Annotated in this window: 49 protein-coding genes, 8 tRNA genes and 1 other annotated feature (1 of these 58 running past the window's edge); of the genes, 13 read left to right on the top strand and 44 right to left on the bottom strand. The window is 35.3% G+C overall.

Going from position 1 to position 57,671, the window contains the following annotated elements; translation table 11 throughout:
- From DWZ63_RS09690 to DWZ63_RS15710, 14 genes are all read right to left on the bottom strand, one after another.
- Positions 1-27: the 5' end (the start) of a cation transporter gene (locus tag DWZ63_RS09690; protein WP_243020567.1), read on the bottom strand. 888 nt of this gene lie to the left of the window's left edge; only the first 27 of its 915 coding nucleotides appear in the window; it begins with the start codon at positions 25-27; its stop codon lies beyond the left edge, outside the window.
- Positions 28-158: 131 nt separating this feature from the next.
- Positions 159-1,049 (bottom strand): YitT family protein, encoded by an 891-nt coding sequence (locus tag DWZ63_RS09685; RefSeq protein WP_243020565.1) that lies wholly within the window; start codon positions 1,047-1,049, stop codon positions 159-161.
- Between the two features lie 258 nt (positions 1,050-1,307).
- A tRNA-Lys gene (locus DWZ63_RS09680) sits at positions 1,308-1,380 on the bottom strand.
- A gap of 875 nt (positions 1,381-2,255) precedes the next feature.
- Positions 2,256-3,209, bottom strand: coding sequence for an Abi family protein (locus DWZ63_RS09670; protein WP_055946343.1), 954 nt, complete (start codon positions 3,207-3,209; stop codon positions 2,256-2,258).
- A gap of 187 nt (positions 3,210-3,396) precedes the next feature.
- Positions 3,397-4,164 carry a hypothetical protein gene (locus DWZ63_RS09665; RefSeq protein WP_055946340.1) on the bottom strand — a complete coding sequence of 256 codons (768 nt, stop codon included), beginning with the start codon at positions 4,162-4,164 and terminating at the stop codon, positions 3,397-3,399.
- A gap of 140 nt (positions 4,165-4,304) precedes the next feature.
- Positions 4,305-4,508 (bottom strand): hypothetical protein, encoded by a 204-nt coding sequence (locus DWZ63_RS09660; RefSeq protein WP_055946337.1) that lies wholly within the window; start codon positions 4,506-4,508, stop codon positions 4,305-4,307.
- Positions 4,509-4,861: 353 nt separating this feature from the next.
- Positions 4,862-5,827, bottom strand: coding sequence for a leucine-rich repeat protein (locus tag DWZ63_RS09650; RefSeq protein WP_279217373.1), 966 nt, complete (start codon positions 5,825-5,827; stop codon positions 4,862-4,864).
- 9 nt (positions 5,828-5,836) lie between these two features.
- On the bottom strand, positions 5,837-6,280 hold the full coding sequence (locus DWZ63_RS09645; RefSeq protein WP_118499716.1) for a hypothetical protein: 444 nt from the start codon (positions 6,278-6,280) through the stop codon (positions 5,837-5,839).
- A gap of 219 nt (positions 6,281-6,499) precedes the next feature.
- Complete coding sequence (locus tag DWZ63_RS09640) at positions 6,500-7,264, bottom strand: DUF2705 family protein (protein ID WP_055946328.1); 765 nt, start codon at positions 7,262-7,264, stop codon at positions 6,500-6,502.
- Positions 7,265-7,311: 47 nt separating this feature from the next.
- Entirely contained in the window at positions 7,312-7,986 is a 675-nt protein-coding gene (locus DWZ63_RS09635) for a hypothetical protein (protein WP_055946325.1), read from the bottom strand.
- The gene (locus DWZ63_RS09630; RefSeq protein WP_055946323.1) at positions 7,976-8,641 is read right to left on the bottom strand and encodes an ABC transporter ATP-binding protein; all 666 of its coding nucleotides are present in this window, start codon (positions 8,639-8,641) and stop codon (positions 7,976-7,978) included. Before DWZ63_RS09630 ends, DWZ63_RS09635 begins: the two co-directional genes overlap by 11 nt.
- Before the next feature lie 24 nt (positions 8,642-8,665).
- The gene (locus DWZ63_RS09625; RefSeq protein WP_147353217.1) at positions 8,666-9,427 is read right to left on the bottom strand and encodes a hypothetical protein; all 762 of its coding nucleotides are present in this window, start codon (positions 9,425-9,427) and stop codon (positions 8,666-8,668) included.
- Between the two features lie 199 nt (positions 9,428-9,626).
- Positions 9,627-10,058 carry a hypothetical protein gene (locus DWZ63_RS09620; RefSeq protein WP_055946318.1) on the bottom strand — a complete coding sequence of 144 codons (432 nt, stop codon included), beginning with the start codon at positions 10,056-10,058 and terminating at the stop codon, positions 9,627-9,629.
- Positions 10,059-10,261: 203 nt separating this feature from the next.
- Positions 10,262-10,423 carry a hypothetical protein gene (locus DWZ63_RS15710; protein WP_156335837.1) on the bottom strand — a complete coding sequence of 54 codons (162 nt, stop codon included), beginning with the start codon at positions 10,421-10,423 and terminating at the stop codon, positions 10,262-10,264.
- 441 nt (positions 10,424-10,864) lie between these two features.
- On the opposite strand from DWZ63_RS15710, the gene DWZ63_RS09615 reads away from it, so the two are divergent.
- From DWZ63_RS09615 to DWZ63_RS09590, 6 genes are all read left to right on the top strand, one after another.
- Positions 10,865-11,437, top strand: a complete 573-nt coding sequence (locus DWZ63_RS09615) for an accessory gene regulator B family protein (RefSeq protein ID WP_182431484.1) — start codon at positions 10,865-10,867, stop codon at positions 11,435-11,437.
- Positions 11,438-11,465: 28 nt separating this feature from the next.
- Positions 11,466-12,209, top strand: coding sequence for a LytTR family DNA-binding domain-containing protein (locus DWZ63_RS09610; protein ID WP_055946312.1), 744 nt, complete (start codon positions 11,466-11,468; stop codon positions 12,207-12,209).
- Between the two features lie 5 nt (positions 12,210-12,214).
- Positions 12,215-13,537 (top strand): ATP-binding protein, encoded by a 1,323-nt coding sequence (locus DWZ63_RS09605; protein WP_118499714.1) that lies wholly within the window; start codon positions 12,215-12,217, stop codon positions 13,535-13,537.
- A gap of 139 nt (positions 13,538-13,676) precedes the next feature.
- The gene (gene vanR / locus DWZ63_RS09600) at positions 13,677-14,387 is read left to right on the top strand and encodes a VanR-ABDEGLN family response regulator transcription factor (protein ID WP_055946307.1); all 711 of its coding nucleotides are present in this window, start codon (positions 13,677-13,679) and stop codon (positions 14,385-14,387) included.
- Between the two features lie 49 nt (positions 14,388-14,436).
- The gene (vanS, locus tag DWZ63_RS09595) at positions 14,437-15,516 is read left to right on the top strand and encodes a vancomycin resistance histidine kinase VanS (RefSeq protein ID WP_118499713.1); all 1,080 of its coding nucleotides are present in this window, start codon (positions 14,437-14,439) and stop codon (positions 15,514-15,516) included.
- Positions 15,517-15,669: 153 nt separating this feature from the next.
- Complete coding sequence (locus tag DWZ63_RS09590; protein ID WP_055946301.1) at positions 15,670-16,350, top strand: C39 family peptidase; 681 nt, start codon at positions 15,670-15,672, stop codon at positions 16,348-16,350.
- A 21-nt stretch (positions 16,351-16,371) separates the two neighbouring features.
- On the opposite strand, the gene DWZ63_RS09585 is transcribed toward DWZ63_RS09590, so the two are convergent.
- From DWZ63_RS09585 to DWZ63_RS09565, 5 genes are all read right to left on the bottom strand, one after another.
- The gene (locus DWZ63_RS09585) at positions 16,372-17,133 is read right to left on the bottom strand and encodes an SDR family NAD(P)-dependent oxidoreductase (RefSeq protein WP_118499712.1); all 762 of its coding nucleotides are present in this window, start codon (positions 17,131-17,133) and stop codon (positions 16,372-16,374) included.
- Positions 17,134-17,379: 246 nt separating this feature from the next.
- Positions 17,380-18,303: a hypothetical protein gene (locus tag DWZ63_RS09580; protein ID WP_118499711.1), complete on the bottom strand. Its 924-nt coding sequence runs from the start codon at positions 18,301-18,303 to the stop codon at positions 17,380-17,382.
- A gap of 46 nt (positions 18,304-18,349) precedes the next feature.
- Positions 18,350-19,315: a hypothetical protein gene (locus DWZ63_RS09575; RefSeq protein ID WP_118499710.1), complete on the bottom strand. Its 966-nt coding sequence runs from the start codon at positions 19,313-19,315 to the stop codon at positions 18,350-18,352.
- A 205-nt stretch (positions 19,316-19,520) separates the two neighbouring features.
- Positions 19,521-20,903, bottom strand: a complete 1,383-nt coding sequence (locus tag DWZ63_RS09570; protein WP_118499709.1) for a HAMP domain-containing sensor histidine kinase — start codon at positions 20,901-20,903, stop codon at positions 19,521-19,523.
- Between the two features lie 15 nt (positions 20,904-20,918).
- The gene (locus tag DWZ63_RS09565; protein ID WP_118499708.1) at positions 20,919-21,569 is read right to left on the bottom strand and encodes a response regulator transcription factor; all 651 of its coding nucleotides are present in this window, start codon (positions 21,567-21,569) and stop codon (positions 20,919-20,921) included.
- A gap of 611 nt (positions 21,570-22,180) precedes the next feature.
- Between DWZ63_RS09565 and DWZ63_RS09560 the strand changes: the two genes are divergently transcribed.
- Positions 22,181-23,026, top strand: coding sequence for a Cof-type HAD-IIB family hydrolase (locus DWZ63_RS09560; protein ID WP_118499706.1), 846 nt, complete (start codon positions 22,181-22,183; stop codon positions 23,024-23,026).
- A gap of 167 nt (positions 23,027-23,193) precedes the next feature.
- Here DWZ63_RS09560 and rplL read toward each other — a convergent pair whose 3' ends face one another.
- From rplL to DWZ63_RS09545, 3 genes are all read right to left on the bottom strand, one after another.
- The gene (rplL, locus tag DWZ63_RS09555; RefSeq protein WP_022014116.1) at positions 23,194-23,559 is read right to left on the bottom strand and encodes a 50S ribosomal protein L7/L12; all 366 of its coding nucleotides are present in this window, start codon (positions 23,557-23,559) and stop codon (positions 23,194-23,196) included.
- A 143-nt stretch (positions 23,560-23,702) separates the two neighbouring features.
- Positions 23,703-24,203, bottom strand: a complete 501-nt coding sequence (gene rplJ, locus DWZ63_RS09550; protein ID WP_022014117.1) for a 50S ribosomal protein L10 — start codon at positions 24,201-24,203, stop codon at positions 23,703-23,705.
- Positions 24,204-24,307: 104 nt separating this feature from the next.
- Positions 24,308-24,450 (bottom strand) — a sequence feature (ribosomal protein L10 leader region).
- Positions 24,451-24,713: 263 nt separating this feature from the next.
- Positions 24,714-25,982, bottom strand: a complete 1,269-nt coding sequence (locus tag DWZ63_RS09545; protein ID WP_055946282.1) for a chloride channel protein — start codon at positions 25,980-25,982, stop codon at positions 24,714-24,716.
- Between the two features lie 621 nt (positions 25,983-26,603).
- Between DWZ63_RS09545 and DWZ63_RS09540 the strand changes: the two genes are divergently transcribed.
- Entirely contained in the window at positions 26,604-27,149 is a 546-nt protein-coding gene (locus DWZ63_RS09540) for an NADH peroxidase (RefSeq protein WP_022014119.1), read from the top strand.
- 157 nt (positions 27,150-27,306) lie between these two features.
- On the opposite strand, the gene DWZ63_RS09535 is transcribed toward DWZ63_RS09540, so the two are convergent.
- Positions 27,307-28,368 carry an HD domain-containing phosphohydrolase gene (locus DWZ63_RS09535; protein WP_118499705.1) on the bottom strand — a complete coding sequence of 354 codons (1,062 nt, stop codon included), beginning with the start codon at positions 28,366-28,368 and terminating at the stop codon, positions 27,307-27,309.
- A gap of 193 nt (positions 28,369-28,561) precedes the next feature.
- On the opposite strand from DWZ63_RS09535, the gene DWZ63_RS09530 reads away from it, so the two are divergent.
- Positions 28,562-28,957 carry a transcriptional repressor gene (locus tag DWZ63_RS09530; RefSeq protein WP_055946277.1) on the top strand — a complete coding sequence of 132 codons (396 nt, stop codon included), beginning with the start codon at positions 28,562-28,564 and terminating at the stop codon, positions 28,955-28,957.
- On the opposite strand, the gene DWZ63_RS09525 is transcribed toward DWZ63_RS09530, so the two are convergent.
- Both DWZ63_RS09525 and DWZ63_RS09520 read right to left on the bottom strand, forming a co-directional pair.
- Positions 28,954-30,492 carry a hybrid sensor histidine kinase/response regulator gene (locus DWZ63_RS09525; protein ID WP_118499703.1) on the bottom strand — a complete coding sequence of 513 codons (1,539 nt, stop codon included), beginning with the start codon at positions 30,490-30,492 and terminating at the stop codon, positions 28,954-28,956. The genes DWZ63_RS09530 and DWZ63_RS09525 overlap by 4 nt on opposite strands.
- A gap of 16 nt (positions 30,493-30,508) precedes the next feature.
- Positions 30,509-30,955, bottom strand: a complete 447-nt coding sequence (locus DWZ63_RS09520; RefSeq protein ID WP_022014123.1) for an Lrp/AsnC family transcriptional regulator — start codon at positions 30,953-30,955, stop codon at positions 30,509-30,511.
- 728 nt (positions 30,956-31,683) lie between these two features.
- Between DWZ63_RS09520 and DWZ63_RS09515 the strand changes: the two genes are divergently transcribed.
- Positions 31,684-33,645: an NAD(+) synthase gene (locus DWZ63_RS09515; protein WP_118499701.1), complete on the top strand. Its 1,962-nt coding sequence runs from the start codon at positions 31,684-31,686 to the stop codon at positions 33,643-33,645.
- A 105-nt stretch (positions 33,646-33,750) separates the two neighbouring features.
- Here DWZ63_RS09515 and DWZ63_RS09510 read toward each other — a convergent pair whose 3' ends face one another.
- The 9 genes from DWZ63_RS09510 to DWZ63_RS15705 all read right to left on the bottom strand — a co-directional run bounded on the left by DWZ63_RS09510 (position 33,751) and on the right by DWZ63_RS15705 (position 49,129).
- Positions 33,751-34,107: a hypothetical protein gene (locus tag DWZ63_RS09510; protein ID WP_055946268.1), complete on the bottom strand. Its 357-nt coding sequence runs from the start codon at positions 34,105-34,107 to the stop codon at positions 33,751-33,753.
- A 140-nt stretch (positions 34,108-34,247) separates the two neighbouring features.
- A complete protein-coding gene (gene addA / locus DWZ63_RS09505) occupies positions 34,248-38,105 on the bottom strand; it encodes a helicase-exonuclease AddAB subunit AddA (protein ID WP_182431483.1) in 3,858 nt (1,285 codons plus the stop codon).
- Between the two features lies 1 nt (position 38,106).
- Positions 38,107-41,550, bottom strand: a complete 3,444-nt coding sequence (locus DWZ63_RS09500) for a PD-(D/E)XK nuclease family protein (protein WP_118499697.1) — start codon at positions 41,548-41,550, stop codon at positions 38,107-38,109.
- Between the two features lie 398 nt (positions 41,551-41,948).
- Complete coding sequence (locus tag DWZ63_RS09495; protein WP_055946259.1) at positions 41,949-42,416, bottom strand: hypothetical protein; 468 nt, start codon at positions 42,414-42,416, stop codon at positions 41,949-41,951.
- 66 nt (positions 42,417-42,482) lie between these two features.
- Complete coding sequence (locus DWZ63_RS09490; protein ID WP_055946256.1) at positions 42,483-45,083, bottom strand: bacterial Ig-like domain-containing protein; 2,601 nt, start codon at positions 45,081-45,083, stop codon at positions 42,483-42,485.
- A gap of 244 nt (positions 45,084-45,327) precedes the next feature.
- Positions 45,328-46,599, bottom strand: a complete 1,272-nt coding sequence (locus DWZ63_RS09485; RefSeq protein ID WP_118499695.1) for a GHKL domain-containing protein — start codon at positions 46,597-46,599, stop codon at positions 45,328-45,330.
- Entirely contained in the window at positions 46,596-47,342 is a 747-nt protein-coding gene (locus DWZ63_RS09480; protein WP_118499693.1) for a LytTR family DNA-binding domain-containing protein, read from the bottom strand. Before DWZ63_RS09480 ends, DWZ63_RS09485 begins: the two co-directional genes overlap by 4 nt.
- Positions 47,343-47,652: 310 nt before the next feature.
- Positions 47,653-48,648: a hypothetical protein gene (locus DWZ63_RS09475; protein ID WP_118499691.1), complete on the bottom strand. Its 996-nt coding sequence runs from the start codon at positions 48,646-48,648 to the stop codon at positions 47,653-47,655.
- 316 nt (positions 48,649-48,964) lie between these two features.
- A complete protein-coding gene (locus tag DWZ63_RS15705) occupies positions 48,965-49,129 on the bottom strand; it encodes a hypothetical protein (RefSeq protein WP_022014132.1) in 165 nt (54 codons plus the stop codon).
- Positions 49,130-49,420: 291 nt separating this feature from the next.
- Here DWZ63_RS15705 and DWZ63_RS09470 point away from each other — a divergent pair, with 291 nt between their 5' ends.
- The 3 genes from DWZ63_RS09470 to DWZ63_RS09460 are packed head-to-tail and all read left to right on the top strand — an operon-like array spanning position 49,421 to position 52,164.
- Positions 49,421-50,008, top strand: coding sequence for an accessory gene regulator B family protein (locus DWZ63_RS09470; protein WP_118499689.1), 588 nt, complete (start codon positions 49,421-49,423; stop codon positions 50,006-50,008).
- 21 nt (positions 50,009-50,029) lie between these two features.
- Positions 50,030-50,773 carry a LytTR family DNA-binding domain-containing protein gene (locus DWZ63_RS09465; protein WP_118499687.1) on the top strand — a complete coding sequence of 248 codons (744 nt, stop codon included), beginning with the start codon at positions 50,030-50,032 and terminating at the stop codon, positions 50,771-50,773.
- A gap of 41 nt (positions 50,774-50,814) precedes the next feature.
- Positions 50,815-52,164, top strand: coding sequence for a GHKL domain-containing protein (locus tag DWZ63_RS09460; protein WP_118499685.1), 1,350 nt, complete (start codon positions 50,815-50,817; stop codon positions 52,162-52,164).
- Positions 52,165-52,350: 186 nt separating this feature from the next.
- Here the strand turns inward: DWZ63_RS09460 and DWZ63_RS09455 are convergent, their stop codons facing one another.
- The 10 genes from DWZ63_RS09455 to DWZ63_RS09410 form a co-directional block, all read right to left on the bottom strand.
- Positions 52,351-53,298, bottom strand: a complete 948-nt coding sequence (locus DWZ63_RS09455; RefSeq protein ID WP_118499683.1) for an ROK family glucokinase — start codon at positions 53,296-53,298, stop codon at positions 52,351-52,353.
- 368 nt (positions 53,299-53,666) lie between these two features.
- Positions 53,667-55,106, bottom strand: coding sequence for a hypothetical protein (locus DWZ63_RS09450; RefSeq protein WP_118499681.1), 1,440 nt, complete (start codon positions 55,104-55,106; stop codon positions 53,667-53,669).
- Positions 55,107-55,587: 481 nt separating this feature from the next.
- Positions 55,588-56,514 carry a DUF6512 family protein gene (locus DWZ63_RS09445; RefSeq protein WP_118499679.1) on the bottom strand — a complete coding sequence of 309 codons (927 nt, stop codon included), beginning with the start codon at positions 56,512-56,514 and terminating at the stop codon, positions 55,588-55,590.
- Between the two features lie 370 nt (positions 56,515-56,884).
- Positions 56,885-56,957, bottom strand: a tRNA-Lys gene (locus DWZ63_RS09440).
- Between the two features lie 27 nt (positions 56,958-56,984).
- Positions 56,985-57,057 (bottom strand) — tRNA-Phe (locus DWZ63_RS09435).
- Between the two features lie 23 nt (positions 57,058-57,080).
- Positions 57,081-57,154, bottom strand: a tRNA-Met gene (locus tag DWZ63_RS09430).
- A 47-nt stretch (positions 57,155-57,201) separates the two neighbouring features.
- Positions 57,202-57,283: transfer RNA gene (locus DWZ63_RS09425), tRNA-Tyr, on the bottom strand.
- Positions 57,284-57,310: 27 nt separating this feature from the next.
- Positions 57,311-57,383: transfer RNA gene (locus DWZ63_RS09420), tRNA-Thr, on the bottom strand.
- Between the two features lie 10 nt (positions 57,384-57,393).
- A tRNA-Val gene (locus DWZ63_RS09415) sits at positions 57,394-57,466 on the bottom strand.
- An 8-nt stretch (positions 57,467-57,474) separates the two neighbouring features.
- Positions 57,475-57,548 (bottom strand) — tRNA-Asp (locus DWZ63_RS09410).
- Positions 57,549-57,671 lie beyond the last annotated feature (123 nt).

Below are 57,671 nucleotides of genomic sequence, written 5' to 3'. Positions count from 1 at the left end.
GTTTTGATTTTTTTCATTTTCTCCCACACCAAAACCTCCCTCATTCCCGATTTTTTCATTTTATAAGCTGCTTCGCACCCCGACTGCCGCCTGTAACTTTGTTTTTCTTCTTCCATGTACTTTTTGCCTGTATCTTTCCGTTTTTTTCACATTCAATATCAAAGATGTTTTTCAAACCGTCCCATGATGTTAAGACCATCCTTCTCAACAACAAAAGCGTGCTCATCAATCTGCTTTAACTCTCTCCTAAGCTGTGCACACTCATATTTAGACAAAATAACAATCGTCATATAAGTCTTTTCCTCAGTATAACCGCCCTTTGCCTCCCACCATGTAGCATCACGCTTAAACTGCTTCACTATATAATCCATTATCTGAACAGGTTCTTTCTTGGTAAAGATAATAACCTCAGCATTTATATTCTGCGTGTGAGTGCGGTCTGTCACGAGCATACTTACTGCCGAATAGATTATACAATAAATTGCCGTCTGAACGCCAAACAAAACAGCACAAATTCCATACACGACGGCATTTAACATAAGTGAAATCCTGCCGACCGAAAATCCCTTAAACTTCTTTGTAAAGAACATTCCTACAATATCCATTCCACCGCTTGAACCACCTGACCTCAAAGCAATACCTATACCTGCACCACCAAATATACCACCTATGATACTCGCTGAAAGTGCATCCGCAACAATAGGCTTAGCTGGTATCGGCACAACACTCAGAAACAAAGTCTGACTAACCACACACACAAGAGTTTTCACAAAAAAATTCTTACTTATTGAAAAATATGCCAAAATAAAAAGCGGCACATTGAGAATCATATTGATAATACCTGCAATATCCGTACTTCCCGAAAAAAGATGCAGATACCTGACAAGAAATGTTCTGATTATCTGACTGACACCAAGCACTCCACCATTATACAGGTCAGCGGGCACAATAAAGAAATTTATGCCCATAGAAAAAATCAGCATCCCCACGACCGCCGTAATATTTCTTTTCCAAAATTCCATCTGTTTATGAGTTATAATAATTCCCATAGCAATCCTCATCTCCGTACAATTATTTGTACACATCAGATATGCTTCAAGTGTGCATCAAATGTATGCATACACAAATCTGATGTGCAATTTTTTACTGTCCTAATTTTATTATCGGCATTTTTTCATCTCTTAATTCCATAAAATAGAGCAAAACCAGCGTTTTGCTCCTAGTGCCTCACTACTTTACGAACATTTTCCTATACAATAAAAAAAGTCCCTACCCAACAGACCAAACTGCCAAACGAGGACTTTCAATGCGCCTCCAGGGGTTCGAACCCTGGACACCCTGATTAAGAGTCAGGTGCTCTGCCAACTGAGCTAGAAGCGCATACAATATAAATAACACCGCTGTCTTACGACAACGATATTACTATATCACACTGTTTTTTATGTGTCAACAGTTTTTTACAATTTTTTTCATCTTTTATGACTCAGACGGAGTGATAAGGTCTCGGCTGTTTTATTGTAATCCATCTTCTCCCAGTCAAAAAGGAGCTTGTGAAAATAATCATGAATTCATAAGAAGAATACTTCTGGCCTTATTTTGACTGATGAATACTATTTTGATGAAAATCAGCCACGCAAAGTAAGAATAAAGATTTCTGTATCAGCAGAAATGTCATTATTAACACTAAAAAAGCCGGAGTCCTACGCAGTTGGGATGAGCTCCATAACACTCTCTTTGAGACATGTACGGATAATTATGGACTAATTCCAATATATTTTTATCATCATCTGATAGTGTTAATTCCTTGCTTTGGGTAGTTTGGTGTGTTTGGGTAGCCACACCATTGACACCAAACTCACCTTTTACCTTACGGTACATATTTACTCTGAAATCGCCATCAAAATCAATCAGCTCTGGCTTTGGTAATCCGTACTCCTCACAGGCTTCAAATAACCTCGGTATTCCGGTTCCCCATTTTATGTTTGATCTGCCGTCATGTAATATGGTTCCTGTATCACACGACTAAATCTTCTTGTATCACTTGCAAGTGGTTATCCCTTACGGACAATTAAAGTATATCAATGCAGGTATTTAATAAAGAGAACCCAGAAGGTAAGTTACTGGTACTGATGGGAAAATTTGCGTAAAAAAATAGGCAGCTCTCTTTCGAACTGCCTACCCGCCAATGGGATATTCGGATCAGGGCTTTACCCACGCCTCCCTACGGATATTACTATTATATTCAAACATTACTATTAAAATTCACTGATTTCATCGTATAGTATCTCCCATTGTTCCGGAAGTATTTTTAATGTATAAATATCTACACTGCTCTTTTTTATCAGTTTCACCAAATCCTTCTTCATGGACTTCGCATCTTCAACAGACAACAATTTCTTCAATGCGTATAATCTGGAATATAAATCATTGTTCTTAGGTAACAGATTTTCTGCATCTTTCTGATGTCGTAGTACAATGGAGGATTTCAGTCCAACCACCATGGAATTATGTGCACAATAATTTCTCAAATTTCGTACACCATCTAGCCATGTATCCACCAGTTCCGTATCTCCTTTAGAATATCTTTTCTCATGAAACAGATATGTAAGCACACCCTTTCTCAAATCGCCGCGAAGATAATTATACATCATTGACATAGTACCAAATTCCGTATAACTGAATGTTACCCATATTGGGAGTTTATTGGTATGCCTGTTTCCACCTTTACGATACTCTTTTAGTTCCGGATATTTAACAACATTTTTTCTCAGTTTTTCTTCTTTGCGTACAATATCATCATAGAAAACGCTTTCAAAATATTTTATATTCGTTTTTCTCTTCTTGGTATCCCTCTCTCCTCTTGACGGAGCATAATACTCCTTTTTCATATAAAAAGTCCCATCCTGTGCCTTTATCGCACAGGCATTAGATATTGCACTCTTAAATCGCACTTCGACACGATTGCAATAATAAATAAGTATTCTCCTCAGATCAACATCAAACTGATACAATGCAAACAATGCATCCTGTGACGATTTATAACCCACATTCTCAACATTAGAAAGCAAAAATTTTCCATATCTGCTCGCTCTAAAATATCCTGCATGCAGTAAAAAACGACGCATTCGTATTCGTTGTCTAAAAGACACATACTTTTTCATCATGTCTATCTGTTCTTCAAGCGTAATCGGTAATTCCTTTTGTGCCATTTTATCTCTCCTTTAGGTAAAAAAAAAGAATGGATATACCATTCTTAATCCCGCTAATGGGATATTTGGATTAAGGCATTACCCATGCCTCCCTACGGCCTATAATTATATTAACACATATTTCAGAACAATGCAAGGCACAACTTGCCGTCTCTGACAATAATTGACCCTGAACTGTTATAACCTCCTAAGCCCCATATCTGTTTGGAATAAGATTATGCATTTCCCCTTTTTTATCATACATTCTGATATAACCGTTAGCGTAAATATCTGTATCACTGTCAGTTTCAAACACACATACACTAAACTTAAGCATACCCGCTTTCTTTATATACATCTCGCAATTCTGAGCTGCAACAGTCTGATTGCCAGCTCGTATGTACTCACAATCTGACGGTGCTACCACACTTAAATACATATTTTTTGAACATACGCCGCTTTCTTCCGGTTTACATATGGTATAAATATTTGCCTGCGTATAATCTATACTTGCAAGATAATCTGCCGGAATAAAAAACTCCTTACTTTTAAATCTGCGATACCTGTCAGACCTCGCTTTCACAGACACACGATACCCGTCAAACTTCTGCAAAACCGGAATATAATCCGAGTTCTCATTTTTGTCACTATAAGCAGCATTGTCTGAAACATCACCGGACTCCGACTCCTCATCGTCATATGGCTTTCCTACATCTGTCATTCTCAACCACAGATTCATATCACCTACCGGCTCACTTTTCCAGCTTCTATGTATAGAATTGTTTCTGTTAAAAATACTCATATCATTTTTAACTGATATATCCGACTTTGCCGATGCTGCTTTGACCGGCTGTGAAACTTTGGTCTTGCTTGTTTTTCCGCCAAAGAAAAATACTATGACAATTGCAAAAACCGCCGCAAGCATTGCAATCCCAAGTAAAGTCCCTATTATATTTTCATAAATCTCTCTACGCATAACTTTTTCCTCCCTTTTGAACTTCCTGTATTTTCCGTATATATTTATTTCCCCTTGTTAATAAATATACTACTCTTTATTTTCTTAAGAAAAAAGTTATTAAACATTTAAGATTTGCTTAAGATTTTGTTACTGCATTATTATTCATAAAAACTTCCCGGCTCCAGATAATCATGTAATGTATCTATTATTCCCTGTTTAAATTCCAAAATTTTTTTCAAAGTTTCTTCATCATTACAAAAAAATTCACTATCACGCACATTCTTATACTTTGTATGTTTTTTACCTTTTTTACAGACATAACTTTTATTTTCCGAAACATTAAGCCTGTTAAAACCTATCATAATTACCCAATATTCCATTTTTTAAAATAGATATAATATTAGCCAAAAGTACAATCGAAAAACTCCATAATGTGTAAATAATCAAATATCTGACTACCAAAAATGAAAACTGCGTACAATCCCGGATATAAATAATATATACCACACACCCAAAATATCCCACCGGTACCATCAACATTATTCCTTTTATCATATGCCTGATAAACTGATCTCATTTCTTCGGATGCTTCATTTGGAAATGCACATACATTCAATATAATCTCAATCAAAAAAGGAACTGTAAAACATACAAAAGTAACAGTAAAAAACACCCCTTTGTCTGGCTATAATATTTATCTGCGTTTTTATATTCTTTAACATCTTAACTCCATTTCTAAATATTTCTTAGTTACATTTATACCCTGTTCAATGGCATCTTTGTCTGCAATCGTCTTATCACTCATTACAATCTCTTTAAGTCTGCCTGTGTTCTGATTATTGAATGTATATTTTTCAATTTTCAAAACGCTGTCAGGTATTGTTATCTTTTCAGGCATCTGAGTGCATTGTGCAAATGCTCCGGCATTTATTTCCGTCATTCCATCAGGTATTTCAAGCGAAGCCTCCTTACCGTCATAATCCGTCAGATATTTTTCTCCCCATATATACATTCCGTTCTGATATTTCATTTCTTTATCAAAAGCTTTATACAATTTTCTTCCAAAATATCCCTCTGTCAATAATGCCTTTACACTATCATATTTAAGAACAATGCCATTTTCAAATGTAATGTCACTCCATTTAAGATTTCCTCTATATGCAGCACCCTCTTCACTTACGGCAAAAGGCACATCCGAGTTGGTCGTAATCTTTTCAATTCCTTTACCGATAACAATACTCTTCGGAACTTTAAATGAAAAATCCACATTCTTGCAGCTATCAGCAAATTTTAACACCGTATTTTTTCCGGCATACATAACAAATGTCTTTCCGTCCTTACTATATATATTGCCATCTACATTTTTATATTTCTTGTCTTTTGACCATACATATATCTTTTTTGCAGATATAATATCAGTATTTACTTTCTTTGTATTAAGCTGCGAATTAAATCTGACCGTGCCGCACTCCTCCGGAAAAGGTGTATCTTTACTCCATGAATTATCTGAATTGCTGCCATTGTCCGCATATCCGTTTCCATAAACATTAAATTCTCCCGGACATACAACTTCCTTTATTTTCTTACATCCCCCAAAAGCCCTGTCTCCAATTTTCTTTACACTTGATGCTATATTCACACTTTCAATATTTGTGCAGCTTCTGAATGCAGATGGCGGCAGCTCAGTAATTCATTTCTTTACAACTACCTTTTTAATAGCAGTATTCTCCCAAAAAAGACCGCTTTCCTTAGAAAAAGCTTTGCCTTTTCCTTTAATCGTAAGAGTTCCTTTCTTTAATGAACAAACCACTTTCTTAACTTTAATCTTATACTTAAATATTGTGTTCTTTCCGGATACTTTTGCATTTATTATTGCAGTACCGGTCTTTTTTCCGGATATACTCAGTTGATTTGCTTTTTTATCAACTATTTTAATATTATTTTTTCCAGATACTACCGTCCATTTAATACTATTACTCTTGTTTCCTACACTAAGTTTTTCACTGTTCCCTATTGCAACCTGCACATTTTTACTAAAGTTTTTTGCTCCGACAGTTTCCTTTCCATAAAAAATTCCTCCTGCCATTGCAAGTCCCATCACCAGCAGATAAATTTCAGATTTAGATTTTTTCATATCAATCCCTCCCACGTAAATTCATTATTCAAAACTTCCTGTTATAATATATAACAGGAAAATTTTTAAAATGTTGCACATATTTAATTAAAATCATGACTCATTTTATCGACATTGCTTTTATTTTCCGAAATATTAAGCCTGTTAAAACCTATCATATGCCTATTCACATTAATAACACTGCATTTATTTTATAGAACTATTAATGGACTATGCAGATCACTCTCTTCTCCTTATGCCTATTTCTATATTTTCCACCACCTTACTCCCAACGATAAAAATTAATATATTTATACAAATAAAATAAAACATTCCCCATAAAACAAAACTCTGTGAAAAATTCCAACTTACAACAACATTTGAAATTATATTAAATTTAAGAATATTCATAGCAATATATTTATTCTTTATAGATTGTGCTGCATAAACAATTATAAGACTAACAGCAATTATAGAATACATAATCAAAACAGCTACATTTACATCTATTTTCATAGATATAACATTTATAACCTGACAGCAGAAAAATGAAAAAAGTGACAGCATAATTATAGTTTGCAAGATTACTGCAATATCCGTTTTTCTTAAACTCTGCTGAGATGTTACTGCTGACATAACTGCATATGGCACCACCGTAATGACTACCCCCATAAGACAATAAAAAAACATATTTATACATTTCTTAAGATACCATACTTTTTTATTTATTAATCGTGTAAATATATACTCTCCGTTTTCCTTAATATCTCCACTTATATAATCACTCAACAATATAATTATAATTGTAATTGCAGCTAATGATTGTACAGCTAAGGTTATTTCGACTTTGTCACGACCATATGACCCTCCAAACATATTTGTTAAAAAAGTCGAGGCAACCGGCTCATTTACTTCATTTTTCCCACCAAAAAATAGAAAGGGTCTAAACAATATCATAAGCGGTATTACTGCAAAAACATACTTATATTTTTTCTTAAAAAACATAATCTCCTTATTCTCCTTTAAACAAGATAATCACAAGAAAATATTTTCTACTTTTCATATAATCCCACAATATTTTTCTTTAATTTATTATAATATGATAATATTTTTGATGAATCACTATAAAATTCCTGACCCATATTATATTTCTTGCTTTTTACTGTTTTATTGTAATCATTACTCAGATTAAAATAATTATAATTCATATTTTCTGCAAGATCTAATATTTTCTTTTTTGACCATTTATTAATCTTGCAATTATTTCCAAAAACCATATATTGATTATCTTTCTCCATAAGATTATAATCCTGACCTACAAGTTTTACAGTCCCCTTTTTATCCATAACAATCCATGAGTTCGTGTTTCTAAGCCATATTTTTTTATATTGGCATTTTCCTTTATAAACTTTTTGAACATTGACCTCTTGCATAATAACACCATTATTTGCATAAGTATTTCCTGTAGGCACCACTTTTACAACAACACTGTTGTCACTTGCATTTTTTAACTCGTCCTTAATCATACTTTTTTCTTCTTTTAAATCATAGTCATTTTCTCCATAATAATAATCTAATATATCTATATTTTTTTCCAAAGAGAAGTCACGCATCTCTGCTGACATATCAGACTTTTTTGAATTGACACTTTTTATTCCAAAAGCTGCTATCAATGATATAATACACACAATAGCAAATATATATAATTTTTTTAATTTAAATTTCATTTTGTTCTCCACTATATTGATGTTTTAAAATTTTTCCTGTTTCAATTTTGTATGTTTCATCACACAAAATCCCAATATCCTCCTCATTGTGACTTGCTAAACATATCAATGTTCCTCTTTCCTTTTCTTCCAATATTATTTTTCGTATAAGATTAACTCCATCTTTATCAAGCGCATTAGTAGGTTCATCTAAAAGAAGTATATCCGGTTTTTCCATTATAGCCTGTGCAAATATCAGTCTTTGACGCATACCCAATGAATATTTTCTGACTGTTCTTTTATCGTTAGGATCAAGTCCTACTCTACTCAAAGCATATTCTATCTCTTTTTCTCCAATAATCCCCTTTATTGATGCTAAAAACCTAAGATTTTCTTTTCCGGTAAATTCCCTATATAATCCTGCATTCTCTATAATTATACCTACAGACAACGGATAACGAGAATTAAACTCAACCGCTTTTCCATCAATCTGCATTTCACCCTTATCAGCTTTTATAAGCCCAGCAATCAATCTCAATATCATTGTCTTTCCCGAACCATTTTTTCCGATAAATCCATATACCTTTCCAGTTTCCAGTTTAACATTTATATCCTTTAAAATTTCAACATCTTTTATTTGCTTACTCACATTATTCAATACTATTGTATGTTTCATATATAACCTCTCCCGTTGAATATTTTATAATTCATCTTCCTTTATTTTTCTTTTTACTACCAAAATCTCCGCTATAACAAAACTTAGCATCACTAATAAAATATATATATAATTTTTTCCTGCCTGTGAATGTGTACAGGTGGACATATAATTTAAAATTGATGTCATGAGATAACATTTACCTTTACTTGCCATTGAAACAAGCACTGTATCAATAGTAGAAAAAATTTCAAAAACTATAAAAGAAAACAACAATATAAATACTTTTCCTTGTCTAACAAACAGTGAAAACACATATGCAGCAACCGACATTACTCCCCCAACAGTTGCAGCAATCAATGTAATAATCAAATTATATATTTGAGGATAATTTATATAGAGATATTTAAAACTCATTCCTTTTGATAATACATTCATGGCAAGATTATCATCTAATATATTAGGAACATAATTTATTGAATATCTACTTATTGTACTAAGATAATCATTTCCATCTTTTGGAAATAAAATGCTGTTCAAAATTATATTTAATGAATATGAAACTGCAATAATAATAAACATTCCAAAAAAGCATACTATTATTTGAGAAAAATAATATTTTTTTCTATCTCCTCTTGTTTGAATATAAAACTTAACTCCTAATTTATTTTCATCGTAAAATGACATCGCATACGGAAAAACCACCAAAAATGGAAAAATAACCACTAAATAATCCCAGCATTGCATAAATGTATTAGCCATAAATACAGAATTTGCTGCCGGCATATTAAATTCAAAGTTTTTCATATATCTGATATATGTCACAAACGGAAACGCTATTGCTATAGCTAACATAACCGCAAATGCAACAATAAATGTTTTCTTTTTTGTCATCAACTTAAAATTTAGTTTTATGTAATTAAGCATACAAACCACCTCTCTGTCTGTACAGTATATTGTATAACATTTTCACTTTACTAAATATTATAATTACTTAGTCTATAGTCTATTTGTTAAACTGATAAATAGTTCCTGTTATTTCTGCATCTAAATTACTTGTATTCCCCTTAACATTTATTGCAAGTTTTTTCTTTGTTGATGTAACCCTGCTGAGTGGAATTGTTGTATATATTCCCTGTGCCACTTTTGTTTTATTACTAATGAGTACACCATCACTGATATTAACAACTCGCCATATACTATATTTATAATCGCTTGAACTTCCATCGTCTTTATACATTGTTGTCACAGTAACATTTAAACTTTTATTCGTCACATTTTTATTGCCTTTCACAATTTGTTTATAGGCATTTCCTTTTATGTATTCCCTAACAAATCCTACATTTCTACCCTCATTTGAAGTTTTTGCATATGCTTTCACTGAAAATATCATACTTAACATAGCCAACATTATAACGCTTATTTTTATATTTTTCATTATATTATATTCTCTCTTTCTTTCATTAAATCTTTATCATAATACATTAGTAAAGTGATTTTGTTATTTTCTTCTACCCACATCATCTTAACAGCCCTCACCCGGGTAGAGGTTAAGGGTGAGGGTGTATTTTGTTTAATAGTCCCATTCCCTTTATACACCTTTCGATATTAATGTTACATTTTTACACTGTAACATCAACATCACTTCTTAGCACGGCTGCTTACCAGCTTTTCTAAGCCTTCTGGCTTTTCCGGTTCAAACAAAAAGGTTCTGCAACTCATAACAGAAACTCCCCCGAAAGCCACCGCCATAGCACAAATCCTGTTGCCATGCTTTTCGATAAACTTCTTTAGTTTTCTCAACCCGTCCTCTCTCCTTTCCGTACTCCGCTCAAGACTTTTTAGTCTTTAACAGATAAAATTTTGTGTAAGACAAACTTTTGCAATCAAAATTGCACTTTTATCTTGCACAATTTATACTATACACCTTTTTTCGACCAAAAACGAAAAAATGGGAAAAGTGGTCAAAATTTAAGGAAAAGTGGTAAATTTCATTGTTTTTTTGCTATTTTTTACCACTTTTCCCCGTTTTTTGACCACTTTTCCCATTTTTTGGCACAATTATATATTTTCATGTATAATAATTATTTACCAGTCATATCTGGGAATACAAGATGCAAAAACAACTATATTATGGATAATTATTATAAACAGCAAAATCTTTCACACAAACTTAGTGTCCGTGCACACCTGACACAAACACCGATATATAAAATGTGTACATAAACAGAAATGAGGAATACTATGAAAATATCAAATACAGCAGCAACGCATATAACAGATTTTTTTATCAATTCAGGCACTATAAGTAATGACGACAGGGCTTCCTATATCTATTGTTTTGAATATGCAATAGATACTATTATATTTCCGCTGACCATTCTTTTGTCAGGACTTATCTTTAACAGATTTATTTCCGCACTTTTATTCGCAGTCATTATCATTCCATTAAAAATGTCTGCCGGAGGTGCTCATGCTTCAACCCGCATAATGTGCAGCATTTTATCTTATTCATTGTATTTTGTCACATTATTTTGTTATCAGTTATTGGGTAATATATCTTTAACACTCTTAAATATATGCTATATAATATGTTGTGTACTTATAATGTATCTGTCACCCGTCGACCACAAAAACAACAGACTTGTCTCAGATGCAAAGCACAGATTAAAAAAATTTTGTATTATATATATAATTTTAATTTCAACTGTATATACGGCATTTATTTATAATGATATGCCTGAATTTTATCTTATGATAAACGCCTGTATATTTATAATTGCAATAAATCAGATAATCGGTAAATTAAAACACTAAATATAAACTGCTAACAGGGAGGATTAATATGAACTATAGAATTGCCGTCTGTGATGATGACCCCGTCTTTTTAGAAGAAACAACAAATCTTATTTTAAATTATCAGTTTGAAAAAGATATGAATCTTACGCTGTCTCCTTTTAAGAGCAGTAAGAACCTGCTTACAAATTTCAGGCACGCTAATGACTATCACATAGTCTTTCTCGATATAGAAATGCCTGAACCAAATGGCATAGAGCTTGCATCTATTATCCGTTCAAGTATAGACCGCCATGTATTTATTGTTTTTGTGAGCAGTTATCCTGAATATATGCATGACAGTTTCAAGGTACACCCTTATAACTATCTGCAAAAACCCGTAAGCAAAGAAACTCTCTTTGAAGTTCTCGATGAAATCCGCCTTGACATGGATGATAATAATTGCTACCTTACTATAGATGCTATTGATAATACATCAACAGCAGTCAATTTTAATGACATTTTATATATTGAGACCATTGATTCCAAAAAAAATCTTTTACAATTTTGTCTGACAGATAAAAAGCTCACTGCGAAAGGCACTTTAAAAGAATGGACAAAAAAACTGGAACAGTTTCCTTTTCAAAAATGCCACAACAGTTTTCTTGTAAATATTGCCCATATTCACTTTTTTTCTGGCTCAGAACTGACAATGGATAATCTTGATACGCTTCCTCTAAGCCGCCGCATGAGGAAAGAGCTTGAAACAGCTTATAAACATCAGTTGGTCATACATGACACCGGGAGGGTTTAGTTTAAATGATAATATTTGACATTTTATCTTATATCACCGATATGCTTTTAGCCTTTATTTATCTCAACAGGGCTTTTCACACACGCAGGACAAATATTCCCGCACCCCTGTTTTATGCCGCATTTGTACTGGCTGAATCTGTTTTAATGGCAAACCAGCTTTTATTTCACAATCCTGACAAACAGTTCTCTGTTTTTGTAACCATTTCTTTAAGCATACTTTCCACCTTTGCATTATGTTTTTTGTATGAGACTACTTTACGGCGAAAAGTTATCTACAGTATAATCTTTCAATTTTTTGCTACTTTTTCTGAAGCTACCTTTATGCTCATCATCAAACTTACATCTCCTGATATATTAAAACATGAAACACCATATCTTGTTGCTGTTTTAGGTTTTGGTTCAAAAATAATATTATTTTTGTTTATACTTATTTTTACAATGTTTTCAAAGGATGGCGAAAAATCTGATTTTGAGTATCATATATTCAGTCTCGTCACACCTGTTATATCGTTGATACTGCTTATTGCGATGCCAGCTCAAAATTTTTATAGCAGTAAAATCTCCTTTTATAATATTATTATCTTACCTTGTATTTTGATTTTAAATATTACAAATTATTTTATCCTTGAACGCATAAAATACACGCATAAGCTGGTATTGAAAAACACACAGCTCGAACAGCAGATTAATTTTCAGAAAAACAAATATTCACAGCTTAGTACCACATACAGAAATACACGACGCGTTGTGCACGACACCAAGAAACATCATTTTACCATTTTAAAATACATCGAGGAAAAAAGATATGACGAACTCAACACTTATGTTAAAGCTTCATATGAAGACCTTGAGAATACTTATTCTCTTTTCAACACCGGAAACCTGGTTATCGACTCATTACTAAGCAACTATAGTAACCTGGCTAAAGAAAATAGTATTGTATTCTCTACTTCCTTAAATTTAGAGGCAGTACGCATCCCCATAGAAGATTATGACCTGTGTATAATACTTGGAAATCTTCTTGACAACTGTATCAATGCCTGTAAAAAGCTTGCTGTTTCTGACAGATGGATTAAGCTAAGCATCTATATAGATGCTTATGACAAATTTCGTATAGACTGCTGCAATAGCACCAAAAATCTTCCCAAAAAAATTAAGCCTGACACCTCTTTAGAACATGGCTTCGGCACGACAAATGTTGACCAAACTGTCAAGAAAAACCGTGGCATGATGATAAGCGACATGACCGATGATGAATACACAACCATAATATCCATCCCTATATTAAATTTAAAACAGAAATCCAATTCACAAAAAAAGTGTTGAGATAAAAATCTCTATCTTTGACACCTCTATTTCCGGGTGATAATATGATGATAAGGTTAAGATAGCAATCTACAGCATTAGCTAAGGTTAAAAGTTATTCTGCCCCCAACTTCAACAAACATTCCCGGAGGAGTTTTTTATGAGTACAAATATAATGATAGTAGACGATGAAAAAGATATTGCAGACCTTGTCCAGATATATCTCGAAAACGATGGTTTTAAGGTCTTTAAATTTTACAACGGCAAAGATGCACTCGAATGTGCCCTGCACGAAAAACTCGACCTCGCAATCCTTGATGTAATGCTTCCCGATATTGATGGCTTTTCTCTGTGCAAACAGATACGCAAAGATTATTTTTTCCCTATTATCATGTTGACGGCAAAAAATGAAGATTCTGACAAGATTACAGGGCTTACTCTCGGTGCTGATGACTATATCTGCAAACCTTTCAATCCGCTTGAACTTACCGCCCGTGTAAAAACGCAGCTTCGCCGCTACACCCGTTACAACAAAGCCGATAATGAAAATACTAACACTTTTGCTCCAACAACAGAACATAATATAAGAGGCCTAAACATTTCAAAAAGCAGTCACCGAGTATTTCTGAACAATAAAGAACTTGCCCTCACACCGCTTGAATTTGATATTCTCTGGTATCTGTGTGAACACAAGGGAAATGTGGTGTCATCGGAAGAACTCTTTGAAGCCGTCTGGAAAGAAAAGTACATAGACAGCAACAACACCGTAATGACGCACATTGCAAGACTTCGTGAAAAGCTGCACGAACCTGCCAGAAAACCTAAGTATGTCAAGACGGTATGGGGTGTCGGATATACGATTGATGATTGAAAAGTAAAGAGCCTATTTGTGGTTCAAAAATAATCAACAGAGGTGTCACATGAAAAATAACAGCCTTACTAAAAAACTTATCAAACGATATATGCTTACCGTTATCGGCTTTATCGCACTTGTTTTTATTATATTTATCATCGGAGCGGCAGTCTGCTCCCTCAAAATCTGGTATCCCGATGACCCGGATTACATTATTCTTAAATCAATAAAGACACATAAATGGCTTATCGGAGGTTTTCTGTGCTTTATTACATGGTTTATTGTCACAATATCCTTTCTTGTGAAGTGGACACGATATATCAACGAAATACTTAATGCTTCAAAAAAACTTACCACTCAGGCAGAACAGCCTATCGTTCTGTCAGAAGATTTAAAATCCATTCAGGACGAACTTAATGCCGTAAGAGAAAATGCTGTTCACAATTCCATGCTTGCCAAAGAAGCTGAACAGCGAAAAAATGACCTTATAGTCTATCTCGCCCATGACCTCAAAACACCACTTACAAGTGTTATCGGTTACCTGACATTGTTAGAGGATGAGCCTGATATTCCCAAAAAAACACGCGAAAAATACACCTCGATAGCACTAAATAAAGCCGAACGGCTCGAAGATTTAATAAACGAATTTTTTGATATTACACGCTTCAACCTTACAAACATTGAACTTGATATCGAAAAAGTCAATTTAAGCCGTATGCTCGAACAGATATGCAGCGAATTTCTCCCTATATTATCAGAGCATAAATTAAGCTGGAATCTTGATATTGCACCTGATATAAATCTTATGTGTGACCCCGACAAACTCTCACGGGTGTTTGACAATCTTATCCGCAATGCCGTTAATTACAGCTATCCGGACACCGAAATAACCTGTGTACTCACAAAGCAGGATAAGGATATACATATTCTGTTTAAAAATCATGGCAAGACAATCTCTCCTGAAAAACTCAGCCGTGTATTTGAGCAGTTTTTTAGGCTTGACTCATCCAGAGCCTCATCAACAGGCGGTGCCGGACTTGGACTCGCCATTGCAAAAGAGATTGTTGAACTTCACGGCGGACAGATAAATGCTGCAAGCGAAAATGAGAGCATCAGTTTTGAGGTTGTGTTTAGAAATGACTTATAACGGTCTTATCTATATTTACACACAAAATGCAAGAATATTGTAAGTTTTACTTATGATTTTCTCAAAACAAAATATTTCCTCATAGATTAAAATAATCCCAGATAGCGAAAGTTTCGCTAACACCTAATAACAGTTTAGTGGGAGGAAATATCTATGAGTACAAAAAGATATAAAAGAAGAAAAAGAAATCTTAAAAAACTTACACTTGCAATACTTTTATTTTTTATAATATTCCGTGGTGTTCCTAAAGTAATCGATACGGCATCAAATGCCATAAGTGCCGTTTTAAATAACGGCAGCATTGAAACTGCTAAATCTCACGGAAACATTACTTCAAAAGAACTTTCAGAGGGCATACCTCTCCTTATCCAATGGGATAAACGCTGGAGGGATGCAGCTTACGGAAATTCAGATATAGGAATATCCGGCTGTGCCCCAACCTGTCTTTCAATGGTAATATCCGGACTTACCCGCAACAAACAGATAACACCATATAAAGTTGCAAAATTCGCCGAAAGAAACGGCTATTATATAGAGGGAACAGGTACTTCTTGGAGCCTGATGACCGAAGGTGCATCTGCATTTGGCATAACAGGAACAGAAATTCCACTGAGCAAATACACTGTATTCTCTCATCTTGAAAATAACGACCCCATCATATGCAGCATGAAACCGGGCGATTTTACGACAGCAGGACACTTTATAGTCCTCACCAAAACAGAAAACGGACAGATAAAAGTAAATGACCCCAACAGCCGCTCACGAAGCCGGCTTTGGGACTATGAAACACTCGCAAAACAGATTAAAAATTTATGGGCATTCAGCAAAAACTGATGCCCATATAAAACATTCAATTTATCTCTTTAATATTCCCACAAAGTACATCTTAATCCCCGATGGTATTAACCTTAAAACATTGTTTATTATTCCCGGAACTATAACACCTCTGCCACGCATCAGTCCGTCAACTGCAATTTTTGCCGTTCCTTCTGCTGACATTGCCCATATTGGTGTTTTCAGTCCCTCTTTTTCAAAAAATTTTGTTCTTGTTGTTCCCGGACACAGTGTACTCACGACCACACCTCTTACTGCTGCCTCCTGCCTTATCGCCCTGCTGTAACTGTATATGAAAGACTTGCCCGCAAAATATGTCGAGGTATATGGTCCCGGCTGGAATGCTCCTGTCGAAGCCACATTTAAAATCTTTCCTCTCCCCTTTTCATACATATCACGCAAAAACAATTTACAAAGACAAACCGGTGCAGTCACAATTAACTGTATCATTTTTTTATCGTCTTTTTTATTTATACTTTCAGTCCCACCCGTCAGTCCAAAGCCTGCGTTATTTACAAGTATCTCTATATCCACACCAAGAGTTTTTGCTTTGTGATACAATCTTTCTGCCCCACCTTCAACAGAAAGATCCTGCTCTATCGTAATGATATACCTCGTATTTTTCACAATCTTTGATTTTTTAACTTCAAGTTTTCTTTTTGCTATGGCAAGATTTTTTCTGCTCGATGAAGCAAGTATCACTCCATATCCTCTTTCAAGAAATTCACCTGCCATAGCAAACCCTATACCGCTTGTTCCACCCGTTATCAATACATATTTCATATTATATTCAAACTCCATTTCTGTTTGTTGTGTCTAGTCTAAAGCAAATCACATCAAAAGGATTATTGTTCCCTGATTTTCCACCGATGCTGATTTTGGCACTTATATCATAATGTGAAAAATTCATATATGCAAGATTTTTTACACTATGCACAAAAAATGTGTGCAGAAATAGGAAGTCAAGCAAATATTCATAATCCGCTCTGCTACTTGCCTGATAATGTTAAAATATAATTTTTGTAATTCCTAATACTGATAATCCCAATTATTTATATAATCACCTTCCACATCATAATCAACAGTTATCTTCCTGCCATCATCCGTCTTACCATTAAATGTGATTGACCCAAATGTTGTCAGGTTATTTGAAATATACTCATGTGTATAATAATCTTTTTTTACCTCTTTTACTATATTTATTCCATACAGCTCTTTTATCTGCTTTTTTATTTTAGCAACACTTTCTTTAACACATTTATTCATCTTTGTTTTATCTGCACAGAGCTTTTCATACTTTTTGAACTCAGCCTTAACTTTATCACTCATATTTCCCGATGTAAGCATCCAGTCAATTTTACTGTTCATTGAAATATGAGTATATTTTCCACTTTCAACATCTGTCACAAAATACGCAACATTCAAAGGGCTATCTTGGTCTTCTATGCCAAAATGTATGTTCCATACTCTAATCAATTTACCGTAGTATTTTTCATTAACCAGTTTTGAATTATCTATCCGCCAGTCAATATCAGCTGTTATCATATCCTTTTTTCCTTTAAGACATTCAAACATAAACTTCCAGTTACCGTTTTCCGTTTTATCAATAATATCCCTGAATGTCTTTTTATAATCGTAATCGCTGGATTTTACTTTATCAGAAAGATATTCACCTGTCTTTGGATCTTTATATCTTATAAATGAAATCTCATACCCTTTATAATTATACTTCTCAATAATCTCCTTATCCATTTTTCTTTCACCTTCGGATGGTGTCTCGCCCTCCATACTTTCGCTAGAAACATCTACCCCAACCTTTGCCACATCGGACTCTTTTAGGTCTGATGCCTCAGTCTTTACATTCTGGTACTTCATCGCCCCCATAAGTCCCACACAGCCTGCACCCAGCATGACCGTCGTAGCAATCATTAAAACTTTCTTATTACATCTCATAACTTTTTCCTCCCAATTATTTTTAATTTAAGATTTCATTCTAATTCTACCAGTATTTGTAATTTACATAATATATATAATTACCGACTAAATCATATTGCACTTCTATTTCCTGACCATCATCCATATAGCCATAAATTTCAATCAAACCGTTATTCATCTCATTTTCAGCAAACTTATATTTTTCATAATATGAATCCTTTACTATTTTTACAAGATTTATATTATACACTTCCTTTAATTCTTTTATTATCTTATCCTTATTTTCTTCAATACTCTTATATATTGCTTTTTTGTCATTTGAAATATTTTTACACTTATCTAATTTTTCTTTTACTTCCTGTCTCTTTTCTTTTGACGGAAGTCTCCACTGTTCCGGAGCTTCTAATAATTCTGAGCTTGCTGACCTTATGCCCATTGTATATTTACCTGTTGCTGCAATGGTTGAAAACCAGCCAATCACATCGTAAGATGAAGTATATTTACCCTCATATATCTGTGGTTTTTTAAAACGGATATTACATTCTCTTATAAGTTTTCCATAATACTTTCCATTTACAATTTTATTTTCATCTCTTTTCCAATCTACCTCTGCCGTTATCTGATTTTTCTTCCCTTTCATTTCTTCCAGCATATAATTCCATCCGCTCTTTTCCGCATTGTCAATAATTTCCCTGAATGTCTTTTTATAACCGTAGTCACCGTCCCGCTCTTTGTCCGAAAGATACTCTTTTGTTTTTTGGTCTTTGTATCTTATAAATGAAATTTCATATCCCTTATAAGTATATTTCTCTACAACCTCCTTATCCATCTTCCTTTCAACCTCATCCGGAGTCTCCCCCTCCATAGTAGCACTGGTAACATCAATACCGGCTTTGGCCACCTCAGACTCTTTTATGTCTGATGCCTCTGTCTTTACATTCTGGTATTTCATTGCTCCCATAAGACCTATACAGCCTACACCCAGCATGACCGTCGTAGCAATCATTAAAACTTTCTTATTACATCTCATAACTTTTTCCTCCCTATCTATTATAATTTTTTAAAGTGAATTCCACATCTCTGTTTGCATCAATAATTTTTTTACCTTATAGCCTGCAGGCAGCCGTGACTTTTGACTTTTATCTAAAAATCTCATTCACTTTATGTTACAAAATATACAGCTTTGTCCTTACCAAAAAACAACCATAAGGTTACCAAACGGTAAACATTTCGGATTATAATGGGATTTTCACGGTTACTGTCGTTCCGACTCCCTTTTTAGAACGGTACTCCATTGAGCCGTCATGCTTTTCAACTATCTTCTGGCAAAGTGAAACACCCAGTCCCGTTCCTCCCTGCTTCCTGCTTCTCGACTTATCTACACGATAAAATGGTTCTTTTATCTTCTCAAGTTCCTCTGGCTCCATTCCGCAGCCTGTATCAGTAATCTCGAAAACAGTATTTTTCTCATTTTCATATACATATGTACTTATTTTTCCACCCTCATCTGTTGCCCTGAACGCATTTTCAAATATATTTCTTATGAGCATTTCCAAAAGAAGCTCGTCCCCGAATAAACGGTCAGCCTTAATTTCCCACTCTGCTTTAATATTCTTTTCTGCAAATCTCTTCTCCTGCCACTTTTTAAGCTCATCCGTAAATTTATTCATACTGATATTCTGCTTTTTAATGTCGGAATGTCTTATTACCGCAAGGTCAAGCAGCTCATATGACATATTTTGCAGACGCTTTGCTTCATGTCCTATAAACCCAAGACACTCCATCTTTTCTTCATCGGAAATCTTAGCTCTCTCCATATACTCGACAAAGCCGCAAATCCCTGTTACCGGAGTTTTCATTTCATGTGCAAGATTATCAATAAACCACTGTTTACGCTCTGCCTCATCCATAATCTGTTTCATGTTATTCTCTATCGTTTCTGCCATTATATTTATATTCTTTCCAAGAACAGCAAGCTCATCACTTCCTTTTATATCGGTTCTTGTCTCAAGTTCGCCGCCTGCCATTTTTTTAACTGTCTCATTAAGATTTTCCACCGGTTTTATGCATTTCTGCAAAACAACTATCATAAACAATGCCATAATAATTGATATTACAAGACTTCCAATCGCATAATATATTCTGATATTTTTCCACATACTGTCAAGATTATATAGAGTTTTCTCATATCCAAAATAAAATGTCTTTTTTTTATATTTTTGCAGCTTAAACACCATAAGTCTTGTATGCCCGTCAATATAACACTTTATAACCTTATTGTTTTTAATGCTGTTTTTTTTAGTATTAAAATGAGCCTTATCCGAATAATAAATCTTCTTTTTTTTCTCGCCCTGCCATAGTCCAAGTTCTATCTTCTGCTGTTTATAATAATTGGTATATTTCTGAATTATATTTTTAACATCCTTGTCATTTAACTGTGACTGCTGCATTTCACCATAAATCTGGTCAATTATCATTCCAAAATCCCCGACCGCCTGTTTTTTTTCCGCTGCAATATTTTCCTTATATGTAATTCCAAAAAGCAGATATATCGCAATATTTAAAATCAGCAGTATCGGAATAATAAGCACCACATATAATTTCTGCCATAACTTCATAATAATCTCCTCTTTTTAATCAGTTTCAAGTCTGTAACCAAGCTTATTTATCGTGCAGATTTCCTTTTCAAGCCCTAATTTTTTTCTAAGTTTTCTTATATGAACATCAACCGTTTTTGTATCTCCCATATAGTCCCATCCCCACGCCAGTTCAAGAAGTTTCTCCCTCGACATTGCCATATTTCTATTTAAAATAAGCACTTCCAGAAGCTCATACTCCTGCGGTGCAAGCTGAACTCTCTCCCCATTTTTAAATACATCGTGCCTGTCAAGATTTACCTCAACATCACTTATCTTAAAGACATCATCATTTTTCTTTGCCCTGCGGAGCACTACATTTATTCTTGCGATAAGTTCCAATATCTCAAAAGGCTTTACGATATAATCCTCCGCTCCTATCGAAAGACCGTGCAGTTTATCGTTAAGTTCCCCCTTTGCCGTTACAAATATTACCGGTACATCCTTAGTCTTTTCCATAATCTCAAACCCCGACATTCCGGGCAGCATAACATCCAGCAGCACCAAGTCGAAATCTCCCTTTTCAATCATTTCAAGTCCCTCTTTACCGTCATACACCTGTGTACATTTATGACCTACCATCTTAAGATTTCTTGCAACCATCTCATTTATTGTAGTATCGTCCTCAACAATTAAAATCCCAGCCATAATAAACCTCTTTTCTCAGCAACTTTTTATAAGATGATTATATAATAACAATCTGTTTTGCTCTGCAACAGATTGTCATCTAACTTCACCTCTAGCTCTTGTATTTTTATAACTTCTGCCTATCGCCTGACAGCTATTGTCAAACTTGCGAGTAAACATTAACCAAAACACAGTAACAGTTCATATATAGCATACTACAAAATAGTAACCAAATGATTATCAAATTAATATAATAATATAGATGTTTACGAAACAAATTATATATTGCATTCTATTTGTTATAGCTGTTCAATTTTATAATGTATGATAGTTTCACGGGCATCTATATTCCCTGTCAAAAGGAGACTCTAACATATGTCCATCAAAAACTGCATTAGAAAAGCAACCCAATATAACTGCTGTCTTGACAGAAAAGCAATCTGTATGAAACACTCCTGGGACGAAGTTTCAAAAATGCTCGACACTTTCTGCGACTGTAAAAAATGCCGCAAATGTCAAAAATGCAAAAAACGCCCAAAATGTAAGTGCAGATAACTTGGTTTTGTATATATTTTTTCATATATTAACTTACTTATATATGGTAAAATATATTTAAAAAACAGGAGAAAAAGATGTTTACACCAAAACTTATAGTTACGGATTTAGACGGAACTGCCCTAAATAACAATAAAGAAATAACAGCAGAAACCATAAAAGCCTTTGAACGATGCCGCAAAAAAGGTATTCACATTGCAATCGCAACAGCCAGATACATAGTCGGTGCTTCTTATTATGCAAGAAAACTTCACGCAGATTTTCAGATACTTACCGATGGAACACTTGTATATGAAAACGGCAGACTCGTATATTCACGCACAATGACTAAAGATATGACAAACGACATAATAAACGAACTAAAAAAATATGACTGCACTTCCCACATAGCCATTCCAACAACTACGGCATTGTATAGGTTTCCATCTGATAATACTAACACTACTGCAGACCAAAAAAATGTTGTCAATATCAATGCAGCCTCAAACAGCAAAAAACCTGAAAATCAATCTTTTAACAATATAAAACAGGATCACTCTCCGGGAATTTATTTTGACATAGACAAATCATTTCCCGAAGAAGCGTGCAAGATAGTTGCTCATATATCTGATAACAATATTGCAAAAGCCATTGCCGACAAATGCAGCTGTGAATATTTCCATTACCGTGGTGAAACCACATATACATTTTTTCACAAAAAAGCAAGCAAACTTGATGCCATCAAACATATGGCAGATTATCTTGATATTTCACTTAAAGATATATGTGCTTTTGGTGATGATATAAACGATATTGAGATGATAGAACATTGTGGATACGGCGTTGCGATGGCAAACGCACTTGATATTGTCAAAGAAAAAGCCGACTTTGTTACATTATCAAATGAAGATAACGGTGTTGCAAAAGTGCTGGATGAGTTTTAATACTCATCCGAAGCCTGCTCTAATTTCCTCCTAAACATCGCTTCTCGTTTCAACGCCTTTGGCAGAGACACATCAATAAAAAAGACGAACTACTTTGAAAGCAGTCCGCCTTTTTATTTCTGTCTGTATGACAGTATATTTTCCTCACATCATAAATGTTCAGTAAATTATTTAAGTGTAACCTTAGCACCTTCAGCTTCGATCTTAGCTTTGATGTCTTCAGCTTCTTCCTTAGATGCACCCTCTTTAACAACCTTAGGAGCTCCGTCAACAACTTCCTTAGCTTCCTTAAGTCCTAAACCTGTTACTTCACGAACAACTTTGATAACCTTAACTTTGTTTGGTCCAACTTCTGTAAGCTCTACATCGAACTCATCTTTCTCTGCTGCTCCGTCAGCACCTGCTGCACCTGCTGCAACTACAACACCTGCTGCTGCAGAAACACCAAATTCTTCCTCACAAGCTTTTACTAAATCATTTAATTCTAAAACTGTCATGCCTTTGATAGCATCGATAAATTCCTGAGTTGTCATCTCATTACCTCCATAATAAATATATTTTATAAATTCGTTGCATCAGTCATCTGACTGATGTAGTATCCTGCCGCCGCTCACACCGAAAGTGCAAACATCAGCATTTTCTTTGGAAACCTACCGTTCCCGTTTCGTTCAAATAATTAAGCCTCTGCAGCTCCATCACCCTTTTCAGCGATCTGATTAAGAACACGAGCAAGATTTGTGATAGGTGACTGTAAAGAACCAAGTAACTTGGAAATAAGTTCCTCTCTTGAAGGGATGCTTGCAAGTGCTTTAACACCGTCAACATCGTAGAATGTTCCTTCTACTACTGCACCCTTAAATTCAAGTGCCTCAGCTTCCTTTGCTACATTGTTAAGCACTCTGATAGGAGCTGTTGCATCCTCTTTTGAAATAGCGATAGCAGATGGTCCGTCAAGTAAGTCATCTAACTGAGCAAAATCAGTTCCTTCAAAAGCACGCTTCATAAGTGTGTTCTTGTAAACTTTGTACTCACATCCTGCCTCTCTAAGTCCTTTACGAAGCTTTGTATCCTGCTCTACTGTAAGTCCACGATAATCTACAAGTACAACAGTTGCAGCACCGTCAATCTTTGCCTTAATCTCATCAACTATAGGCTGTTTGATTTCAACTTTTGCCATGAGTAAGTCTCCTTTCCTGGGTTCTCCCCATAATATCCACTGCAGACAGACAATATAGTTTGTCCTGAAAAGTCGATTATATTTAAACGAAACACAATCTCTTTCAGGCAAAATAAAAACCTCGTCGCATAAATCCAGCCGAACGAGGTGAAAATAATTCATATCGAAATTCATCTTCCTCGGTAGGCGTTTGTACTTACACCGGTTCACCGGCACCTACTGTCTACGGCAGTGTGTCCTGCAATTCACAGAACAAAACTAACATTACCACAATATATATATGTGTGTCAAGTGTTTTTTGCGTTTTTATCTCAATTATAGTAACAGTTCAGCACAAAAAAGATAATTGGCAATAAATAAGCTTGCTTATTTTATTGTTTATTATCTTTTTTGGGTAGAATAGCCTTTCATTTATAAATGAAATAAACATAAGCTGCGTAGCAGCGGCTGACAGCTTGCTGGCAGGTTTATGAATATAATAAATGGAAGGCTGAACTGTTACCAATTATATTATTCCCTCGCCTTTCTGTTTATATATTCTGCCTTATATTTAGAATAAACGATAGTCTGATCATGATACAATCCATAATATCCTGACATAAGATAACTTACACTTATTGCAATAAGAAAGAATGGCACAGCTTCATAGCCGAAAAGTTCAAATGCTATCAACATTGATGTTATCGGGCAGTTTGTCACTCCACAGAAAACAGCCATCATAGCAACTGCTGCACAAAGTGACGGTGAAATCCCAAAAATCTGACCGAAAAGGCAGCCAAAAGTCGCCCCTATAAAAAATGACGGTACTATCTCACCACCCTTAAATCCTGCTTCAAGAGTAAGTGCCGTAAAAATTATCTTCCATATAAAAGCCATCGGCTTTACATTTCCATGTATCGCCCTCACTATCACGGGCACGCCTGCCCCCATATAATCGTCCGTATGAAGTATAACAGTGAGTATTATTATGATAATGCTTGAAAAAACTATCCTTATATAGGGATTCTTAATTTTTTCCCTGTAAATGTCGCCGAGACCGTGAAGTACCATACAAAAAATTACACTCAATGCCGCACAGCACATTGCAAGAATGATTATCTTTATGCTCGGTACTATCTGAAATCCCGGTATATGTGCTATATTAAATGTATTAGGTCCTATGCCCATATGTGTTGCAAATTTTGATGCAATTAGTGCCGCAAATACGCATGGCACAAGTGCGGCATAATACATTACCCCAACACTCACAACTTCCATTGAAAATATTGATGCAGCTATCGGAGTCCCAAATATTGCCGAAAACGCCGCACTCATTCCACACATAACTACTATTCGTCTGTCTTTTTCATCAAATCTAAACAATCTTCCAAGCTGATTTCCTATGCTTCCGCCAAGCTGCAATGCTGCTCCCTCTCTGCCTGCCGAACCTCCCAAAAAATGCGTGATAATCGTAGATATAAAAATGAGCGGTGCCATTCTGAAAGGTATTTCTGTTTCCGCATGAATTGTCGATAAGACAAGATTTGTACCCTTATCATTTTTATATTTAAAAATTCCGTAAAGTGCCACTATAATAATACCTCCGAGCGGAAGTGCAAATATTATCTGCGGATGTCCGGTTCTTATCTCTGTCACCACTCTCAGACAATACGCAAACAATGTACTAAAAGAACCGACAACGATTCCTACTATCGCCGAAAAAATCCCCCATCTAATAAATCTGTATATGTTTTTATAAATTCTTGATATGTAAAATTTTATCATCTGATACTTTTTCATTTTATTTGTTATCCTCTATTCATAGATTTGTGACCCATCTCCTGTCAAACACCGACAAAAAATTAAAGCGGTTTGTAATATTACAAAAGATACACAGCAATAATACAATCTGCGACACTAATTTACCTCAAAACCGCTATGCCACTATATCAATTATAATAGAATACTATTTTTTTTGCAAAATGACAAATATTTCATACTTTATCAGTATTCATTATCATTATTAGCCATACCTAACCCATTTGCAATACCACCGGTCTTTTTCTCCCCACAAGATGTAAAATATATTTTTTACATCTTTGATAATGATATTTTATATAAAATTTACAATATTCGTACCATTATCCTATTTTCCTGATTTATTCTTATATATCACTATATTCCAACGGTTTTCACACAACCTTGCCACTCTATTACAACTACATTTTCATTGTACTTTCACCCTTAAACAGTATTTTTTCATCATTTTAAAAAAAAATACATTTTTTCTGTTGACAAAGTAAATAATAAATGATAATATAAAACACATAAACAGTAATAATTACTATTTACTAATGATTAAGCAACAAATTTTTTAACAAAAATCAAACAATATAATTTTTAGAAAAGGAGATTATTATTATGGCAAAATGGGTATGTTCAGTATGCGGTTATGTTTATGAAGGAGATGCAGCTCCTGAAAAATGTCCACAGTGTGGAGTTTCAGCAGACAAGTTTAACAAACAGGAAGAGGGCGAGCTTACATGGGCTGCTGAGCACGTTGTTGGTGTAGCACAGGGCGTAGATGAGGAAATTCTTCAGGGACTCAGAGACAACTTCAACGGCGAATGTTCAGAAGTAGGTATGTATCTTGCTATGGCAAGAGTTGCTCATCGTGAGGGTTATCCTGAAATCGGACTTTACTGGGAGAAAGCAGCCTACGAAGAAGCAGAGCATGCTGCTAAGTTTGCAGAACTTCTCGGCGAAGTTATCACAGACAGCACAAAGAAAAACCTTGAGATGCGTGTAGATGCCGAGTGCGGTGCTACAGCAGGAAAGATGGCTCTTGCTAAAAAAGCTAAAGAACTCGGACTTGACGCAATCCATGATACAGTTCATGAGATGGCTAGAGATGAGGCTAGACATGGAAAAGCTTTCAAAGGCTTACTTGAAAGATATTTCGGTTAATAATTTCTGCGTAAACATCGTATAAAGATTTTTAAAGGAGGAAATCACAAAAGTGTTTTCCTCCTTTTTTGCTATCAACTATATTGACTATAATTTTTCATACTTCCTGTATATCACTGCCTTTTTGACTGCTACACATATTTGATGTCACTCCGGCTTAATCAAGCAGCTCCACTATATTTAAGTCTTTTCTCAATGCCAGATCAACAAATCCCGAACCAACCTGAATAAGTGGTCTTAATATACTGTACTTATTAAACAATACTATTTTTCCTTCCTGACCGTTATTCAGCCGCACTCTGCACTGTATGAAAGTCTGTGCAAGCCTTGATGTAAATATAAGAAGTGCTGACGGATCATATTTATTACCTTCCACTTCATTTAATTGTATCAATACTTCAAAAGGTGACATTCTCTTAAATCCCGGCTCTCTCATAAGCAGCGTATCATAAACATCTGCTATCTCAATAACTCTCTGTATAGGATTTAAGCTTTTATTGTCAACACCGAGTGGAAATCCGGAACCATCTGCGTGTTCATGATGTGTCAAAACAGCCTGCTTTATACTCTGGTCGAGATCCTTATTTTTAACAAGTTCATATCCATACATTGAATGTTTTGAAAAAGCTCCCATTTCAAGTTCCTTGTGAAAGGAAAAATCATCTAACTCATTTTGTGTAAATTTAAGAATCCCTATATCATGCAAAATACCTGTAATCGCAACTTTTTCTATCATATCCTCTCTGTATCCCATCCATCCTGCAAGTATCTGCCCCCACAATGCAACATTAACAGAATGTGTATAAAGACCGGAGGCATTTTCTTTCATCTTCGATAATAAAACGCATAAATTCACTGTATTGTCAGCTTTTGTTACAACTTCATTTAATGACTCCAGCAATTCATTTACATCTATATCCTTATCATTTGACACCATTTTCTTAAGATTTTTCGATACTGTTTCCTCTGCTATACAAAATTTTTCTTTAAATATTTTCTTCTGTTCAGGAGTTATCGTACTTGTTTGTGATTGCCCGTGTGCCAATAAATCATACTCAACATTAACATACTCTATAAGATGTTTTGTAAGCAAAGAAATAATATCAGGTGTAGCTACAGTCCCCGCTCCTATTAAAAATGTCCCTGTTCTAGAATAAATATTATCCTTTATTATCATTCCGCTTTTCAATCGATTCAAGCGAATACGCATTTGTGCCATCCTATTTTCTCCTTTTATAACAATATTCCTTTATTGATAAATATAACTTATATTATACCTTATTATTAAATTTTTTGTACTATTATTTTTTGACATATACCTGCCTTATTGGTATAATATACTATATTAGTAATTATTATTGTTTATACACTTAAAACCTTTTGTTTTTTACCATTATATAGGAGTGATTTTTATGTCAACGATTCGCTACAGCAAACAGCGCGAAGCAATAAAGGACTATCTTAAGTCTGTTACCTGTCATCCGACCGCTGATACAGTTTATTTAAATATCCAAAAAACATTTCCTAATATCAGTCTTGGCACAGTTTACAGAAATCTGAATTTTCTTGTAGAACATGGCGAAGCTATACAGATAGATTGCGGAGATGGATTTGTTCACTTTGATGGCAATCCCATTCCGCACAATCATTTTTTCTGTAGAGCCTGCAAGTGCCTGTTAGATATTAAAATGGACTCCATTGAGCATATCGACATTATTGCAAATGCAAACTTTCCCGGCAAAATAGAAGGACATACAGTTATTTTTCACGGTCTTTGCGAAAAATGCTGCCAAAAGGAACATTGCTAAATATTTAGCTTTTCAAATGTTGCCTTCAAAACGGATATATCTGCATCCTTACTGATATGCATTGTTATTCCCATTTCCTCCGAAAATACGGAATCTTCTATATAATGGGTTTTTGACAGGGCTATTATAGGCAGATATATCCCTTTTTCTTCTTTTCGTATTTCTAGTGCAAGTTCATAACCACTTATTTCCGGAAGCTGTGCATCAGTTATTATGGCACAATAATACCCCTCTCCTTTTTCCCTGTATATCATAAGTGCTTCTTTTCCCGTTGAAGCACATTCTACATCAAATCCCAGACATATCAGCTTTTGTCTGAGTGTATTTTGGGATGTTATTAAATTTTGTACTATTAAAACTCTTTTTGTCTGGTTTTTATTTTTTTGTCTGATAAATTTCAATGCCTGGTTTTCTGAAAGATAATTATTATCCTCACAATAATCCTTTTCTGTTGACAACGGAACACTTATCGTACACTTTGTTCCATTTTCAAGTTTACTATCAACCTTTAAATCTCCATTCAAAACTCTTATGGAATTTTTTGTTATCCAAAGACCAAGCCCGATTCCATGTCCATTCTGTTTATTGTCATGTTCAAATATGATACTTTTTAATGCATTATCAATATATTGTTTTTCAATTCCCGGACCATTGTCCTCCACTATTATTTCATATATTGATAAATTTCCAAATTTTTGTTTTCCCTCTATTACCGTAACTTTTATAATCCCGTTTTTATATGTATATTTAACTGCATTAAGCACAATATTTTTAATTGCCTGCTTTAATCTCATTTTGTCTGTATATACATTATCCTGTGATATGTCATCCATATTTACAATAAGTTCATGCCCTTTTTCGATTATATCTTCTTCTATTTCACCAATTATTTCTTCAATGAGTTCGCTAATAGAAATTTTTTCATATAAAAGTCTTGTGTCTCCGACTGCTATCCTGCTTACATCCAACATCCTATTTATATTTTCCAGCAATACATCTGAGGCATTTCTTATCTTACTTATATATTTATCATTGTCATGATAATATTTTTTAGATGTCCACAACATATCAGTTATCCCGATAATATAATTTACCGGAGTTTTCATATATTGTCCCATATGCTTCAAAAAGGCACTTTTCGCTTCATTTGCCACTTTAGAAATATCATAAGCACACTTTAATGATTTATTCTCCATGCTTCCAAATTCTTCCCTGAAAATACATATGCAATATTCGGGTTCTCCTGCGATATAAAATTGTGCAGAAAAATTTCCTCCAAGTTCTTCATTATACAAAGAAATTATCTCTGCCTTTTTTATCCCCGCAAAAATATCCGATATTACCATCTTAATTTCATCATATCTGTCTCGAAAAATTTTCAAAAGAACATTTGATTCAAAACTGTCTGTTAAACTCTTTTTGTTCTTAAATGCCTTATTTAAATATACTTCTTCAAAGCCATCTTCTCTGTCTAAATTCCGTTTGACAACCACCATGCAGTCAGGCATATTGTCAAACGCTCCTGTAAAATCCAAACCTTATCCTCCATTATCACATCTGAAGTCCTCTGTACTCCACACAAGTTGAAAACACAATAAGTGTTTTTGTCCTGCCATACTTTTGTAATTCTCCTATAAACTGATCTAATTCATCCGTGCTTGGAAATAATACTTCAAGCAGCATTGAATAATCACCTGTTACACAATTACATTCTACAACATTTTTGCAACTGTTTATATATGGATAAAAATCTTTTTTGTCGATTGGTGACACCTCAAGATTAATAAATGCTTTTATATGATACCCTAACTTGATTGGATTGATTCTTGCATGAAACCCCTCTATATATCCGTTCTGAACAAGTGTATCTATTCGTGCCGAAACAGCCGGAGAGGAAAGATATACTTTCTGTGCAATCTCTTTCAAAGACATTCTTGCATTTTCCTGAAGCATTGTTATTATCATTTTATCTATGTTGTCTAATTCATCGTTTTTCATTTTTTCTCCAATCCTATATCGTATTAACCCTTAAATCCTAATATTTTTTGCTTAATAAAATTAAGTTTTTTATTTTTCTACTTATTATAATAGCACATTTCCCGTTAATTATGTTAATTTATTTCAACTTAACTTTTCCCCCTTGACCTTAATTCCTTTTAATAGTATCATCACAACTGTTGATGTTGAGACAATCGAAGGAAACTTTCCTTGATTTTCTTATATATTTTAATTTAATATTTTTTAACGCCCAAAAGAAATCAGGACAAATACTTATGTGTTTCCTGATTTTTTTATTTGCTTTTTACTTATTTATCCTTAATCTTTATCCGTTAATTTTTTAGTTTTTCAAAAAAACACCCTGTTTCTACAAAAAATGATATTTTTTAAATTTTTGTTCACATTTAATTAACAAAAATAACATTGCAAGTTCACATTCCCTTGTTATTATAACATCATCAAATGAAACGAAATCATTTGATAGTGCTTAAATTTTTTTCATACCTTCTCCTTAAGAATCGTCACTCCAGGCGATTCTTATTTTTTTATCTAAATTACGATAACATTTTATCCCCCCCAATTTTCCATAATGTGTTATACTTTTTTATGTGTGGTTGCGAATTTATTTGCAATACACTATATTGCATATGGTTTGTGCAAAGCACCTTTGCACCACCATGATTCCATTTTAAAAGAACTTAATGTAATTTAAAATAACGGAGGTAACAATGAAAGATAAATTTTTAAAAGCTGCCGCCATCACCCCTGACATAAGAGTCGGTGATACGGATTTTAATACAGAAAACATTATAAAAGCAATGATTGAAGCTCATAAACTTGATGTAAAACTTGCCGTTTTCCCTGAGCTTGTAATATCAGGTTATACCTGTAATGACCTTTTCTTACAGGATATTCTTCTCAAAGGCTCGCTTGACGGTCTGAAAAAGATAATCAAGGCATCTGAAAATCTTGATATGGTAACAATAGTCGGACTGCCATTTCTTAATAATTTTAAACTTTACAATGTCGCCGCTGTAGTATTTAACGGCACACTGCTCGGACTCGTTCCAAAACAACATATTCCGAATTATTCAGAATTTTACGAAGCAAGGCATTTTGCAGTCGGACCTAAAGAAGTTTCTTATATAGATATACCTGAACTTGGTTATGAATTAGAAGATTCCGGCTCATTTGTCTCATTTGGTGCAAATCTGCTGTTCAAAGCAAAAAATCTCCCGGAACTTGTCATAGGCATAGATATATGCGAGGATTTATGGATGCCGGTTCCGCCATCATGTTATCATGCCATGGCATCAGCGACCGTTATCGCAAATCTTTCAGCAAGCGATGAAACAACAGGCAAAGACCTTTACAGGCGTGAACTCGTAAAAAACCAGTCAGCACGACTTATTAGCGGCTACATCTATGCAGATGCCGGTGAGGGCGAATCCTCAACAGACCTCGTCTTTGCAGGACACAATCTTATAGCCGAAAACGGAAGTATTCTCTCTGAAACAAAACGCTTTGAAAACGGTATGACAATAAGCGAGATTGATCTTGGCAGACTTGTTAGCGAACGCAGGAGAATGTCCACTTTTACCATCAATGATCCTGAAACAAACGGATATGAGGTAGCTGAATTTGAATTTAAAAACATTTGCGACACAACTCTCACCCGTCACTTTGAGAAAACACCATTTGTACCTAATGATAAAAATGACCGTGACCGCCGATGCGACGAAATACTTAATATTCAGGCAAAAGGATTAAAAAAGCGACTTGAACACACACATTGTAAATCAGCCGTAATCGGTATTTCAGGCGGACTTGACTCAACACTTGCACTCTTAGTTACAGCAAAAGCCTTTGATATGCTCGGCCTTGACAGAAGCGGCATCTGTGCAGTAACAATGCCATGTTTTGGAACAACCGACCGAACTTACCAGAATGCGTGCATCCTTACCGAAAAAATCGGTGCAACACTAAAAGAAGTACCTATTCATGAAGCAGTTAATCTTCATTTCAGGGATATAGGGCATGACAGTTCAATCCATGATGTAACTTACGAAAACTCTCAGGCAAGACAGCGTACCCTTATCCTTATGAACCTTGCCAATGAGCTAAACGGAATGGTAATAGGAACAGGTGATATGTCAGAGCTTGCACTCGGATGGGCAACCTACAACGGTGACCATATGTCAATGTACGGTGTCAACTGCTCCGTACCAAAAACACTTGTAAGATACCTTGTCTTGTATTATGCCGAAACAACACCTGACAAACAGCTTCACGATGTACTTATGGATGTACTCGACACTCCTGTAAGCCCTGAACTTCTTCCGCCTGACAAAGACGGAAAAATCGCACAGAAAACAGAAGACCTTGTCGGTCCATATGAATTGCACGATTTCTTCTTATATTATATTATGCGATTTGGCTACACTCCGTCAAAGATATACCGCCTTGCAAAATACACATTTGACGGTGACTACGACAAAGAAACCATATATAAATGGCTCAGAACATTTTACTGGCGTTTCTTTGCACAGCAGTTCAAACGCTCATGCCTGCCTGACGGGCCAAAAGTCGGAAGTGTTGCACTCTCTCCGCGAGGTGACTGGCGTATGCCTAGTGATGCATCAGTCAATATGTGGATAAAGGATATAGAAACACTTGAAAAAGAGTTATAACTGACTTGGAAAAGGTAATTATTAAAACATTTCTTTACCAATATACCCCCCGTGTAATGTAAAAAAATATACTTTACATTACACGGGGGGTATTTTAATTGGATTTTACTTTGAACATTCCTTTAAATACTTTGCTGCCGCATCCTCACTTAAACTAAACTTTTTTATAATCTGTTTTTTTATTTCACTTTCAGACATATTCAAATCTTTTAATATTCCGATTGCTCCAATAATTCCTTCGCTTCTTCCATTTTCTTCGCCAAGTAATATTCCCTCACTAATGCCACGATTATACATCTTCTTCGCTTCTGTCTCTATTACTTTTCCTCCCATAATTCCTTCAACTCCTTTCCTTATTCTCTCATACTTCCTTGCTATATTATCAACTACTTTTTTTGACAGCTCTACTATTATCCTGTTTTCAAGTTCGGTCATTTTACCCTGATGTGTCAGTTCTTCCATTTTAACACATATTTCCTTAAATTCATCTACAAGCCCCTGTAATAATTTTTCATCCTCATTATACTTCGGAAAGTTTGCTTCATGCGTAAATATATAAATATGAACAATACCACCGATTTAATAGAGGTGGAGTATCCCACCTACTCCACCTCTATCGTCTTCCCAAGCGAAAATGAATAAATAATCTTTTCGTTCACCTTTTTACCGGTTACACTCTCTATCGCTCTCGCATAGTAATCAAGCTGTGTTTTATACCTTTCTACCAGTTTTTCTTCCTGTCCTTTCATGACAAAATCTGTCTTGTAATCAACAAGTATTATATCCTCGCCCTCATAGAAAAATGCATCAATAATTCCCTGAATCATTATAAGCTCATCACTGTCACTATTGTCAGGATATACTTCATTTGCGGGTATTCCTATCATAAACGGCTGCTCTCTTTTAAGTTCCCCTGTTTCTGCTGCCGCCCTCATCCTGCCGCATAATCTGCTCTTTGCAAACCACTCAAATTTCTTTACATTCAACGCTTTTGCATCTTCTTCGGTCATATAACCGCCCTGCACAAGTTCTTCAATAAACAGTGCAAAGTCAAAATCTTTGTCAAGTCTTTCATACGGAATATGTTCCATAACAAGATGATAGAGTGTTCCCCTTGCGGCACCCGTCTTTACTTCCTCTTTTTTCATAAAGTCAGGCCGTGGTATATCTGCATATTTGCTTTCTGCTACATTCTCATTATTTTTACCGTCTAATGAACACTCCTCATGCAAGCCGTCAAAAAGCGAAATTTCCTCCTCTCTTACCGGATTTTCCTCAACATCTCCAGCATTAAACTCGTCAAGTTTTTCCATCGCTATTCTTTTAAGTTCAGATACAGACACTTTAACAGGTATTCCAAGTTCATTTTCATATTTATACGAAAATTCCAAGTTCTGTGCTATATAATCTTTCATTTCTTTATCATAAACTTTTGACGCATCCCAGTTTATAAGTTCTTTTTCTTTTTGTTTTGCTATCTCATGGTTTTCCTTTGATACGCTTACAATATTATTGACTGATACCACCTCAAGGTCAAAAAGTTCATCATTTGTTCCATACACTTTTTCAGATTCCAGCTCTTCTATGCACTCCTTAAAAACAGGTCTGTCAGCTATCGCAGCCATTATCATGTCTATGTGCTTTGTAAGTGACAAAAGTCCCGAAAATTCAAGGTTTTGCCCTTTTTCTTTCCATGTCGTTATCTTCTTTTTTCCCTCTCCTCTTGCTCCCATGTTTCCCTGCAGAATATTTGCAGACACTCCGGTTAAAAACAGTTTTTCTTCGGCTCTTGTCATCGCAACATAAAGCATTCTTACTTCCTCGGCAAGTGCATTAACTTTTATCCTGCTTCTGAGGAAATTATTGAACAGACTTTTTTCGGTGTACATAAGTTTAAGATTTACATAATCAGTTCCGACACCATAGTCCGAATTTATTATAACCTTGTCGTTTGCCTCCATGAGATTTACACTTTTTCCAAGTCCTGACACAAATACAACCGGAAACTGAAGTCCCTTGCTTTTGTGCATTGTCATTATCCTTACTGCGTTCATGCTCTCATTGTTTACCGATGCTTCTCCAATATCAAGCGCCGCCTTTTTTATATTCTCGACAAAATGTGTAAACTTAAATATTCCATGCTGCCCGTTTGCTGCATAATCCCTCGCCTGTCCCAGTAAAATATCGAGATTTGCCGCCCTCTTTTCGCCCGCCGGCATTGCCGACATAATATCATAAAAATCAGTTTCATCATAAATTGTCTGTATTATCTTATCGACCGGAAGTTCTTTTGCCAATTCACGATAATAATTTAATTTATCCATAAAATCTTCCAGTCTGTCTGCCAGCTCATCTGCTTCTTTTTCATCAAGAACTATATTTGTCATATACTTTTCTGTGCCGTCTTCTTTTCTCACTGTCTTTACAAAAAGGCTCATTGCATCCCAATAATCAAGAGTCCTCGGCATTACGGCTATCGCCGCAAGTTCATCATCACTAAGTCCCACAAAGACCGAGCGAAGCACTGACACAAGCGGTATATCCTGTCTCGGATTGTCTATTATCCTGAGCAGATTTGTCATTGTGAGAATTTCTATCGACTCATAAAATCCTGCTTTCGTGCCTGCCGACACTGGTATTCCCATATCAGACAATGTTTCAAGAAACGGCTCTGTCCAACCCTGAACGCTCCTTAAAAGTATTACAATATCGCTGTATGTAACCCTGTGATAACCCTGTTTTCCCCATACATAAAGAGGATTTTCACCCTGCACCATCTCAATTATCTTATTTCCGATTGCTGCGGCCTCAAGCTCTTTGTCCATCATTCCATCGTCATTATCTGCTTTTTTGTCAATAAGAATAATTGACGCTTTTTCTGCCGTTTTTTTGTCTGTCTCCTCGTAAACCCGCCCCGGCACAAGTCTTGCCGCTTCGTCATACTCAACACCGCCAAGACACGGCTTCATTATCTTCTCAAAGACAGCATTTGAACTTTCAAGCACACAAGCCCTGCTTCTGAAATTCTGCTTTAAATCAATTCTATGCTCCTTTGTTCCACCCTCAAGACTGTAGCTGTTATATTTGTTCATAAACAATTCCGGTCTTGCCAGCCTGAAACCGTAAATACTCTGCTTTACATCACCTACCATAAACATATAAGGAGCTGTTGCAGGCTCTCCCGAAATGCTGGTAAGTATAAGCTCCTGAACATAATTGCTGTCCTGATACTCATCCGTCATTATCTCCTGATAATACTCCCTGAGTTCTTCTGCCACCTTGCTCGGAACTACCTCACCTTCCTTATTTTCACTCGTCAGTATTGCAAGGGCAAAATGCTCCATATCATTAAAATCAATAACCCCGTCCTCTCTTTTTCGCTTTGCAAACGCATGGATAAAATCAATCGTCAGCTTAACAAGTTCCTCCACGGCAGGTGCCATCTCATTTAATTCCTGTATCTGCTGCTCCAAAGTTTTATTGAAAAATTTCTCCTGAAGTTTTATCATTCCTCCCTGACTTGAAAAATAAGCGTCCCTGAACGCACTTGCCATGTCCTTTTTCTCTGCATCGACATTGTCTTTCTTTGTAATTCTGCCCTTATCCATCCTTGAAACTTTTCCAAATGCCGCCGACAATTCTTCAAAATTCTCCGCCTTGCATATATCATCAAACTGCCTTATGTCATCCTCAAAAGCTGCTCTGTATTTTGCCGGACCGTCAGGCTCATCACATATTTTTATTGCTTTTTCGGCAAGTAATTTGTATGAATTTACAAGCTCCTTAACATAACTTACAAGCTCGCCTATCCATTTAGTCTTTTCGAGTGACTGCACATTCTCACATTTATATATGTCCGTAATCGAATTGAGCCACTTTTCAGGCCACGGGTAACTCATGGCTTTTCCATATAATTCAAGCACAATCGACTCAATCTTGCTGTCATCACGGCCGTGAGCAAACATTTCTGAAAATAGATGAAACGCTGAATTTTCATTATCTTTTTCCGTTTCATAACGCTGTTCGATAAGCTCAGCAAGAATTTCACTCTGAGCAATCTTCATATCATTCTCATTTGCAACCTTAAAAGCAGGGTCAATATCTATCACATGAAAATAATTTCTTATGACATACTGACAAAAACTGTGCATTGTCGTAATCTGTGCATTATGAAGAAGCGAAGCCTGTCTTTGGAGATGTTCATTGTCAGGTTCTTCAAGAAGCCTGCTCTCTATAGCTTCACCCACTCTTGTTTTCATCTCTACTGCCGCCGCATTTGTAAAGGTAACCACCAGCAATCTATCAATATCCACATTGTTTTTTTCATCAGTTATCATTTTTATAATTCGCTCAACTAACACCGCAGTCTTGCCCGAACCAGCCGCCGCTGAAACTAAAAGATTGCAATTTCTCGCATCAATAACTCTCTGCTGGTCATCCGTCCATCTTGTATCGCCCATATCATTCCTCCTCCGACAGTTCCCCATGAATAATTCTCATAACATCATCATCCGACAATTTTTCAAACACCCTATAATCATTGCCATAAAGCCTGCTGTCAAATCTGCACACGCTCCTGAACGCACAATACATACAGGCTGATTTTGGCTGTGACTCATTTGTCTTATACGGATTTACAAGTGTTTTTCCGTCAAGTATCTCCTCTGACATATCCACAACTTTTTTCTCCGTAAATTTAATAAGCTCATTAAGACAATCTGTATTTGTGACACCTGAGCTTTTCTTAAGCTGACCTTTTTTCCCGGTTTCAATATTGCTTACGGAAGACACATAATCAGGCTGGTACACGCCGTTGTTCTGCTCAAGATTTCTGTCACTTCCCTCAAGCATAGGAAAATCTCCGTTTACAAGCCCGTTCATCGCAAGCGATTCCAAAGTTTTCTGCTCAAAATTTTCAGGCGTAACCTTTTCATTTAAGATAGGGTCTTTTATCCTGTAATAGAGCATACCCGCAGGCACAACTATCTTTTCAGCCTTAGATTTCTTATCAATGCTCGCCTTAAGATAAATGACAAGCTGCATCTGAAGTCCGTAATAAAGTTCACTGAGCGACAATTCCTTGTTTCCTGTCTTATAATCGACAACCCTCACATAGTCCTTTGAACCGTCCGAAAATCCGTCGAGTCTGTCAATCTTTCCCACAAGTTTTATAAGTTCCTCATCTGTTTCTTTGGCTTTTCCTACAGTCTCAAAAATCAGCTCACTCTCAATAGTGTCAAAACTTCCCTGACCCATCTGTTTTGAAATCGCCCATATCGTCTTATTAACAACATTGTGAATACGCTTTATCATATACTGATTTCTGCTCGTATCTCTCATAATACCGTCCTTACAAAGACTTACCGCTTTCTCCACACATTCGCCTGCTATCTTTTCCTGCTCTTTTTTATCAACATCCTGCCATCTCCTGTTTCCTGCAAGAAGTATCTTAGTGTACATATCAAGTGCATCATGAACAATATTTCCTATATCATAGGCTTCAATGGTGTGTTCCTGTCTCTCCTGAAGTTTAAGTCCATATTGCATAAAATACGAAAATGCACAAGCCGCATATCTCTCAAGCTGTGATGTACTTCCTCTGAGATTTTCAGGATAAAGGCTCTTTGCGATTTTTTTGGAAATACTGCTCTTGTTTTCCTTAAAGAAAGCCGCTGTCAATATGTTATCAAGCGTTTTTTTATTCTCCTCTGAGTCAAAATAACAATTATATATCTCCTGCCATTTTTTATCAGAAAAATCTCCATTTCTAAGACCTGCGATAAGATATTTCTTTCCCTCATCATCAGACCAAGCATTTTCTTCGCTCTGTTTTCGCTCCTCAAATTTGACACTTACTGACGGAAAAATCTTATTTATCCTCGAAATAATATACGACGGCTCGTTTACACTTCCGTCCCTCTCGCTGTCGCAATATGTTATATATAGGTGTTTTGATGGCTTTGTCAGGTTTAAATAAAGATAAAACTGCTCCGTATATACCTGCTGCCTTGCCGTCGGTGCAAGTTCAAATTCATTTTCCGCAAGAAAATTTCTCTCCGACTCCGAAATAATACCGCCGCTTCCATTACCCTTTGGAATATTTGAAGAGTTAGCACCCACAAGAAACAAGTATTTTATATTTGAAATCCTTGTTCTCGACATATCACCAGCCATAACCTGGTCTATCCCCGGCGGAATTACTCCTATCCTTGCCTCCGAAAAACCAACATCAAGAATATCCTTAAATTCCTTTAGCGACATTTCCTCATCACCCATCAGCGAGACAAGTTTTTCAAATACTTCTATCACCATGCCGTAAAGCTGTCTGTACTCACTCGCCATATCAAAATTTTCATTTTCTTCGTATTCGTCAGCAAATTCCATCAGCTTCTCATAAAAATGCTGTCTCTCAAAAAACTCAAACAATGATGCCGCATATTCTCTGACCGTATGCTTTCCTTTTGCCGTTTTTTCATAAAGCTCTGACAGATTTTCCAGAACACCAAGCCTGACATTCTCGACAACTCCGTTTGCAAAATCTTTTGACTCGTCAGTCATCCTTCTGTAGGCATATGCCGTGTTCCATTCCCTGTTCCACGATTTAAAACCTCTGATTCCCGTAGCCAGAAGATAATTATCAAGAATATCATTCTGACTGTCACTCGTCCACGAAAGACAGCTTTTCAGATAGTCCATCACATCCTCATAAGCAAAATCTTTTATTATTATCTGCAAAAGTGCATCTATGGCACGCACCGGCACACTCGACTGAACACCTCTTTTCTGGTCGACAAAGCAGGCAATCCCAGCCTTTTTCATTGAGTGTTCGATAATGCTTCCGTATGTTTCAAGACTTCCTGCAACAATGGCAATATCCCTGTAACGACAGCCGCCGACAAGCAGTCCTTTTATTTTCTGAACTACAAAATCAACCTCGTCCTCGGCATATTTAAGCACATGGCAGCTTATATCAGAAACCTCATTTTTCTTATTGTATCTCTTATACGGATACCTGAACAGATTGCGTTCAAGCCATTCAAGTTCCTCCGACTCACCAAATCTTGTCTGACTTATCTCTTTTCCCGTCCATATGTCATCCAAAACCTCAACACCTGTCTCACTCGCAATCTGCCTTATATTATGAACAGTCTTTCTGCTCATAAAAAATAACTGATAATTTTTTCCTTTATTTATAACCGACTCCCTGTCATCAGCCGTCACCGTCACATAGACCATTTCAGCCGTCTTGATAAGCTCACGCAAAAGCCTGTACTGAAGTGGTGTAAAACCTGTAAAGCCGTCAAGACATATAACAGCCCCCTTAAGAAGTTCTGACTGTGAAATAACATCGGCAAACACACTCAGAAGTTCCTCAGAAGTAATATAGTTCTTTTCAATATATTCCTTAAATGACTTAAAAGCCACAGACATATCTTGCAATTTATATTTAAGAACCGGTTTCTTTTCAGAAGCCTTAATCATCCGTTCTATCTCGTCCTCATCAGCACCATACTGTATAAGCTCAGACATAAACGATTTGATTTCCGAAATATAGCCGTCCTTATTTATATTTCTTCCAAAATATTTAAGCTCGTCCTTCTTCTGTCCGAGCACTTTTTTCAATATCATAATCTTTCCAAGGTCATCAAGCACCGGCAAATTTCCCGCACCTGTCTCCGAAAACACTCTGAATGCAAGCCTTACAAAACTCTGCACATCAATATTCATAATGCCGTGCCCCGGACTTATCTTTATCATATCTTTCTGTGTCTGCATGGTAAACTGCTCAGGCACTATCATAATATAATCCTTTTTAGGATTGTTCACAGCCTCCTCCATAATCTTATGCTGTAAAAAATAAGTCTTACCTCTGCCCGAACCGCCAAAAATAAACTGAACTGCCATCCCGTTATCCTTTCTCCTGTATAAACATTAATATATCACAAATTTGCGTGGCAAGATAACTCGTACTCTTGCATTAAATTTATAAATGACATAAATCATAAAATTCAACTATATTACACATTTGAGTTTTTTAATAGTCATTAAATAAATTATCCAAAACAAATAAAAAATCTTATATCTAAGTATAACATAAAATACAAGTCAACAGACTTACATTTACAAAAAACTATATCAGTTCAGTAAATAATAAAAAAATTGTATGTCTGCTATAACAGGAATTTGCGATACTCTCATAAAAACAAACAAAATGTGCGGATATAGAAATTATTGTTCTATCCGCACATTTCTTACAATCCTATAAGTTTCACAAATTCCGTCCCCAAATATTTTCAAATTCCCTACAATCTCTGCTCATCAAGTACCGCTTTTACCGCATCCAAAATAAGCTTTTCCGTGTACATGGAATTTTTTGATAAAACAACTTCATCAATCGACACCCCAGCCGAAAGCTGTTTTGACACATCTTTAACTGCCGATTTCATCAGCGGATACATAGTCTCAACAGACTCATCTAAATTTTTGACTTTAACAGATTTAACCTGTTCTTCATCAAGGGCAACTTCGAGATTTATTGTTTTTTCCCCTATTACAAACTGGCTCTCATAAATTCCCGCTCTATATATTGCATCATTTTTATATGTACTGCTTTCGTTGTTTATGGTACTCTGTGTACTTTCACTTTTAGGCGAATTCTGTCTGCCAAACATAAAAAACAAAACTATCAGCAGCAAAACACCTATTCCAACAAACACAGCCGTATATACAACTTCTTTCATACGCAAAACCACAATTTTTGTTTTCGACATAGCAACCCCCATAAATTAAATCTTATTACTAAATATATATGCGTTATGAAAGAAGTTTATTACTCCCTACCTCAATGTCTTTTTAGCAACTGCCTTAGACCATGTACTGTAATATTTCTTTTTGCCAATATTACGATATGTTCTAACCTGTATATAATAAGTTTTGCGACGCTTTAATTTTTTTATAGTTGCAGATGTTCTGGTATTTCTTGTCAATGTTATCGTCTTTGAACCTTTCATGTTTTTCTTCAAAGAATATCTTATCTGATAACCGTTTGTTTTAACTTTCTGTGCTTTTACCTTTACAACAAGTTTCTTAGAACCCGCTTTTACCTTTGCTATTTTTGTTCCTTTAGGATTTTTAGACGATGTTTTTGTCGGTTTCTTTGTCGGTTTCTTTGTCGCAGCCGCATCATCATCCGGTGCTGTCGTTGGGTTTGCACTAGCTGTAACAGATGGTGTTCTCGTCGGTTTTACTGTTGCTGTTGCTTTTGGTGTAGCCGTCGGTTTTTTCGTTGGCTTTACTGTAGGAGTTGCCGTTGGCTCACTCTTAGCTTTTACAGTAACATAATATGAAGTAGTAAGTCCATTGCAAGTTACCGTAATTTTCTGTATGCCGGTCTTTTTCTTATCATAACCACTGTAAGTAACATCCGCATTATTTACCATCAGCTCTTCACCGTTTTTCAATACATAATATACTTTATTTCCGGTAGTGTCGAGTTCCTGTCCCTGTTCAAAAGACTTATTTGCTGCAACACAGCCAAGCCCAACTGCTAATACCACCTTTATCTTGTATTTTGCAGTCAATCCAAGATATGTAACCGTTACTTCCTGTTCACCCACTTTATTTAAGTTGCTAAGGTCATATCCTGTACAAGTGGCAAGCGAAGTTCCGTTTTCAACTAACTGCTTAGTTCCGTCCGACTTAGTAACATATAATTTAAAGTTTGGTTTGAACTGAGTCCCATATGGATAAACCGGTGTCTCGTCAGTCTCAACACTGATTTCTTTTGCATCTACTACATTAATATCATACTGTGCCGTTAAATCCTTATAAGAAACCGTAACGGTCTGCTTACCCTCCTTGTTCATATCATAACCGCTGCAGGTAACATATGTATTTTCAGCGTTTGTATCTTTTATAAGAACTTCTTTACCGTCTTTTGCTACAACATATAATTTAAAATCAGTTTTTAATTTACTTCCTATAAGATATGTTGTATTTTCGCTTGGCACAACCTTGATATGATCCATTTCGAGCACTTCAATATCATATGTTGTTTCAAGCCCCATATATCTGACCGTAACAGTCTGTTTACCCGGTTTACTCAAGTCATATCCGCTATATGCCGCATTCTCTTTAACTCCATACCAGGTCTTTTTATTATTTTCAACTGTAAGTTCTATTTCGCTGTTCTTTTCAAGATTTTGACCCACAAAATACTGTGTCCTCGGATTGACAACTTTTATACCGGTTACCTCTTCTGCGTCATCAAATATCTGTCTTTGGTAATGAGAAACTCCGAACAATTCTGCCTGTATCCCAAAATATGTATAATACGGTGCTTTTCCGGAAATATTTCTACTATCGCCTTTACCATAATAAACATTCGGACTATCCCATGTCAGGTCCATAAAATGCCATGAATTATTGTAATATACAACATTCCATTCATGATTGCAATCAAACTTCGACTTATTTTCAGTGCCATCATCTAATGCACCTCCTGTTCCCTCGATACACATACTTGGGATACCTGCTGCACGGAACATAAGCTCGCCAAGTGAGGCATATCCTGAACATACTGCAAGTCCATCTTCAAATGCTCTGTCAATTCCATATTTTTCCCCATACTTATAGGATGTATCAATATCAGTAGTATTTCCACTTGTTGTACCTTGAATAGCCGGATAATTGTACGCTACATTCGTACATATCCAGTCATGGATAATCTTAATTTTCTCGCCATCGTTTTTACAGTCCTTAGTAAGTTCTTTTGCTTTTTCAACAATCTTCTCAAATGACTTGCTGGCAATATTTGTGAATGTTCTTGTCTTAAGATAATTCTCAGGTTTATAATTTGCATTAAAGTCCTCCAAAGCCTTAACTGCGGCTGCACCGTATGGAGAATAGATTGAGATTTTTCCGTTTTCCTTTTCAAGATATATAGGAAAATTATAGCAAAGAGTTGTTTTTTTAGTTGTTTTTAAACCTACTTTAGTCGTCGTCACCAAACTTACACTGACAGTAAGAGTGTTTATAGTTTGAGCAATACTTGAAACATCTTGCGATATGTTACAAGTATTTCCATCAAAATTTCTGGAAGTTAATGGTTTTGCGGTGGATGTTCCTGTTGCTACATTATCTATGTATAAATCCAAATCCGCTTGATAATATGCTTTAGTTGCACCGTCGGCAATCGCTGCTTTGACATTTTTCTCAGCCTCTGTGTCAGTCAGATTAATAGTAAGCTTATTATCCTCAAGCTTGTAATCCCAATAATGACTCAACAGTTCAGACATATCAGATGATTTGATTTCCGTTACATCTGCTTTCATAAAAGCATCTGCTTTTTTAGGAGAAATAGCAGTCATAGAAAGCATCATACTTAAACTTAATATAACCGCAAGTATCTTTCTTTGTGTTTTTTTTGTTTTGTTCATAGGCATTTCCTCTCTTTCAGTTATTTATTGATTAAACCCTTTTTTATGTTCATATTTTCCTTTTCGCCTGAAAGCATCTTTTAATTTTGGCTCTGTCAACGCTATAGTTATTATACTACCCGGCATCATTTTATTGTGACAATATGTGTGAATCGCCCCAAAATGCGGTTAAATCGACCTAAAAACACGCATAAACGACAAAAAAACAGCAGTCTCAATATTTTACATACTGAAACTGCTGCCTTTATATCACTACCCTTAAGATAAACATATCTCCCTTTGTATTAAAAGAACACATTCCGTTATATTTATTCACAACCGAGCATATACTTTTAGTACCGACACCATGTCCCTCTGCCTTCGTGACAGGCATACCATCATTAAATAACACATTCTGACGGCAGGTGTTTGAAATCTGTATAAAAATCCTGTTATCCTTTTCATATCCGTTCACGCTTATCTCCGTTGAAATATTCTGCGTCATAAGAAATTTGCATTCATTTAACGCATTTTCAAGTGCATTTGCAAGAATTATGCACATATCGACAGATGAAATCCTGATATCCCTGCCAAGCACAAACTTAATTTCACAACTGATACCTGATTTTTCAAAACGCTGTGCATATGCTGTCAATATCAAGTTTGCCGTCTCATTCTGACAATAATCAACAACTTTTTGTGCTTCAATCTCCTTGCACACTGAATTAATGTATTCCAATGCCTGTTTATTCTGATTATTTGCTATGCATGAAGCAAGATACTGCATATGATGACGCAGGTCATGTCTGTGTGCAGCCGCTTGTTCCTGACTCTTTCTCAAAAAATCAATCTCCTTAACAGACTGTTTTGCCTGCATCTCAAATGCGTTCTTTTCCTGCTCCAGTCTGTATCTGGTCTTTTCCTGTTTTGTACTCTGTTTGACATAAATAAGGAAAAACAGACATGAAAATGTCGGCATAAATTCAGCAACAATATAACTCCCCTCATACAAAAGCTTCGTATATACAACCGTTGAATAATCGAACAGATAATAAACTATCGGCACTATGGCAAAAGTCCACATCTCTGCTGCCGGACGCATAATCATCTCTCTCACGGATGCAACTACATATTTTAATAATAAAATCAAAAACGGAACAGTTATGATAATCTGCACTATCGGCAGCAACCCATCACTATTTTTAAAGGCAAATGTAAACAAAAGTGCCAGCCACCGCCTGAACTGACAGCACAAATAAGCAGTCAGCACCGAAGATAGACTGCTCAAAAAGCGTTTTGTTATAACCCATAATACTATCACAAGCGGAATATGTGCAAAAATCGGATAAAACTCATGAACAACCCTTTCTCCATAAAAATAATAAACTATTCCTTCTATTATAAGAGCCACTCCAACAGTAAAAACAATTAGATTTCTTTGCTTTTTTTCTTTTCCGATTCCACAAAAAGCAGCCGACAATATACTCCCAAATATACTCACGGCTATGTAATTTATCAGCGTAATCAACTCACTCATACGCTTCCTCCCACATTTGTAAATGATTCATTTTCAAACGCATATTCCAAATATCGTTCTTTTGTCTGAGTATATTTTCCATGTGGTATAGGAATTTTTGCTCCTGATTTCATTATTATATTTTTCTGAGATATGTTTTCTATATATCTCAAATTAGTAAGATACGAGCGATGCGGACGGATAAAACATCCAAATTTTCCCAGCTTTTCCTCAATCTCTGTTATCTTTGCCGTACTTTTTAAACTTGTACCGTCAGCAAGACATATCACAAGTGCCCTGTTTACCACCTCACAATATTCAAGATTTCTTATATCAATCTTATTTATTCCGTTATCACATTTGACAATAAAAAACTCTGCTTTTTCCCTCTCCCACTCAGAATACAACCTATCAATAAGCTTAAAAAAGCTTTCCCGTCTCACCGGCTTTAATTCATAATAAAACGCTCCCACTGTATATGACTGTACCGCAAATTCAGGTGACGAAGTCAGAAAAACAATCCTGACATCCTTATCGGTCTTTCTCAGTTCACGAGCCACCTCTATTCCGTTATCATCATTCATAAGAATATCTAAAAACAACGCATCATAACATCCGCTCTGTTCCATTTTCGTCAAAAGTTCAAGAGGACTTTGAAACACATCGCAGCTAATCTCTCTGTCGTAATCTTTGCAATATTCAGCCAGCAAACTCTTTATTTCGTTTAATACTGATATTTCATCATCACATATTGCTATCTTCATCTGAATCCTCCATTTTATGTTCTCTTGTCTTTGGTATAATTCAAGCAGATATCCACAATCCACTCTGCTATTTTCCCATAACACTACTTGTGTATTCACTTATTTATAGTGTTAAATCAATCTAAAAACAGTCAACCAGACAATAAAGATACCGATTTAATGATAAAACAAAAGACCAAAAATGAAAATACCTAATATATAAATTTTACAAAACTACTGTAACAGTTCAGCCATAAAAAGATAATCAGCAATGCATAAGCCCGCTTAATGAATTGCTGATTATCTTTTTATGGTAGAATAGCCTTTTATCTCAACGCTTCTTTCTTTTATAACAAATTCCTGCTGCCACAATCACAACAGCAACAGCTCCAACAGCCGCTGCAACTGTTTTTTTTACATCTGTCCCATTATTTCCCCTGCCAGCTCCATTATAGCAGGTGTTTATTTTTCCAGCCCTCTGATTATTATCATCGCTTACCTCGTCCTCTAAATCCAAGTCATCATCCGCATTAGTCCCATTTTTCTCTGATAAAGTTCCATTTCCGCATACATATTTACTTTTCTTGTCACCGGAACTATTCCCATTCCTGCCGGATATTTTTGCCGTATTTTTTAAATATTTAGTTATTATCTTCTTCTTTTCATCATAGCTTAATTTCTTAAATTTGATATATTTAACATCCGAATGTTCTACCAGATTATCCCCTGAGCCACCCATTAATACTCCACCGGTACCGGAGCCATCATATACCATCTCATTTTTATTCTTTGTCTGTGCATATATCTTTCCATTCATCCAATAAAACAAAGTATTGTCAGTTATCTTATTTTTCATACCGGTATATTTGTCCCAGATCTTATCATAATCAAATTTAATTTTGCCCTCCTCCACATAAATAGTAAACAAACTCACTTTCTCATTATTCTTCTTTACCACAAAATAATATGTGTAGCCGGTATATTTTTCATCCTCATCGTTAATATCATAAATTATAAAAGGATTACAGATAACAATTTTGTCATTATCCTTTAAATCTCCTACCGCATCATGCAGATCCTTATAAGCTAATGGTACTTTTTGCAAAAAATCATAATCGCTTTCATTTTTATGCTTTTCATAATATTTCATAACTTTATCAACATTCTTTTTAAACAAAACAGGTGCATTTTTCATAACATTTTCCGGAATATACTTTGCATAAATACCATTCTTCACCAATTCAACAGAATATGCCTTTGCCCTCACCGTACTAAATCCACAAACGAAAGCCAAAATCAAAACCAGATTAACAATAATTTTTTTCATAACCATCCGCCTCCCTTATTACCATTTATAAATAATAACGATACAACCATCCAAAATGATGCATAAAATTTTTATTTTAGTTCAAGCAAAAAAAACAGGACTGCTTTGATATAATTTCATAGCAATCCCTCTTCCCACATATATTCGCCTTATACAATCATTTTTTCAAAAACTCTTTTTTGATTCCACCAATTAAATCATTTACTCTCTCACCCCCCGGGTAGAGTAAAGAGTGAGAGAGCCGTTTTATTCCCCGGTACCCAATTATACAACGCTTTGCAAAAACGATGTTTTTAATAAAACAGCATCATTTTTATTATTTTTCAGTATGTTCTGCCACAAACTTGTCTAAACCGTCAGGCTGTTCAGACTCATACCATAAAAGCTTACAGCTTCTTGCTGCTACAGGTGCAACCATTACTGCCAATGCACATATAGCTGTGCCGTACTTTACGACAATATCAGAAAAAGTCTTTTTCATAGTTCATTTTTCTCCTTTCTTTAAAATTTCATCAGGAAACTTTTTTCAACCGTTTTCCAATGTAATTTAACTATACCACAAAAAATGAGTTGTGAACGAAATTAGGACTGAGAGGTCGAAATACAGGACTGAAATGCAAAAAATTGAGTTTTTTGGTCATTTTTTCATAAAAATTTACCTCTCACACCCCAATTTTGACCTCTCAGTCCAATTCTATAGTTATTTATATAAAAATGTTTTATAATGAAATAACAAAATCTGAGTTATACTTTTAACAGAAAAGAGGAACAAATGATTATATCAAAAAAAATAAGTTCATCTATTGCTGAAACATTATCTGCCAATAATATAATCTCCGAGCAGGAAATTCCTATTTATTCTTATTGTCTTGACTATATTATAGAATTGTTTTTCCTGTTTATATTTGCAGTCTTATATGGTGTGTTTTCACACAAACTGCCTGAAACACTTATATTTTTGGCTGTTTTTACACCACTTCGCTCTTTCGGCGGCGGATTTCATGCATCCACTCCAAAACGGTGTGCCATACTTTCACTTATCACCTTTGTATTTGTGCTTTATTCAGGTGCAATATCCTCCGCACTTACATGGCAATGGACTGCTGCCTTTGCAATATCACTGTCTGTAATAGCTGTTTTATCCCCTGTCGGCACCAAAAACAGACCTATGACTCCTGAGCGAAAAAGTTCGCTAAAAAAACGCTGCCTGCTGTTCTGCGTTATCTTAACAATACTTTACATATTTTTTTATTTACACAACCTGCAAAGATTATACGGAACACTTGCCATATGTATGTTGATAAATTTAATAAATATTGTAGCAGGTTATATTTTAGAAAAAAAGACTACAAACATTTGAATTGATGAAAGGATTAAAACTATGCTCTTAAAAATTGGAATATGTGATGATGAACCTGAATATACAACAATACTTGCAGACTACCTCAAAACCTATGATATTGACTCAGAGAAAGATTATTCATTTCAGATAGACAAGTTCACCTCTGCAAAAGAACTTCTTTCTGCTTATACAAAACCTGAGACATATCATATTTTATTTCTTGATGTTGAAATGCCTGAAATCACAGGTATTGAGCTCGCCAAAAAAATCCGTATGCTCGGTGACAAAAATGTCCGTATCGTATTTGTCAGCCATTATCCTGAATATATGCAGGACAGTTTTGATGTCCAGGCTTTTTATTATCTCTCAAAGCCACTCAACTACAACGATTTTTGCATAATAATAAAAAAACTAATCAAATCCATAGAGGACTCTGTTATACACAAGATAATAATTCCTACAAATACACACCAAAAAATCATTGTAAATACGGATGACATTATTTATATAGAAGCAATTAAAACTGAAAAAAATGCCTTGCACTTTATTCTAAAAAATGATGATGTTTATTGCAATGGAACAATCAATGAATGGGAAAATAAACTCGGTAAAACACATTTTTTGACACCATACCGCGGCACACTTGTCAATCTGAACCACATCCATATTGTCGAGAAAACCTCTCTAATCATGACAAATGGAGACACTCTCCCTCTCAGCAGACACTATCAAAAACAGGTTCGCAGTTTCTTTGCCAAAAAGACATTAAATATCTTCAACTGATTTGGTTATTTTAAAATAATTTGTTAAGAAATGAGGTTTTTATGTTTAATTTTATGTTTTTAGCACTTATAGGCATATCCGACATATGTCTTTTAATACTGTATTTTACCGTATTTTATAAAGAACGCAAAAAAGAAATTCCATTTGTATTATATCTGCTTGGATTTATCGTCATAGAATCATTTAGCATTTTTAATCTGCTTAACTTTTTAAATGTATATTCCATAATAAAGATAATATTAAATTCATTTATAAGTATATTATCCACTTTTATACTGTCATTTTATTATACTGCATCACTCTCATCAAGATTTTTCATATCAATAAGCTACCATATTTCTCTTGGTGCAATCGAGGGATTGTCAGTAAATTTTATTTTACCTCATCTTCAGCATATCATACAGACTAACGCTGACTATACTGACATATATGTAAATTTTATTTCTAATATCTTATCCTTTATTTTTATATTAGGACTTAAGATTTTATTTAACCGCAAATCCGTATCGCAAAATATGACCTACAACTTCTCTGTTTTTGTAACTCCGGTCATATCATTTATATTGTACATCACAACACCTATTTCACAGGTTCTCGATAAGTCAAATCAATACAGATTGCTGATATTTTATTTTATGCTTATCATACTAAATATTGTTAATTATTTTCTATTAAACAATATAGTACAGGTAATATTTTTGAAAGAACACGAAAAAGTTATAACAAAACAGCTTTTTTTTCAGACTGAAAAATATAATCAGCTTTCTTCTGCCTACAAAGCAACAAGAAGCGTTGTTCACGACACAAAAAAGCACCTTTTCTATATAAAAGACTGCATAAAAAACAACACACTCGACAACATTGATAATTACATTGATACATCTGTAGCTGATATCGAGAACTCATATAGCCGCATAAATACCGGAAATCTTGTTATTGACGCATTTATTAGCAATTACATTAACATGGCAAAAGCCGAGGGCATACAACTTAACACAAATATTAAAATTAACGCAAAAACAATTCCCGTAAAGGATTATGACCTTTGTATAATTATTGGAAATCTTATGGATAACAGTTTTAATGCCGTAAGAAAAATAACGAATGCAAACTCAAGGCATATCAATATAGATCTATATACAGATGACTTTCAGTTTGTCGTTCATGTCAAAAACACCCGCGTTGCCGTAGATGCCGAAAAAGAGAAAAAAATCGACCCAAATGAATATTACCACGGCTATGGAATTACCAATATCATAAACACTTCGGATAAGTACAAGGGTGTTTATAGTTGTTATACCGAATCTGAGATTTTTGAAACAATAATAATCTATCCTATAATTACTGATACTGAACTTAGACGCAAGTTAAATATACCTGAGAATTTTTAAAACACGAAAGTCTGTTTTTTGTCTGCATAAGTAACACCTTTCCCCACTGCCTAATACTCTATGCACTAGAGTCGTGGGAATGTTTATCTGCATTCATACTTTGTAAAATTCATGAATTTTACAAAGTTTTTCATAGACTTTCGTGTTTTATTTTAAATTTTATTCAATAATTTTCTTTACCAAAAATTACTGGAGTACCATGCGTACTGCACCGTACATTCCAGCATCATTTCCAAGCTCCGCAAGTCTGAACTCTGTATTTTTAAGTGCAAACATTACATTCTTCTTATACTGCTCTTTAACAATGTCGATAACTACAGGACCATTCTTAGAAAGTCCTCCACCGATTACAAATGCCTGTGTGTCAACTACTGAAGCTACATTTCCGAGTCCCATTCCAAGATATATAGCAAACTCATTTACTGCTTCTGCTGCAAGCTCGTCTCCTGCCTTATAAGCGTCAAAAACCTCTTTGCCACCTATTTCATCGGCAGCAAATTTTCTAAGCTCTGACGGCTTGTCAGACGCTTCAAGACGCTCTTTAGCCATTCTTATAACACCTGTTGCCGAACTGTACTGTTCAAGACAACCCTTACATCCGCATCCGCAGGTAAGAGTTTCTTTAGGATTTACAGTTATATGACCTATCTCACCGGCAGCTCCATTCTCACCGGTAAGGATTTTGCCATCCATAATAATTCCACCACCTACACCTGTTCCAAGCGTAACCATAACGATATTGTCAAAACCGCGTCCGCCGCCACGCCACTGCTCACCAAGAGCTGCAACATTTGCATCATTACCAACCTTAACTTTCTCAACTCCGGTAAGTTTACTCATCTCATCTGCAACCGAGAAAATCCCCCAGCCGAGATTTGCACACTTAAGAACTCGTCCGTCCTCAGTTATAGGACCCGGAACACCCATGCCAATACCGAGAATATCGTCTGTCTCAATAGATTTCTCTGTATTCTTTTCCTTAATAGACTTCACAATGTCAGGAAGAATATTTTCTCCATTGTTTTCTTTTCTGGTAACAATTTCCCACTTTTCAAGCATATCGCCCTTTTCGTCAAAAAGTCCCATCTTGACCGTAGTTCCACCTATATCAATTCCATAAATATACTTTGTCATATTGTTCCACCTTTCTTTTTATTACAATATTTTCTTAATACAATTTTTTCTAATCACCGTTAGTTATTATGTATATAATTTTTTACTATTTTTATATTACATTTTACTGCTTATTACTCGTAATACTTATATACCAATTTAAATATCAGTACTATTCACACCTTTAATGCAACCGCTAAAAATTATCTGCACCTATTTATAGAGTTGCAACTTATTGACTAAAACATTGTTTCTATATAATTTACAACAGCACTTTAATCTCTTTACAATATTACTTGTATTTTTTATATTTTCATACTCTTGTTATACCACTACTTTAAATTGCAGCTTTATTTATATTTTACTATGATAAAATTTGAAACCGGTTATTATAACTCCTCGACAGCCTCATATCTGATACGAAGTTCAGGCATTTTTTTCATCTCAGTATAATAATTAACTGCCCAGTCATCGCCCTGACTTTCGTCATTTTCACCTGTTGCCGGTGGTGCAAACATCTTCAATGTAAGAACCTGTCCATCTTTTACCTCCGAATCAAAGAACGCAGGCATAAGGTCAACTGTCTTAGTCTCAGGTGCTTTATAGAACCACTTTCCGTTTATCTCCATCATGATATTAAGTTCTTCTTCAAAAGTAATCTCAAAAAATTCCGGATTTCCTTCCATCTTAATATCAATGGCAACACCGTCTGCGTCCTCAGAACCGCCCCAGCGCATCTTTGCAGGGAGTTCCAACTTATCTTTTTCCTCGATAACCGGCTGGAAATAAGGGTCTTTCAAAATTTCCTGATACTGTTTAAGTAACGGCTGTGCTATTCCAACAGATTTATTGTTTGGATCTTCGATTTCAAGACCAAGCCGTCCTCTGTCTCTAAACTGGTACATAGAAAAACCATCAAACCAATCCGCATCATCCGATTTTATTCTTTCAACAAATCTCTTAATTGACTCACCCTGTCGTCTCGGACCTGTCACATCTCCATCCGTGTTAAACTCAGATATAACAAGAGGTTTGCATACATTGTCAGCAACCTTTGTAAGACGCTTTGAAGTCTTTTCAAGCCTTTCCACAAATGTATCAAGCGGTGTCACTGCATAGCTGTCTCCGCCTTTCTCGCAAACATCAAACGGCCAGCCGTAATGAAGTGCAAGATAACAGTCATTTGACCAGTAATCCGCCACTTTGTATGCCTCCGTGAACTCCTTCTCGTACTGGATAGGTGCATCATCATCAAGACTTGTAACTGAACCTCCACAATACACAATAGATACATTTGGAGCTTCCTCCTTGACAATCTTTGCAAATCTTACAAAAAAATCACCAATATCCTGATATGAAAATCTCTGATTGTGTGCAAACCAGTCACCTGTGCACTCATGGTTTATACGAAGTCTCATTCTTCCAAAAGTTCTAAGTTCCTTTGCAATCTGCCTGAGATATTCATCCTCCAAAGAACAGTCAATCGTAAGTGTCAGTGCAACATCCTGTCCGTGCTTCCTTATATCACGCATAAAAGTAAACGGCTCACCATCCATACTGCCGCCAATGCCACCAAGGTAAGGGAAATAATCGTCATACGGATAATCCCACTGAAAATGAATTTCCATATCCTTGCAAGCCTCACTTATCCTCTGAGGCCATTCCTTATCCTTAGGATAATAGGTGTACATAATCCCAATATTTCTGTGAGGTCTGCCGAGCACATTCAATATGTAATCCTGATTTACATATTCGGCTCGCTCACTACCATCCCCTAAGTCAAGACCGCACTTAGCAGGATTTAAAGTAATTCTCTTTAAACTCTCCATAAACTTCCTCATTTCTTTTTATTCTCTGATATTTATTATATGACATTCCCATATGTTGAAGCATATGGCTTTGCTAGGGCTATATCTATCACTATTTCTATATATATTTTATCGCCCATCAATCAGATTTAATAAAAACTTCCACATAAACATACTCATTATAACATACCTAAAACACATTCTGCCACTAAAATATCAGTTTTTGGTTGTTGTCTTTAAGTGTAACAGCTTTTAGTTGTTTTTTTATCATATTTCAACTTTTAGATTTTGTTTTTATATTATAACTGCCTTTTATTTTTATCTTTATATTATAACTGCCTTTTATTTTTATCTTTATATTATAACCGCCTTTTATTTTTATCTTTATATTATAACTGCCTTTTATTTTTGTCTTTATATAATAATTACTTTACCTTGTTGCTTTTAAACAATGAAAACTTTTTACTTTTGTCCATATATAATAACAGCCTTATTTCAAGTTTTACACCGGACTTATAAAAATCCCCAGATTAAGCGGATGATATGTCAACAATACAAAGACAAAAAGCTGTGCCAGATTAACAATCAACACTGTTTTTCCACAATTTTGTGTCTGTTTTTTATATGAATATATCAACACATGATATTGCACTGCAAACGCAATTAAGACAGCAACAAAAAATGTACTTATATCTACCCATGCAATTTCAAAGCCGAGTATTCCCTTATATCCGTAAAACAAAAACGGTATGCTCCATGTACCGAATATATTTCCAAACAGTCCTGTATATCCTATCTGATGCAGCTCATTATTTTTATCTTGCCTGTCATTTACTATTTCCGCATTGTAACCATATATATCCCTATTTATCTTGATATTATTACTTCTGTTTTTTTCCTTATATTTTTTACTTTGCATAAATTCCTGTCTTTTAATATACAGATTGCCAAGCATAATATAAATAAGCATAGGTACAAACAACAGCTTCATATGTTCCCATGTTGACTCATTAACAGGTACAAACAATCCAACAAACCACATTTGACCCGACCAATCATACACAAAATGAAACAGCGTTCCCAATATCCCAACAACAAAAAATCCTATTACAACATATTTTTTGTAGAACTCTTTTATACTTTCAAACTCATTTATATCCTTATTATTTTTCTTCTTTTTTATATCCCCAATTTCATTTATATTTTTATATTTCTTTACTTTCTCACTGTTTTTTATATTTTTAAACTCATTTGTATTTTTCTTGTTATTCATGTTTTCAAACTTATTTGTATTTTTCTTCTCTTTTATGTTTTCACTTTCCTTAATATTTTCCTTGTCCTCTTTTTCTTTTCCTGTTATCTTTTTTTCTGCCATAGAATTTTTATTGGAACTAATACTCAAATTACTTTTTTTATTATCCATCAACATACAATTTGTCTCCAAACTTTTTAAACTTTTAAATCATATTTCCAGCTTCCAACAGATAAGTTAAGCTCTTAACAGCTTTTAATATGTATTTTATTATTTATAAGTTGTTTACTAGAATAACTTTTATAAAATCTCCAACAAAGTTTCTAATAAATATTGTATGTAGTAATTGTTATTATATGTAATGTGATTTCTTTACACACTGGAAAGAAGTCTTTGTTATAAAGCTTCTTTTTTTTAATATTTATCTCTAAAAATCTTTAACAAAATATATAAGCTTAGTACATTATGTACGGCAACATATTAGATCGATAAAAAAAGGACTTACTACGAAATCGTAATAAGTCCTTTTTTACTTTTATTATTTCAATGAGACACGGGGGATTCGAACCCCCGACAACTTGATTAAAAGTCAAGTGCTCTACCACCTGAGCTAGTATCCCATCTAAAATATGAGGTTTTTACCTCAATGCCCAGAGCCGGAATCGAACCAGCGACACGAGGATTTTCAGTCCTCTGCTCTACCAACTGAGCTATCTGGGCATATAGATAAATAATTATCTAAGTAGCGGGAACAGGATTTGAACCTGTGACCTTCGGGTTATGAGCCCGACGAGCTTCCTAGCTGCTCCATCCCGCGTCATTAAATCCTTTTGGTAAACTCTGCGGTTTATCAACTTAGGTAAATGGGCGGAGATGGATTCGAACCATCGAAGCATAAAGCAGCAGATTTACAGTCTGTCCCCTTTGGCCACTCGGGAATCCGCCCATAACACAACAAATATTCAATTGTGTAAGCCGATGATCGGACTCGAACCGATAACCTGCTGATTACAAATCAGCTGCTCTGCCAATTGAGCCACATCGGCAAAAAATAAATGGGCCCTACAGGGCTCGAACCTGTGACCCTCTGCTTGTAAGGCAGATGCTCTCCCAGCTGAGCTAAGATCCCAACTTAAACGACCCGGAAGGGATTCGAACCCTCGACCTCCGCCGTGACAGGGCGGCGCTCTAACCAACTGAGCCACCAGGCCATTCTAGTATAGGTAAAACCTGATACCTTCAAAACTGTATATTGAATATTTCGACTTCCTTTCGATTGCAAGAAGAATCCTCGTTCCTTTGGTCAAGCCCTCGACCTATTAGTGACAGTCAGC

Source organism: Clostridium sp. AF34-13 (genome assembly GCF_003477845.1).
Classification (GTDB): Bacteria; Bacillota; Clostridia; order Lachnospirales; family Lachnospiraceae; genus Butyribacter; species Butyribacter intestini.
The sequence above is the reverse complement of the archived record's forward strand: the minus strand, read 5'-3'. Positions and strand labels throughout refer to the sequence as shown.

What these genes read in the sequence shown, in the direction of transcription:
- DWZ63_RS09540 (WP_022014119.1), top strand. Translation starts at nt 26,604, where the DNA reads ATGGCAAAATGGGTATGTTCAGTATGCGGTTATGTTTATGAAGGAGAT.
- DWZ63_RS09580 (WP_118499711.1), bottom strand. Translation starts at nt 18,303, where the DNA reads ATGAGATGTAATAAGAAAGTTTTAATGATTGCTACGACGGTCATGCTG.
- rplJ (WP_022014117.1), bottom strand. Translation starts at nt 24,203, where the DNA reads ATGGCAAAAGTTGAAATCAAACAGCCTATAGTTGATGAGATTAAGGCA.
- DWZ63_RS09445 (WP_118499679.1), bottom strand. Translation starts at nt 56,514, where the DNA reads ATGTTGATGGATAATAAAAAAAGTAATTTGAGTATTAGTTCCAATAAA.
- DWZ63_RS09605 (WP_118499714.1), top strand. Translation starts at nt 12,215, where the DNA reads ATGATAATATTTGACATTTTATCTTATATCACCGATATGCTTTTAGCC.
- DWZ63_RS09450 (WP_118499681.1), bottom strand. Translation starts at nt 55,106, where the DNA reads ATGGAGAGTTTAAAGAGAATTACTTTAAATCCTGCTAAGTGCGGTCTT.
- DWZ63_RS15705 (WP_022014132.1), bottom strand. Translation starts at nt 49,129, where the DNA reads ATGAAAAAGACTTTTTCTGATATTGTCGTAAAGTACGGCACAGCTATA.
- DWZ63_RS09460 (WP_118499685.1), top strand. Translation starts at nt 50,815, where the DNA reads ATGTTTAATTTTATGTTTTTAGCACTTATAGGCATATCCGACATATGT.
- DWZ63_RS09500 (WP_118499697.1), bottom strand. Translation starts at nt 41,550, where the DNA reads ATGGCAGTTCAGTTTATTTTTGGCGGTTCGGGCAGAGGTAAGACTTAT.
- DWZ63_RS09615 (WP_182431484.1), top strand. Translation starts at nt 10,865, where the DNA reads ATGAAAATATCAAATACAGCAGCAACGCATATAACAGATTTTTTTATC.
- DWZ63_RS09665 (WP_055946340.1), bottom strand. Translation starts at nt 4,164, where the DNA reads ATGCGTAGAGAGATTTATGAAAATATAATAGGGACTTTACTTGGGATT.
- DWZ63_RS09610 (WP_055946312.1), top strand. Translation starts at nt 11,466, where the DNA reads ATGAACTATAGAATTGCCGTCTGTGATGATGACCCCGTCTTTTTAGAA.
- DWZ63_RS09590 (WP_055946301.1), top strand. Translation starts at nt 15,670, where the DNA reads ATGAGTACAAAAAGATATAAAAGAAGAAAAAGAAATCTTAAAAAACTT.
- DWZ63_RS09560 (WP_118499706.1), top strand. Translation starts at nt 22,181, where the DNA reads ATGTTTACACCAAAACTTATAGTTACGGATTTAGACGGAACTGCCCTA.
- DWZ63_RS09480 (WP_118499693.1), bottom strand. Translation starts at nt 47,342, where the DNA reads ATGAAGATAGCAATATGTGATGATGAAATATCAGTATTAAACGAAATA.
- DWZ63_RS09620 (WP_055946318.1), bottom strand. Translation starts at nt 10,058, where the DNA reads ATGAAAAATATAAAAATAAGCGTTATAATGTTGGCTATGTTAAGTATG.
- DWZ63_RS09455 (WP_118499683.1), bottom strand. Translation starts at nt 53,298, where the DNA reads ATGACAAAGTATATTTATGGAATTGATATAGGTGGAACTACGGTCAAG.
- DWZ63_RS09515 (WP_118499701.1), top strand. Translation starts at nt 31,684, where the DNA reads ATGAAAGATAAATTTTTAAAAGCTGCCGCCATCACCCCTGACATAAGA.
- DWZ63_RS09495 (WP_055946259.1), bottom strand. Translation starts at nt 42,416, where the DNA reads ATGTCGAAAACAAAAATTGTGGTTTTGCGTATGAAAGAAGTTGTATAT.
- DWZ63_RS09660 (WP_055946337.1), bottom strand. Translation starts at nt 4,508, where the DNA reads ATGATAGGTTTTAACAGGCTTAATGTTTCGGAAAATAAAAGTTATGTC.
- DWZ63_RS09565 (WP_118499708.1), bottom strand. Translation starts at nt 21,569, where the DNA reads ATGGCTGGGATTTTAATTGTTGAGGACGATACTACAATAAATGAGATG.
- DWZ63_RS09475 (WP_118499691.1), bottom strand. Translation starts at nt 48,648, where the DNA reads ATGAAAAAAATTATTGTTAATCTGGTTTTGATTTTGGCTTTCGTTTGT.
- DWZ63_RS09640 (WP_055946328.1), bottom strand. Translation starts at nt 7,264, where the DNA reads ATGTTTTTTAAGAAAAAATATAAGTATGTTTTTGCAGTAATACCGCTT.
- DWZ63_RS09585 (WP_118499712.1), bottom strand. Translation starts at nt 17,133, where the DNA reads ATGAAATATGTATTGATAACGGGTGGAACAAGCGGTATAGGGTTTGCT.
- DWZ63_RS09470 (WP_118499689.1), top strand. Translation starts at nt 49,421, where the DNA reads ATGATTATATCAAAAAAAATAAGTTCATCTATTGCTGAAACATTATCT.
- DWZ63_RS09490 (WP_055946256.1), bottom strand. Translation starts at nt 45,083, where the DNA reads ATGAACAAAACAAAAAAAACACAAAGAAAGATACTTGCGGTTATATTA.
- vanR (WP_055946307.1), top strand. Translation starts at nt 13,677, where the DNA reads ATGAGTACAAATATAATGATAGTAGACGATGAAAAAGATATTGCAGAC.
- DWZ63_RS09575 (WP_118499710.1), bottom strand. Translation starts at nt 19,315, where the DNA reads ATGAGATGTAATAAGAAAGTTTTAATGATTGCTACGACGGTCATGCTG.
- DWZ63_RS09465 (WP_118499687.1), top strand. Translation starts at nt 50,030, where the DNA reads ATGCTCTTAAAAATTGGAATATGTGATGATGAACCTGAATATACAACA.
- DWZ63_RS09625 (WP_147353217.1), bottom strand. Translation starts at nt 9,427, where the DNA reads ATGAAAAACTTTGAATTTAATATGCCGGCAGCAAATTCTGTATTTATG.
- vanS (WP_118499713.1), top strand. Translation starts at nt 14,437, where the DNA reads ATGAAAAATAACAGCCTTACTAAAAAACTTATCAAACGATATATGCTT.
- DWZ63_RS09510 (WP_055946268.1), bottom strand. Translation starts at nt 34,107, where the DNA reads ATGGAAGAACTGACACATCAGGGTAAAATGACCGAACTTGAAAACAGG.
- DWZ63_RS09520 (WP_022014123.1), bottom strand. Translation starts at nt 30,955, where the DNA reads ATGAAAAACGATGAATTAGACAACATAGATAAAATGATAATAACAATG.
- DWZ63_RS09485 (WP_118499695.1), bottom strand. Translation starts at nt 46,599, where the DNA reads ATGAGTGAGTTGATTACGCTGATAAATTACATAGCCGTGAGTATATTT.
- DWZ63_RS09670 (WP_055946343.1), bottom strand. Translation starts at nt 3,209, where the DNA reads ATGGCACAAAAGGAATTACCGATTACGCTTGAAGAACAGATAGACATG.
- addA (WP_182431483.1), bottom strand. Translation starts at nt 38,105, where the DNA reads ATGGGCGATACAAGATGGACGGATGACCAGCAGAGAGTTATTGATGCG.
- DWZ63_RS09635 (WP_055946325.1), bottom strand. Translation starts at nt 7,986, where the DNA reads ATGAAATTTAAATTAAAAAAATTATATATATTTGCTATTGTGTGTATT.
- DWZ63_RS09545 (WP_055946282.1), bottom strand. Translation starts at nt 25,982, where the DNA reads ATGAAAAAGTATCAGATGATAAAATTTTACATATCAAGAATTTATAAA.
- DWZ63_RS09570 (WP_118499709.1), bottom strand. Translation starts at nt 20,903, where the DNA reads ATGAAGTTATGGCAGAAATTATATGTGGTGCTTATTATTCCGATACTG.
- DWZ63_RS09645 (WP_118499716.1), bottom strand. Translation starts at nt 6,280, where the DNA reads ATGAAAAAATCTAAATCTGAAATTTATCTGCTGGTGATGGGACTTGCA.
- DWZ63_RS09630 (WP_055946323.1), bottom strand. Translation starts at nt 8,641, where the DNA reads ATGAAACATACAATAGTATTGAATAATGTGAGTAAGCAAATAAAAGAT.
- DWZ63_RS09685 (WP_243020565.1), bottom strand. Translation starts at nt 1,049, where the DNA reads ATGGGAATTATTATAACTCATAAACAGATGGAATTTTGGAAAAGAAAT.
- DWZ63_RS09535 (WP_118499705.1), bottom strand. Translation starts at nt 28,368, where the DNA reads ATGGCACAAATGCGTATTCGCTTGAATCGATTGAAAAGCGGAATGATA.
- DWZ63_RS09530 (WP_055946277.1), top strand. Translation starts at nt 28,562, where the DNA reads ATGTCAACGATTCGCTACAGCAAACAGCGCGAAGCAATAAAGGACTAT.
- rplL (WP_022014116.1), bottom strand. Translation starts at nt 23,559, where the DNA reads ATGACAACTCAGGAATTTATCGATGCTATCAAAGGCATGACAGTTTTA.